This window comes from Carboxylicivirga agarovorans (genome assembly GCF_050589845.1).
Taxonomy (GTDB): Bacteria; Bacteroidota; Bacteroidia; order Bacteroidales; family Marinilabiliaceae; genus Carboxylicivirga; species Carboxylicivirga agarovorans.
Map to the genome: position 1 here is coordinate 1 of NZ_JBNGPA010000037.1, position 54,099 is coordinate 54,099.

The following is a 54,099-nucleotide window of genomic DNA, read 5'->3' on the forward strand; positions in this document are numbered from 1 at the left end:
GAAAACTAATTTATAAAAAAGACTTAAAACCACCTCCCCTCTCCTTCGTCGAGGTACTCCTCCTTGCCAGGAGGAGAGCTGATTTACAGCTTGAAAAACACTATATATGTGAATGTTTGAATCTTTTCGAACACTCGTGCGCACTGCTCCAGGTTGCCCCGGTTCATAAGGAAGACAAATCAGGAGTGTTGCCTGAAACAACACTCCCGATAATATATGCAACAAAAAGAGCCTTATTTATCAATACTACAGACCAAAAGCCGGATGAATTGCACCTCTTGTGCTAAAGGTCATTTCAGGATAATTAACGATACCCACCACATCGTCAGATTTATAAAGCTGATAAGTAAAATCCGCCATTTGTTCTGCCGAATGAAATGTACCAAATACAGAAGGGTCGATTTTATTGGCAGCTGTTTGGTTGGCAACATCAACAAACTCTGTTTCAACAGGTCCTGGAGCTAACACTTTAGCCTTCATAGGTAAGTTATTTGCCTTTAACTCCTGAGCCAATGATTCTGTATAAGATGCCACATAAAACTTGGTAGCCACGTAGGTTGCTGCGGTAGCCATGGTATAATATCCTCCTACCGATGCTACATTAATGAGTTGCGCCTCTTTGTTTTTGTAGTCTTTGGTGAACAAGGTCGACAAAATAGAAAGTGATTTCACGTTCAGGTCGATCATTTTGGTCATGTGCGGCAAATCAACATCCCACAGAAAATTGAAGTTGCCATAGCCGGCATTATTGATCATTGCAGTCAACTCAAAGCCTTTCACGTTTTCATACAATTTATAAGCATTTTCTTCAATAGAAAGATCCGAGTCAATCACTTCAACCTTAACCTGGTGTTTTGCTTCAATGTCATTTTTAAGTTCATTCAACGCATCAAGCCTGCGAGCCACAACAATTAGATTGTGCCCCTCTTCTGCAAACTTATACGCCATTGCCTTTCCTATTCCGGAACTTGCTCCGGTAATTAATGTGTAATTCATATTCATAGCCTTTTAAAATTTGATGATTATTCAATCTTCAGGATCAATTAAATTTGATACAGCAAAGTAAGTTCGTGTCACAGGCTTATCGCTTATACATTTTTACAGAAGACTTACACATTTTTACGTATGCAAATTCCATGAATTATCGGTTAACGTATTCATCAAGCCAAACAGAAACAGCTATTGGCATATAGCCTTACTGAGAGTTGTTTTATTCAACAAATCCTTCAACAAGTTCGGCTATATTGTCGCTTATCGCAACATTTTTAATGTGGGAATTATCCTATGACCTGATGGCATTCAAAGATTAATTACTGTTTGGCGATAACATTAAACAAGTCATTAATCAATAAAAACTTATTATCTCTAAACCTCGCCCTGTAAGCATTTTATGGTTATTTAGCGCATAACTAATACTCACGGTGAATTTTTTAAATGCTACTGTTTTGATTATATTGTCAATCAGTATTAGTGGAAGAACCTTGGGTGTTCTGAATACTGTAACCTATACATATGACATTACAAGCATATACGACTATATTATACAAGCTTTTTGCCAGCATCGCCTTTTTCACACTGCTGCCCGAAACAAGTTACAGCACTGATATTTATTGGGACGAATCGTTTGAGAAATTATCGATTGGCAATAAGGTTGATCTTCTGGAAGACGCTTCAGGATCCATCAGCTATTTGGATATTACTTCGGGTAAGTATGATCAGCTATTTAAGCCCTCAGATAAAATAAACCTCAGTCTAGGTTATACCGACTCCTATTACTGGTTGCGATTTACAATTGATAACCAGAGCCGGTACATGGCTTTTTTAGAATTGGCACAGGCAGGTTTGCCCGTGGCTGACTTATATTATCAAGATGACAACAATGTAATACAACATATTAAGGCCGGTTATCAGCTTAATATCCGGGATAAACGGGTTAAACATTCTTACCAGGTCTTTCCCTTGCCTGAAGGTAAAAGAACTTACTATGTCAGGTTAAATACCAACTCAGAACCTATACCAATCAACTTATATTCCCTCGAAGGATTTACCTTATCGGCCAATAAGCAAAAGATCGGCTATGGAATTTATCTGGGATTAATGTTATTTGTGGCACTCAACAGCATCTTTTTATTTATCTCACTTCGAAAAGGACTGTACCTGTTTTATTCACTTATTGTGCTTTTATACATCAGTTATTCAGCAGTTGTGATCGATGGGTTTATCGTCTATTTTGTTCCCGGTGTTAACCTGAAGTTTTTGTATACAACCATTCCATTCATAGGCATTGTTTTGCAAACCATCTATTGTATTGTATTTCTTGAGCTTAAAAAATACTCACTTAAGACATACAAGGTTATCAAAGGCCTAATTATCTACTTTACCGTCTGGATGATAATGCAATTCTTTTTGTCCTTTCCTTTGGTGCAACCCGTCAATACGGTTCATGCCCTTATATCCTTTGGCATAATGGGATATGTAGGATACAAAGTGTATAAAAAAGGTAATCAGCTGGGAAGGCTTTTCGCCTTTGCCTATTTGATCTATTTCCTCCTTGTTGCCGTACAGGCTATTTATATCAACACCGGCAGCCCGGCCTACATCGGAGGTCTGAGTTATGTAGCCTATGCAACCCTGGCTGAAGCCATATTGCTTTCTTTCCTGTTGTCGCGCCGCTTTGAACTGGAAAAAAGAGGTATAGAGGATGAAAAGCTGGCTGCTCAGCAAAAAGTGGTTGAAAAGACCATGGAAAATGAGCGAATCATCAATGAGCAAAATATAAAACTTGAACAAGAGGTTGCCAAAAGAACCATAGAACTTGAGCAAAATAATAAAAAGCTACGAGAGATAAACCGTGAAAAAGAAGGTATTGTAAATGTGGTTGCGCACGATCTAAAATCTCCCTTATCAACCATTATCAGCTTTACTGATCTTATAAAACACGAAGGCAGCTTAAGCGCTAAGCAAGAGGAGTATATCACAGTTATCGACAAGGTTCTTTGCGATGGAATGAACATTATTGACGACCTTATGGACAGTCATTCAGATGATGTAGATTTTAATAACCCTGCACTTGAAGAGTTCGAGATCAAAACCTTTATAAACGAATGGGTAAAAACCTTTGAGCAGCAACTCAAACGCAAAGAGCAACGATTAGTACTTAGCGTTGATGTCGTAAATCCTTTAATGACCAGCAACAAATTGTTATTGAGTCGGATCCTGAATAACCTGCTTTCAAATGCCATCAAATTCTCTGATATGAAGCAGGAAATTCACGTTTCTGTAAAAGAGTTTGACTCAAGGCTCGAATTCTCAGTAAAAGATTTCGGCCCCGGTATCAGTATTGATGATCAGCAAAGGATGTTTAAACAGTTTCAAAAATTATCTGCCCGCCCCACTGCGGGAGAGAGCTCCAATGGACTTGGTCTATCAATAGTTAAGCGCCTGAGCCGACGTTTAAATGCCAGGATAATACTGAAAAGTAATGTTGGAGAAGGCTCTGAATTTATCATCCGTTTTTCAAAAAACATGCGACAGTAAATTTATTACTCGCTTAAACTATCCTGCACAACTGTAGCTGCAAGGGCAACACATTGCTTACAGCTTAGTTTTCCGGTCCTTTTAATCTCACGACAGCGTCTGCTTCCTCCCTTCATCTCAAAGGCAGCATTCAATGTGTCTAACTGAGGCGTATTATCCAGCAACTGTTGTGCTGCATACAATGCCCCACAATAGCCATTTTCAGCCCTTCCTCCGCCTTTTCGCCGTGCTTCATATATTATCTGCTCAGAAGTGTTGAATTCGGCCTGAAAAGTCTTAAAAATCGCCTGTGCGCAATTATACATTTCTTTTCCGTGAAAGAGTTCCAGAGCTTGTTTTATTTTCATATCAATAGTTAGTTGACTCTTACTTTTTAAGGAAGAGCATTTTAAATCCTGACACATTGCCTTCAATGTGCCGTTTAGCAATGTCTTCATCGATCATATACCGGAAAGTGCTGAATATGTACACAAACAAAGTACCTGTAATGCTTGCTAAAATCCATTCGGCCCTGGGAAGCAAACAAGATACCACTGTCAGTATAAACACGATACCGGTGTTCAAAAATATATATTTCCTGATCTTTGGAAATAGAATATAGTAAGGAATCTGTTTGCCTAAGAAGAAAATTATAACCCCAACAATGGCCAGAAAGCGAAATGTGCCGATTTCAAGGTCGTTAAGAATAGCATGACGAATAAGGTTGGCAATTACAGCCAGCCCCATGTACAAGAGTAAGTTAGGAAAAATGATAAGATAGGCTTTTTTAATGTTTTTATTCTCGGTCAAAAGATAGATGAAGTCAAAAAGAATCCACCATATACCGCCAATGAGAATAAATCCAGTTACAGAGGCGAAAATATTGAAAGCATTCCATGCAATGCCCTGCAAGGTATTAGACAAACTAATGACCGACTCTCCCAGTAAAATTATAATTAAAAGACCTGAACGCTCAACAAGGTGCTCACTGTGAATTTTGGCATGTTCCATCTTTCTTCCTAAAAGCGGTGGTAAAAACAGATCAAGAAATATACTGAGGTAAACGATTCCATACCTGATATCATGATCAATAAAAACAGCGCTAAAACCCAGGATGGTATTGATCAGGTATACCAGACCTAACATTTTGGCATGTCTGTCGTCGTTCTCATGCTTTTTCTGAGACATCATGTATAAAACTGCAATTATCAGTCTTATAAGCGAATACACAGTGATAAATCCATAGAATATTCTATCGAAATCCACATCAATAAATACAGATAAACCAACCATCAGCAACATGATAACAAGGGTGACAATTCGGTGGTTTCTGCTATCGGTATCATACAAGTTACTATAGACAGTATGGTTAGCCCATAGCCACCAGACAGGTATAAACACCAATGGGAATTTAATAATGTAATTCCAGTCCAGATGACCATGGTGTGTATGAGCCAGCATATGGGTAATATTGCTGATTACCACAACGAAAATAAGGTCAAAGAACAGCTCAAGCCAAGTAGCTTTTCTGTCCTTTAGGAAATATTGTAATTGCTTCATTGACAATGCGATTGAATCTTACTACTTATAGTTCTAATTAATATACCCCGTAATTCAGGCTTAAAGCATTTGATTGACACCGGCTATTTGGATAGCAGGTGTCAATTTCAGTATCTGATATTTATCTGGCAGGTATAATCATCATTTAGCTGAACCGGCTTTGATTGCAGAAAGACATTCTCCGAATATAATACCACATGACTTATCCCTTACACAATCAGTTTGAGACAATGCCTGCAGATCAAATGAGCTTAATGGGCGCTCAGCCGACAGGGCAACGATTGATTTAGGATGACCAACGCAACCATGTCGCCCGGCTTCGTATTCTACTGATTTAACGATTTTCTCACCATCAACTTCCGCCATATTTACCTGCCACTCTTTGTAGCAGGTATTCTCATTGCTTTTATCAAAGGTCACCGACCATTCTTTAATATTTTCCATCGTATTGTTGTTCATTTTGTTATACTATTAACCTCGTTTTGTAACTACACGCACTTGTGTAAACTGGCGATGCCCATCAGGGGAACCATGGTAGCCAAAGCCGCTTTGTTTGGCTCCAACCCAAGGAGTGTCTCCAATACCTCCAACGCCCTGGTTGATTCCTACCATACCGGCTTCTAATCTATTCGCCACTTCTTCTGCCTGATCACCTCCATATACCGACGCACCCAGACCAAAGTCGCTGTTGTTGGCACTTTTAACCGCTTCATCAATATCTTTGTATCTCGAAATACAGATAACGGGACCAAAGGTTTCTTCGTTTGCGATTAGCATATCCGGTTTAATATCAGCCAATACCGTAGGTAATATATAACGCCCGGGATGATCTTTTCCGCCCAGTAGCACCCTTGCTCCCTTATCTATAGCATCTTCAATGTGCGACAGAATAATTGAACGCTGTTTATCATTTATAATAGGTCCTACATCAGCATGTATATCATTCCAGGCTCCTACCTTGTATTGACCGGCTATATTAACAAGCTCCTTCTCAAACTCATCAGCCACCTTTTCATCAACATAAATACGTTCGGTGGCAATGCACATCTGTCCTGCATTTTCAAGGCTGTTGGCCACTGCAAAATACGCAGCCTGCCTGATATCAGCATCGTTCATCACGATCAACGGATCTTTGCCCCCCAGCTCCATTACCAGGCGCTTCAAAGTACCCGCTGCATTTCGCATGATATCCTTGCCAACTGGTCGTGACCCGGTAAATCCAATCAGGTTAACATCTGCCAAAACCAATGCTTTGCCTTGTTCCTCTGCACCGTGTACTATTTGCAATACGCCATCAGGCAATACCTTATTGAACGTTTCCACATAAGCCTGAGCAATTAACGGGGTTTCTTCCGAAGGCTTAAAAACCACCGTATTACCAGCTGTCAGTGCAGGAATGATCATCCAGTGTGCCATGGACATTGGATAATTCCATGGAGCAATGATGGCACACACCCCCAAGGGATTATACTGCATCTGTGTTTCACGTCTTCCACCTCTGAAAAACTGCGTTTTAATGGCTTCCTGAACTTCTTTGGCACGATACACCGCATCAGATGCACAGCTGTAAACCTCTCCATTGCCCCGACTAATGTCTTTGCCCATTTCCCGACTCAACAATTTACCCAGCTCCTGTGCCCGTTCAGATAATGCTTTGCCAGCTTTTCCAATGTATTCGATCCGCTCATTAACACTTAAAGCGCCCCATTCCTTTTGAGCCGTATGAGCTTTCTCCACAATGGATGCAATATCATCAATTGAAGTAACATCTACTTCTCCAACCAATTCCCCGTTACTGGGATCGTATGATTTTAGTTTTGTTATCATCTTACCTGGTAAGCTACTATTTAAATAAATCGTTTCATTAATTCATCAATCATCCTATCGGCATTTTCATTGGTAATATGATGCTGTGCCATGGTTTGCTGAACACGCTGGCGGCGTACCGGATTTTCAAGATCCTTTGTGGCATTCATAATGCCAGTACGCCTGCCCACACTAAATAATACCTGTTCATCACGGCTTAAATCAAGATACCACTGCAGAACCTTAATCATTTTATTTTTATCCCCCGGCAGTTGACCTTCCACCTCTTCCAACAGGTTGAGAATATGATCGCTTTTAACAACACTGTTTATGCCATAAAGGTGCTTGATCATTATCAACAACTCCCTGGCCATCACTGCATCATTGGTGCGTGTAAACGTACCATTACGGTAATCCTCCGCCAGCTCTGTCTGGTCAGGTAAAGCCAGGGTGCGGATTCGTATAAAGTCAGGATTAATCTGATTCAGCGCATCAGCTGTTTCAAGAGCATTTTGCTCTGAATACTCCATGCCACCTAAGCCTGGCATATAATATTCGCTTAACTCCATGCCTGCTCTTTTTACTTTTTGTCCCGCCAGTATATGCGCAGACTTATCTGCCCCTTTTTTAACCAGCTTTAATATTTCATCACTTGCCGATTCCATACCAATATGTATTCTGTTTAAACCAGCCTTTGCCATCTGCTCAAGATCTGCATCAGCAATACGTGCAATGGTGTGTGAGCGTGAATACGAGGTAATGCGCTCCACCTGCGGAAATAAACGCCTGATATGCTGCAGAATGGCAATCATATCATTGGGTTTTATAATTAAGCTGTTGGCATCTTGCAGAAAAATAGACTTCATGCCGTTCTGCATCCAGTTAAGCGCCTGATAGTAGGCCCACTCTCCTTTTGTGCCCATATTCGTCTTCAGCGATTTCAATGCAGCTTGTTCTTCATTATCACTTTGTTCTTGAGCCCCTTGAAGAACAGTAATATATTGATGCAGCATATTCAGATCCTCGATAATATGCTCTTTGGGTCTTAAGCTGAATTTCTTCCCTTTGTACAAAGCACAAAACCTGCACTTATTCCACGGGCAGTTTCTCGTTACCCTTATAAGCAGGCTATCTGCCTCACTGGGCGGACGAATCGGACCTACTTCAAAGCCTTTATATTCCTCCGCCATTCTTGCCTGACATTCCATTTTAATGCTTTCTATTTTATAGAAGGTTTGACTAAAGTATCGCCCTCGGTTTATTATTTTCTTTACTTTTTTAATACTGCCATTAAATCATCCGGTTCAGGCCTGATTGTATAGTCCGGATTGCTTTCGGCAAACCTGATAATGCCGTCCTGATCAATTAAAAAACGCGCAGGCATTGGCAATGACCATTCCTCATCTCCATGGTATTCATTCAATGGAATGTTGAATACATCGCGATACAGCTCTTTTAATTCATTTGGTATAAAGAACTTTAGACCAAATTGCTCCGCCACCCCATTACTTTGATCCATCAGGATATCAAAGTTTAGTTTTTGTGTTTCTATTATTTTTTTCGAATGGATTTCTTTCTCCGGAGAAACAGCGATCATTGCTCCGCCCAATTCCTCTATTTCAGGAACATATTTTTTTAAGTTAGCCAGGTCAGTATTACAATACGGGCACCAAAAACCACGGTAAAATGTGATAATAAGAGGGCCTTTTTGGTATAATTCTGAAGCTTTAACCAGTATACCATCCTGATTGGGCAATTCAAAATCAGGTATTTTATCTCCCACCTTCAAGACCTTCTCCTGAATACCTGATTCTTTCAATTGCCTGGTAGCCTTGTGCATAATATCAACATATCGCTGAGGCATACTACCTTCAATTCGTTTTTGCAAGCTTGCCAATCTTTCTTGAAATGTCATTACCACTTATTTTTTTAGAATTAATTATTGCTTATCTGAGTTTCAGACAATGCTTTTATTACCACATCTTCCATGTGCTTATTGAGCCGTTCAATATCATTCTTAACCTGTGGACTTTTAATTACATTGAACGCGCCGAATGACTTTAGTGGTTCCATACCGCAAAACTGGTTGGTCTTATGCATATGAAACAGAAAATCCTCCAGGTCCCGCCCTTCAAAAAAGCCGTCCGCATCATTAAAAGCTTCATATGGTGCATTGCTTGTTATTGAGAACATGTATTTTTTACCATTCATCATGCCATTGCCATATCCGTACTTTTGCGCTTCATCACCAATACCGAAAAATACCCCATGCGCATACACCTGGTCAAGGTATTTTTTCATCATGGCAGGTGTGCTGAACCAGTATATCGGGAACTGGAAAATAATTAGGTCAGCCGCCTTAAACTTCTCCTGCTCTTCTTCGATATCATAACCATCCTTAATAACAGTAGTGGTAATTTTGTAATCACCTTTTAGTTTGTTTTCAATAGCAGATAACATGGAGCTATTGAATTTCCCTTCAGCAAATGCGTATGGTTCATGACCATTAATCAGTAATACATTCTTCATATTAATCGATATTTTAAAATTATTAATCAGTTTAATTCGTTTTTGACGATGTAAAGTAAACTAGATTCAATATATTTGCAAAACAGAAAATTTAGATCACATTAATCGATATTTCCGATCATGAATATTCAATTTATAAAATACTTTGTAGTATTAGCTGAGACACAAAACTTTACAAAAGCAGCAGAAAAGATGTATGTTGTACAATCGACCTTTTCAGCTGGTATTAAGAAGCTGGAGGAACATTTGGACTGCCAGCTGTTTTACAGGGATAAACGCAATGTAAGACTCACTAGTGAAGGCTTCACACTATTGCCAAAAGCCAAAAAGCTCTTATCGCTCTGGGGGGCTATTGAATCAGAATTTCTTCACTCGGAAGACAGGGTATTACGCATTGGTGTCATCTCGCCTTTGATACCTGATGCCTACGTGCCACAACTTAAAAGCTTTCAGGATATTTTTGGGCAGTTTAAAGTCCATATCACAGAAGACAAAAAAGCTCAACTCTACGAAAAGCTATCAAAAGGCGATATTGATTGCATATTTATTGAAGATGAAAAGGTGGATGAAAAGCTTTACGACAAGCGACTGGTTTATGAGGAAGTTCTGGATATAGCTGTTCCGGTAAGTCACCCGCTGGCCATTAAAGATAAACTTGAGTTGAAAGCACTGGATAAGATGCCATTTATTGAGCGATGCAATTGTGCTTTATTTAATGAGGTACAGGAAGCCTTTACAGCTAAAGAAATTGATGTTACACCTGTGTTTACAGCGCACAGCAACGATACCGTATCTGCCCTGGTCAATTCAGGTGTTGGTATCTCTTTGATGTCGAAACCAAACAAAGCCATTGATGGTGTGAAGTTTATATCTATCTCAGATGCCAGTTTCAAACGGAAGATCATCTTCGTTTGGCGAAGAGACAATGATTCAGTAGCCTTGTCTAATTTTTTGTCGGTATAGCATCATTGCCACCATCACCTTACTTGATAAATAAAGCCATTGGTCAACAAATAGGGTCAGATTGTAAATTAAGTAGCTAAAAAATAATGTATTATTTAGCGAGCTGCTTACTTTTAAGCTTCTAACTCATTTTATAAATCTACACAAATGGTAATTTACGGATGGCGTACATCGCACATTAAAACAGAAGGAAATACGCAATTGACCTGCCCGCATTGCGGTGAAAAAGGTGGAATTTACAATAGTGTATATGGCCGTTATGTTCATATATTCTGGATTCCTACCATATCAATTGGAAAAACAGGAGCAGCTCAATGCCAGCATTGCAAAAAGGTATATGAACCCAAAGAAATGAACGATGATATGAAGCGCTCATATAAAACTATGAAGGGCGATACACGCATTCCGTTCTGGCACTTTTCAGGTGCTGCCGTTATTGCTGTGCTTATTGGTTTATTTGCCATAAACGATAAAGTTGAAGCACAGGATGAATTGGAGTATCTGAATAATCCCATGGTTGGCGATGTATATGAATACGAAGCTGATAATAACGAATACTCCACTTTAAAAGTCATTGAAGTGAGCAAAGACAGTGTGTTTTTCATATACAACAATTACACCTATACGCAAAAATCCGGTATTGAGATCATTGATGTTGACACCTGCTATTCTGATGAAGCATATATGGTTTCTCGCGAAGAATTGATGGAAATGTACAACGAGGGAACCATCTATGATGTTAACCGTAAATAACGGCTTTTAAAGATTAGGTGAGACTTAAGGAAGGACAGCAGCTTCCAGTCCATCACGCAAAAAAATAAAAAGGCGCAAAGTACGCAAAGGACTGATATAAAATAATCATCACTTTGCACGCTTTGCGCTTTTATTTATGGTATTTATTGAAATATACTATTCAACTATCTTCTATTTCCTTTTTACACCTCTCACAGCCGCTGCTTCCAAGGGGTTATCGGGCCAGTGATGCTTTGGGTAACGTGCTTTCAGTTCTTTTTTTACTTCGAAATAGGCATTGCTCCAGAAGCTTTTCAGATCATTGGTTATTTGCACCGGTTTAAATCCGGGTGATAAGAGGTGCATCAATACCTTTACCTGGCCATTATTAACGGCAGGCGTATCTGTCATGCCAAACACCTCCTGCAGTCGAACAGCTAATACGGGAGCTTCTCCGTTACTTTGGTAATTGAGCTTAATATTGGAACCACTGGGTACTTTAATGCGCTCGGGTGCCAGCTGTTCCAGCCTTTGTTGCAGCTCATAATCCAAATGATGCTGCAACACCATTTTAAGCTCAATCTTCTTTAGATCATCCGGTTTCTTTATATCGCTCAGGTAAGGCGATAACCAACTTTCATTATCTGCCAATAAAGAGTTTGTTGATACATCGGGCCAGTTGTAATCCGCATCCCATTTTCTTAAGCTCAAAACACGGTTTTGCCATTGAGTCACTTCCTTATCAAAGTTTAGAAGCCAGCTCCCCTCCTTTTTAATAGCATTAGATATAGCCTTTATTTTCAGGCTTTCATCATAATCATATAAAGCCTTACTTTGTAACACAATGCTACCAATACGCAACTCAGTCAATGCTTTGAATCCACCTCGTTTGGTGTCCCAGCTAAGCGATTCAACAGTTTTCACCATTGGAGCTAAGTCCTGCGGGTTCAAAGGCGAAGCCAGAAATATCTTTCCAACACCTTCGCGCGCATTCACATTGGCAATTGCCAACCAGCTTTCATGGGCCAGGTCATCCTGATGACCAGCAGCGGCAATGCTTCCATTGGCCAACTTAAACTGCGCATTGTTTCCCGGTTTGGCATGGGCAATACGTTCAGGAAAGGCAAATACCAGTAATAATCCTGTTTCATAAGGATCAGGGACAGCATTCTCTTCATTAATGGATAAAATGCGACGGTATTGCTCTGCTATTTTGGCAATACGGCCCAATGGTTTGCTTTTTAATTCACCTTTTCGATGTCGCCTTAAAGCTTCTATCCTTGCGTTTAAGTCAATTCCGGCTTCTTTACCCAAGGGGTCCCGCTCTTCCAGTAAAGCAGCAATATCGCAGGCTAAGGGAGCCAGATCTTCCTCTTCGGCCATTAATAACATGTGCGCGAGGCGCGGATGACATGGTAATTTATGAATGGCTTTACCATGCTCTGTAATGCGGTTATTGTCCAGGGCTTCGAGCTGATGCAGCAATTCCCGGGCCTGAGCCACATGTCCTTTGGGCGGAGGTGACAACCAGGTTAATTTACTGATATCCTCCACACCCCAATGTGCCATTTCCAAAACCAGGCTGGCCAGGTCGGCTTCTTCAATCTCCGGAGTACGGTGTTCCTGCAATCGATTATGCGTGCCTTTGGTCCACATGCGATAACACACCCCCGGTCCTAATCGACCAGATCGTCCTGCACGCTGGTCGGCCGAATCAAGGGTGATGTCAACGGTTTCAAGCCGCGATAATCCTGAATTGGGATTGAATCTGAGTGTCCGGCTATAACCACAATCCACCACTACCTTTATCCCTTCTATGGTCAAACTGGTTTCGGCTATTGATGTAGCTAATATTATTTTACGTTTCCCTTCTCGATGGGGCATTATCGCTGCATACTGCTTATTGGGGGGTAACTGACCATATAGTGGATGAATGGATATATCACGATGTTTCCTCTTAAGCAAGGCTTCACATGCTCTTATTTCCCCTTCACCAGGCAAAAACACAAGTATATCACCATCCTGCTCCTTAACGGCTTTAGATACAACACGAGCCGTTAATTCAGGGAGCATCGTTACATCATTCTCTCCTTCATATTTGATATCAACTGGGTACTGGCGCCCTTTACTGACTACCGATGGTGCATTCAGCAATTTCGTTAATTGAGGCATATTCAATGTGGCTGACATGATCATAAGCCTCAAATCACCTCTTAATACCTGTTGTGCTTCACGCGACAGAGCCAGTGCCACATCGGCAAACAAACTACGCTCATGAAACTCATCAAAGATAACAAGGCCAACACCTTCAAGCGCATTATCACTTTGAAGCATGCGCGTTAATATGCCTTCTGTAACAACCTCCAATTGGGTGTTATCACTAACACAGTTATCGAAACGAATGCGGTAACCTATTTTATTTCCTACCTTTTCACCAATTAAATCGGCCATCCGCATGGCAATGGTTCGTGCAGCCAAACGCCTTGGTTCCAGCATAATTATTTTCTGCCCGTTCAGCCAATTTTCATCCAAAAGAGTCAAGGGTAACAGAGTACTTTTACCGGCACCCGGAGGTGCATTGACAATTAATGTATTACCGCTGCTTAAATGATCTTTAACGTCATCAATTACCTCTGTAATGGGTAAATCTATATCATAAGGATTAAAACTCACGCTCTGCTAATTTGCTGCAAAAGTAGGGAAATAAATTGTGTAAATTAATTTGTACTTTCGTTTGAATTCTAATCAAACAAAATGTTTATATGACCAGACTTATCAAAATCTCCATTCTGGGAATGATCATAGCTTTGCCAACTACCTTGGTCAAAGGACAATCAACACAGTTATTCTCACCAGCTGATTCTGTTGCCAGGCTTGAAATGCGTTATTTGCATCCTTTTTATAAATTGGTAGACAAGCAGGGCATGCTTAGTGGGGTCTATGATTTTTCAATATCCTATCCGATTAACAGTAAATGGAATATTCAAGCTTCTGTACCACTACTATTTGCCAAATATGATGTAACTAATTATTATGGGTATGGCGGTGGCTATGGATATGGCGACAGTCATACTGTTTCTACAATAAAAGACAATGCCATTGGAAATATTATGCTTGGCATTAACGCCAACAGCTTTTTTAATAATAGTCGGGTTTTTAGTTTTAATCTACAGCTGTTTTTACCAACAGCTCAAGACGATAATGACGCAGTTGATTATGCCGTCTATGCTAATTTATATGAACTTCAAAAGTATTTTAGTGATGTTACATCAGTAACTGCGAAAGCTACCTATGCGTACATCCCCGGGTCTGGTTTATTTTACTCACTAAGTAGTGGTGCAGTTTATTTAATTGCAGGCTCTGATTCAGGTTTTGATAACGACTTTTGTTTAAGTTATGCCTTCAGTGGTGGGTATAAAATAAATAAACTTGCTTTTGGTATAGATTACCTTGGATTCATCAACCTGACAAATGATGTTTTTGATGATTTCAGAGATCGTATGTTTGATGCTTTAACTATTGGAGCTCATTATTCAATTGGCAATTTTGAACCATCATTATTCTACTCTGTATATACGAGAGATGATATAAGAGATGTTATTTCGGGCACATTGGGTATTAAACTGGCTTATCGATTTGCGAGATAAAACAATAAAACCTGTCAGTATCTGAATACCTGACAGGTTTTATTATATACTTAAGATAGAATTATCTATTCTTCTATCCCATAGTCTTTTCCAAACTTCTCAACCACATAGTCAATATCCTTATCACCGCGCCCCGAAAGGTTAACCAGAATCGTTTGATCCTTCGATAAGGTTGGAGCCAATTTCATGGCATATGCAACAGCATGCGAGCTTTCCAATGCCGGGATAATGCCTTCGTTACGTGCCAGTTGCATAAAGGCATCAATGGCTTCCTGATCATTGATAGCCTTGTAACTTACACGCTCAATATCTTTTAGATAAGAATGTTGTGGTCCCACACCCGGGTAATCAAGGCCTGACGCAATTGTATTAACCGGTGCCGGTTCGCCGTTTTCATTTTGTAATAAATAGCATTTAAAACCGTGAATCATACCAGGTTGCCCAAGCGTTAGCGTGGCTGCATGGTCACCGGTTTCAAAGCTTGTTCCGGCGGGCTCGACACCATAAATATTAACTTGCTCATCTTGTAAAAATGCTGTAAACAAGCCCATGGCATTGGAACCACCTCCGACACATGCCACCAGGTGATCGGGCAATTTACCGGTCATTTCATTAAACTGCTCTTTGGCTTCACGGCCTATAACCGCCTGGAAGTCGCGTACCATCATTGGGAACGGGTGTGGCCCCACCACCGAACCAATGGCATACAACTGGTTAACCGGATCTTTCAGGTAAGCTTCAAAAGCAGCGTCAACAGCCTCTTTTAATGTTTTTAAACCATGTGTGGCAGGAATAACATTAGCTCCTAATATTCGCATCCTCACCACATTAGGGTGTTCTTTATAAATATCTACTTCACCCATGTAAATGTCACACTCCAGTCCAACCAGTGCCGCTGCCGTTGCAAGGGCTACACCATGCTGTCCTGCACCAGTTTCGGCAATTAGTTTTTTCTTACCCATCTTTTTGGCCAGAAGGGCTTCGCCTAAACAGTGATTGATTTTATGTGCTCCAGTGTGATTTAAGTCTTCGCGCTTGAGGTAAATTTGCGCACCGCCCAGTTTATCAGAAAGGTTTTTGGCATGGAATACCGGTGAAGGACGGCCTGTGTAGTGTTTTTGAAGGTAGTACAATTCTTCTTTAAACACCGGATCGTCTTTAATTTTCTCGTAGGCGTCGGTAATCTCCTGTATCACAGGTTCCAGCATTGGCGGTACAAAACGGCCACCATATTCGCCGAAAAACCCTTCTGCATTGGGCATTACCTCACCATTTAAAAGTGATTTGTTCATTAATTTGTGTTTTGGGGCACATTGGCCCGTTGATTATTATTAAAAGAAAAGCCGCAGGTGGAATTCCTGCGGCTTCTATATTTTTTAGACATCAACCTATTGTTCCACTTGATTAAAAAGTAGAGCAACGCCACCAAAAAGTATAAAACAGTTGATTTGTCATTTTTTTATTTTTTGCCTGAGCAATGATACTTATTTAATGAATGAATACAAAGCATTGTCTCTTATTTTTGAGTCATAACATATAATTGACCATGCAGAAAGCGCGTCACTTTGACTCTTGTCCCTTTCTCAATATAACCTGTTTCAGCAACCGCATCATATTGTTCATCATCAATCATTATTTTACCCGATGGACGCAGGCTAGTAAATGCAACAGCTTCCTCTCCCACAAGGTTACTTAGTGAAGCTTCCACCCCTATATATCCCAACTCTACATTTTCTTCCGTTTGCAAGGCTATTCTTGCCCCAAAGGTTGATGATGACAATAACTTCTTACTGAGGTAAATAATGGCCAGTAACGAGCCAAATAAGCCGGATAATACAATACCCATTGCTTCCAGCAGCTTATTAAAACCAACACCGTCAAAATTAAACAAATCATTATCCAGTAAACTTAAAGTAAGTCCACCCACTACCAGTATAATACCCGACACCCCTGCGACACCAAAGCCCGGAATAACAAATACTTCAAGACCAATGAGAACCAGGCCTATTATGAAAATTATTATCTCCCAGTTGTCAGCCAATCCATCAATATATAGTGGCGAGAAGTATAATACAGCAGCTATTGCAGCGGCTAATAAAGGAAAGCCCACTCCCGGTGTTTGCAATTCAAAATAGATACCTCCCATGATAACCAGAATAAGAATACCTTGAAGTATAGGACTGGTTAAGAAACCTTTCAAACCATCATAAAAGGAAGGTTTAAAAGAGGTAATCTCATATTCGTATATCTTCAGTTGATTTAATACATCGTCAATGTTATTGGCCTGCCCTTCACAAAAACCATTCTCAATAGCCTCTAAGGTAGTAAATGTAAGTATCTTACCCGTATCAACTACATTTTCAATGTAAATACTCTCATCCACCATTGCCTCGGCAATATGTGGGTCACGTCGCCACACATAAGTCGTATCTTTGCCAGTTACAATGGTATCTTTACCATGTGCTTCGGCTGTTGCTCTTATGGTTGAACGCATGTAGGACTGGTATTTATCGGGCATCTTCTCCCCGCTTTGATTAACCACTGTAGCAGCACCAATATTAGCCCCCGGACGCATATAAATACTGTCGCAGGCAATAGAAATTAATGCACCAGCTGAAGCTGCATTATTATCAATAAATACATGAACCGGAATGTTACTGTTTAATATTTTTGTACGTATAGAGTCGGCAAATACAACCTGACCGCCATAAGTATTCATGTGCAGCAAAATAACATCCGCATTCATCTCTTCAGCTTCGGCAAATGCCTCCTGGGTATGAATCCATGAAGTACTTCCTATTTCGCGGAATATCTTATAAGTATATACCTGTGTTTTCAGGGTATCTGATGATTCGGCTTTTAAACCGAACAAACATACAAACAGTAACACCAGAGTGAGTAGTTTTCTATGAGTCATTATTAATAGAAATTAAGTTGATGCTTAAAAATACATATTAGTTTGTAGTTAACAGACCATTGTTGGTATTAAAATTAATCTGCTAACCTTTTAAATGCTTAAAGAACGACACTCATTGTAGCGAAAGCAACTGGTAATATGATCATTAACCATACCTATTGCCTGCATGAAGGCATAGCATATTGTGCTGCCAACAAAGCTAAAGCCGTCTTTCTTCAACTGTTTGCTCATCTTATCTGATATGGCAGTTGTAGCAGGGATATCAGATTCTTTCTCAAATTGATTCTGTACGGTTGCATAATTGGTAAACTGCCATATGTATTTATCAAAACTGCCATATTCGGCTTGAATACGCAGAAAAGCAATTGCGTTTTTAATGGCGGCATTGATTTTCAGCTTGTTCCTGATTATCCCTTTATTTTGCAATAATTCAGCCACTTTAGCTTCATTATATGCCGCAATGGTTTTAGCATCAAAATCATCAAAGGCCTGCCGAAACGCTTCCCGCTTATTGAGTATGGTTGACCAGCTTAAGCCAGCCTGAAATCCTTCAAGAATAAGAAATTCAAATAACTCATCGTCATCGTGTAATGGAACACCCCACTCTTTGTCGTGGTATTCCATATATAGCTCTGAGCCCTTACTCCATTTGCACCTGTTATCCATTTGGGTTTCTTTTTAAGTTTTACCGAACATAAACACTACACTAAGCAGCAAGCTAACAAAGACCTGGTATTTAATACAAATTCCAGCAAGCCTTACTGGTCTTAGTCTTATTTATACAAATATCAAATAAGCAGACAGTTACATATTTATTGTAACTTTAGACTTAAATATTAGTAAGAACCAACATAGTAAAATTTGTTCATACTCTATTATCGCCAGCCATTATTTATGAAAACAAAATTGCTAATATCATGGCTACTTTACCTTAGCACAGCTGTTTGCTATTGCCAGCAGGACTCTGAGATTGAATTTAATGATTATACAGGGTTTAAGAGCAATGCTATTTATGTGGAAGGATTTATTATGAATCCATCCAACTATAACTATGGCTATCCTTCACTTAATTATGAGCGTTATCTTGATAAATTATATCGCTTATCTTTACGTATCGGTGTTTCCACCGATTTTAAAAACACTACCAACATACCATTTTCCATTAATTGGCTGACTGCTACCTTAAATGATCACCACCTGGAATTTGGGGCAGGTGCCATTTTAAGCATTAATGATTATACATATGAGGATAATGACCTGGTAGCATACGGTATCTTTCTTCCCATGATGTATCGCTATCAACGATCAGGAGGTTTAATAGTCAGGGCTGGTATAAACGCCGTATTTGGATTAGACAACTTTGTTGCCCCTTCTGTTAGTTTAGGATATAATTTCTAAAAAAAAAAAGCGTTCTTGTCAGAACGCTTTTTCTATCGTTATTTTTTATAGTATTTCATCGCTTCGGGCATAAAGCTCTGCAGGTTTTTTATTCTTGTTTCATCGGCCGGGTGTGTACTCATAAACTCTGGTGGTTTCTGACCGCCCGATGCAGCCATACGTTCCCAAAAACCAACAGCAGCCTGAGGATTATAACCTGCCATAGCCATAAAGATTAATCCCATTTTATCTGCTTCATTTTCGTGCGTACGTGAATAAGGCAGCATAAATCCATATTGGGCTCCTAAACCAAAAGCAGCCATATAAATTGCTTTCGTTTCCTCAGGTTTCTCATCAACAGCAACAGATAGGGCTGTTCCTCCCATTTGAACGGCCATTTGATTACTCATACGTTCATTACCATGTTTTGCCACAGCATGAGCTATTTCATGTCCCATTACTACGGCAAGACCTTCTTCATCCTGCGTAAAGGGAAGTATACCTGTATAAAATACCACCTTACCTCCTGGCATACACCATGCATTGGGCGTATCATCTTCAACCAGGTTAAATTCCCATTCAAATCCTGCAATATGCTTTCCATGACCGTTATCCTGCATGTATTTTTCAACGGCAGCAGCAATTCGTTGCCCACATCGCTTTACCATTTCAGTTTGCTGCTTATTGGTCGAAAGTTTATTCTCTTTCAAAAACTGATCATACTGACTAAAGCTCATTGCCATCATTTCAGTATCTGAAACCAGGTTAAGTTGTTTTCGCCCCGTAATAGGCACAGTAGAACATGAATAAAGAAATGTCAGCATCAAAAGCAGGCTAATGCCGACAGGCCATTTAAATACAATTTTCTTCATAATAAGATTAAAATTATTGTGCGTTAAAGTTATATCCTTTATTTAATAAACGTTGAATGGCAAAATTAATGTGTTACATCGAAACTATTTCTATTTTTGCGCTAGCAATAGTACTTTTTATTTTACATTGAATGAGCGCACTCTTAAAGAACCACTTAAAGCTTCATTTTGTTGTTTTGCTTTACGGCTTTACAGCTATTTTAGGAAAATTAATCAGTTTGCCGGCACCTCAAATGGTTTGGTACCGCATGTTCATCGCTTTTTTGGTTTTAGGCGGCTTTATTTATTACAAAAAAATACCGGTGAATATCGGCCGTGCGAATATTCTTCGAATCATGGGCGTTGGTATTGTTGTAGCTTTTCACTGGATCACCTTTTTTCATGCCGTAAAAATATCCAACGTATCGGTCACTTTAGGATGTATGGCATCAACCACATTGTTTGCAAGCTTTTTAGAGCCCATCATTTTTCGTAAAAAAATAAAATGGCTCGAGGTATTTATCGGGCTTCTGATAATAGGCGGCCTTTACCTTATATTTCAATTTGAGCTGAGTTATTGGAAAGGTATTATAACAGCTTTGATTTCAGCTTTTTTAGCCGGGTTATTTACTGTTTTAAACAAGCTATTCATCAACAAACATCATCCCGTTACAATCAGTTTTTATGAAATGATAAGTGGATTTTTAAGCATTGGCATTTTCCTTGTCTTTATTGATGTTCTTCCACATAAGCTATTAACACCTACAACAAGCGATATCATTTACATATTAATACTTGGCATAGCCTGTACTGCCTATGCTTTTGTTGTTGCTGTTGATGTCATGAAAGTACTTTCGGCATATACGGTTGTCCTGGCCATTAATATGGAACCTGTTTATGGTATTTTACTGGCTTTCGCAGTTTTTGGTCAAAGTGAGTTTATGTCAGGTGGTTTTTATATAGGTACTTTGGTCATTTTAGCTGCAGTATTTCTTCATCCTGTCCTGGAGCGCATGCAAAAGAAATAGCTCATTTTTTGTTCATAAAACTTTCGTTATATGTGAACAATGCGGACCTTTGTTGCTTTACAATGTATGAAGGTTCTACTAACAGGCGCAACAGGATATATTGGTAAGCGTTTATTGCCAACACTGATTCAAAACGGTCATCAGGTCGTTTGTTTAGTGCGCGATAAAGATCGCTTTCACGTGCCCGAATCATTTGAATTGCGTGTAAGTTGTATCGAAGGTGATTTAACAATCGCCGATTCACTCACTTCTATTCCTGCTGATATTGATGCAGCCTATTACCTGGTACATTCTATGTCGACCGATAAAAATTACCATGAGAAGGAAATACGATCAGCTGCGAATTTCAGAAAGGTCCTCGGGCAAACAGCTGTACAACACCTTATTTATCTTAGTGGAATAATCAATGATGATAACCTTTCTCCACACCTTCAATCGAGAAAAGATGTTGAAATTGAACTCAGTAAAGGAGCATATGCCCTCACCACCTTACGTGCAGGCATCATTATTGGTTCTGGCAGTGCCTCGTTTGAAATTATCCGCGACCTGGTGGAGAAATTACCGGTTATGGTAACTCCACAATGGCTAAACACCAAATGTCAGCCCATAGCAGTGGCCGATGTTATTAAATTTTTATCGGCCTGCCTGCTGGATTCCAGAACCTACAATCAAAATTTTGATATTGGCGGACCCGATGTACTCAATTACAAACAAATGCTGCTTGGCTTTGCCTTTATCCGCCGTTTGAAACGCTATATTTATGTTATCCCGATCATGACACCCCGCCTTTCGTCATACTGGCTATATTTTATTACATCAACATCATATAAACTCGCCACTGCCCTGGTCGACAGTATGAAAGTGGAGGTTATTTGCAGAAATAGCTATTTAAATGAATTATTCAGCATTCAGCCTGTCAGTTATTACGATGCACTCAGGGCAGCCTTTACTGAGATCAAGGATGAGCAGATAATTTCAAGTTGGAAAGATGCCCTAGTGATAAGTAATCATGATTTTAAAATATCAGATTTTATTGAAGTTCCAACCTATGGCTGTTATACAGATAAACGTCAGATGCCAACTGACAAACCTGTAGTTACCCTGGAAAAAATATGGCGTATTGGAGGTTTCACAGGCTGGCATTTTGCCAATTGGTTATGGCAGTTAAGAGGCTTTCTTGACCGGATAAGTGGCGGTGTTGGATTGAGGCGAGGACGCACGCACAGGACCCAGATCGCAACCGGCGATGTTATTGATTTCTGGCGTGTTTTGTATGCCAATAAGGAAGAAGGACGTTTATTATTATACGCCGAGATGAAATTGCCCGGTGAAGCCTGGCTCGAATTCAAGCTCAATGGTAAGCATTTAATACAAACAGCTACATTTCGTCCTAAAGGATTACTTGGGCGTCTGTATTGGTATGCTGTGCTTCCTTTTCACCATTACATTTTCAATGGCATGATTAAAAAACTGACTAAATGACACAACGCATTACCATTCACTGGTTTAGACGCGACTTACGATTGAATGACAATACTGCCTTAAGTGCAGCTCTCAAAGGTAAGTCACCGGTACTTCCCTTATTTATATTTGACACAAACATACTGGATGAGCTGGATAGAGATGATGCGCGGGTACATTTTATTTATAAGCAATTACAGCATATAAACCTTATACTGAAGCAAAAGTACAAAAGCAGTATACTTATTAAGCTTGGGAATCCTCTTAGCGTTATTCAGCAATTAAGCAGTGAGTATGATATTGAAGCAGTTCATTTTAACCGCGATTATGAACCTTATGCTATCAAACGCGACCAGTTACTAATTGATTTTCTGAAAGAGAAAGGAATAAAAGTAGAAAGCCACAAAGATCATGTCCTGTTTGAAGCCCATGAAGTATTAAAGAAAGACGATTCACCATATACTGTATATACTCCATATAAAAAACAATGGATCAAACACTTTGAAGACAAGACTATAAGGATCAAAAAGATTGAAACCAATCGCTTTATCCAAAACAATTTTGATTTCCCCTCTCTGAATTTTATAGGCTTTAAAGAGTCTAACATCAATGTACCTGACTATAACCTGTCTTCAATAAAAAACTATGCCGAAGAGCGGGATTTCCCCTATCTGAACAGCACCAGTTTTTTAGGACCACATTTGCGTTTTGGAACGGTTAGCATTCGTCAGATCATTCAATCCTTAAAACTTGAAGACTCCACCTTTTTAAGTGAATTGATCTGGCGTGAGTTTTTTATTCAAATCCTGGTTCATTTCCCGCATGTGGTGACAAAAAGTTTTAAAAAGCAATACGATCGCATCAAATGGCGAAATAATAAAGAAGAGTTTGAAAAATGGTGTTATGGTCAAACCGGTTATCCCCTGGTAGATGCCGGTATGCGTCAGCTTAATAAGACCGGATTTATGCACAATCGTGTGCGAATGGTTTGTGCCAGTTTTCTATGCAAGCACCTGCTGATTGACTGGCGATGGGGAGAAGCCTACTTTGCCTCTAAGCTGCTGGATTTTGAATTGGCCTCCAACAATGGCAACTGGCAGTGGTCGGCCGGAACAGGTTGTGATGCAGCTCCTTATTTTCGCATTTTCAACCCAACTGAGCAACAACGTAAATTTGACCCACATCTAATGTATATTCGGCAATGGGTCGACGATTTTGATACGCTTAACTATGCCAGGCCGATTGTCGAACACAGTATGGCTCGAAAAAGAGCTCTTGAAACATACCAGGAAGCCGTTAAAAGTGGAATTGCTGAATCGTGATTTCCTAATCAAATAATACATACAGCTTCGTGCATATAAGCCAAAGAATGTGAAATGAAGAAATCACCCCCTCTAAAATGAACAATGCTTCCCCTTATTTCTATGAGTAAAGGCAAGCATTGAAAAGCACCTTATCATGCGCATGTTGACAATAGTTGAATGTAAATTGATTCAACTTTAATGAGAACACTCATGTCCAGCTTCATGCGTATGCTCACATCCTAATCCTGAATCGATGAGTTTATCAGATAAATAAGCTTCAGCAACATCTTTTACTGTCCCCTCGCATCCTCTAACAACTTTAATACCGCAGTTTTGAAGTTTATTTACAGCTCCGTTACCCATGTTACCGGCCAACATTACTTCAACTCCACGAGCCTTTAACTCGGGAATAATATTACTTTTACAACCACAACCCTGCGGGGATGGAACAGATTCTGTACCTACAATCTCATTGTTTTCTACCCTATAAACGGTATATACTTCACAATGTCCAAAGTGATTGTCAACCCTGTCATCTTTCGTTGGAATTGCCATTTTCATAACTTTTGTCTCCTATCTTTTTTAAATATAATTGATGATGATAATGTCCCTCACGCATCAGAGGGACACCACAAATTTCACAGCTTTGTTCCCGACATGGCTGCCCTTTATAATGCGGTATTTTTATATCGCATTTAACACATATACACCATCCTTTTTGCTCTGATTCCATGAATTAACCATTTAACAATCTCAAATTCTCAGCTTGACAATAACTACAAATTACCATTTCTAAATCACTAACATTCAGTTCTTGACACTTACCACACTTATACCAGTAATTTTCCGAATGAAAATCACCTCCTTCAATCATAATAGCCTTACCTTCAACAAACGCCCTCGCTACACTTTTCCGGGCCCGATCATAGATTCTTGTAAAAGTCGGTCGCGAAACCTGCATTTTGGAAGCAGCCTGTTCCTGATTCAAACCATCATAATCTGTCAAGCGCATTGCTTCATATTCCTCATAAAGCAAAATAACCGGTTCAAGGTCGTGTATTGGAACACCAAAAGGCTTAAAGCCATCAACTGGGGGCGGGTGTTCAATTAATCGTTTTCGTTTTGGTCGTGGCATGTGTAGTTTATTTAAAAAGCGTTGGACAAATTTATCAATTATAATGAACATTTGTTCATTGCTTATGCTATTTTTGCATTAAAATATGAAATAAATTAGATGGAAGAGTATTTTAATATTAGTGAAACACGCATATGTAAGGCTGTTTTTCCGGAAACTTTAAATGCCAATAACAGCCTTTTTGGCGGTAAAGCAATGCAATGGATGGATGAAGCAGCATACATCTCGGCAACACGCTTTACGAGGCAAAAAATGTTTACAGCCAGTACAGGTAAAATAAAGTTTTTAAAACCTATTACGCCCGATTCAATTATTGAAGTGATTGCTCGTGTTATAAAAGCCGGTCCGGTTCGCTTAAAAGTCAGTGTGCAGGTCTTTAGCGAAAACATGTACAGTCATGATCGAGAACTGGCTGTTGAAAGCGAGTTTGATATGGTATCGCTAAATGATAAGAATCAACCACAACGTATTGATTACAGTTCGTTACAACATTAATAAAGGATGCTCTAATTTTGAATGGCTAAGCATGTATTGCTGTTGCAATATTTACCAGACTGCTTCAATAGAAGTACCAGGGAAAAACGGGTTTTCAATATAAGCAGAATACTCACGATAGTATTCTGTTTTAAGCCCAATATAGGGTTTTTGTATATTTAAGGCCTCTCCTGCTTTAAACCATTTTATGGTATTGGTCTTATCCATTACATCATTAACATACACAGCTCTTACACCGTTGTCATACGCCAGCTTATACTTGATTTTTTGTTGACCGGTTATCAGCTTTCCCACCTTCTTTGGCAAATTATAAAGCAATGGAGTGAGATGTTCAAACTTCAGGTAATTCATTGAAAGGTTAAGTGTATCAAGCTTTAAGCAGTTTGTTAAGTCTAAATCCAGTTTTTGCAGATTATTACCCTGCAAACTAAAGAGTTTCAATTCAGGTGAATTGACTTTGTATGTTATACTATCAAGACGATTATAACTGATATCCAATTCTCTTATCGCCATGGTATCAGCATAAAAGGGTGTAAATGAATGAAGATGATTGTTCCTTATATTGAAATCAGAAAGACTTGTCAGTAATCGTAAATCGGCATTAAATTCACGAAATAGATTACCTGAAAGGTTGATAGAGCTTAATTGACTGCCAAAAACATCATCAGCTAAAACTCCGGCAATCTCATTATTTGAGACATCAAGCTGTTCTAACTTCTTAAATGCATTAAAATTGGCAGGCAGATAACCTCTTAAATGATTATCATGTAAATCAATACTTGTAACATTACCCTTTTTATCGAAACTTATACCGTACAATGCCAGAAAAGACTTGGCCAAACGCTTTCCCCGTTTGATTTGGTCCCAGCCATGATTACTGTTCCACTTGTCTCCCTGCAATTCACTATAAAAGCTACTTAAAGCCATTATTTGTTCTTTGGGTACATCAACATTTAAATAAGCCTGATATGAGTAGTTCAATCCCGGCAAATCGAAATGACTAATAACACATTCGACAAGTCCTTCATACTTACTATTAATAACCAGTTGATTGGCTTCGCTCTTAACCCATTTATCATTAAAATACCAATCAATTCTAAGATCGTCGATTCGTGCAATCAATGAATACACAATTTGACTGGAATTAACTTTTTGCCATTTAAGCAAACCGGGCGAGTACTGATCTTTATAAGTAAAAAACCGGGCCGTATTACCATAGTTTTTACCTGCATTTATTAGAAAATCAGGTGGTAAGTGATTATTATTCAAGGTCAGCGAATCCAGCTCCACTCCCATTGAGAGCTTTAAATCCAAATCACTTAACAGATTATTATCGAGATACAGATTCTTTAAATAGGGACTCCATTCCAGATTAAGATCAAGCGACTTAATTTTATTGGTACTCAAATTAATATCCTTAATGAGTGAACAACCTTTAAAATCAAAATATGCCTGTTCTATTATATTGTCTGATGCATCAAGCGACTCAAAAAACCAACATTCGTTTAAGTCAAGCTTTAAAAGGGCAATGTTGTTATCTGAAAAATCAATGCGACGCAAGTTAAAGCTATTAGACAGGTTAGCTACAAAAAAGAATAAATCGTTGGCAGACAAATCAATTTCTGTTAAATAAAACATGTCATCAAACTCAATATCAAATTGAACCAACTGATTATTGTTCAACAACATACTTTCTAGATTATAGCACATCTCAAGGCCATTATCCAAGAAGCTGATATGGTTGTTACTCAGGTTTAAATACCTCAGTTCGCTTAAGTTTCTAAAAGAAAAAGGCACATTGTACAGCTTATTATATGATAAATCCAACTGTCGTATTTTTCGCATCTTACCTATTGATGTTCCAATGTACTCAATGCGGTTATGACTCAAATCCAGGGTATGTATAAATTTACAGCTATCAAGGTTGTGTGCAAATTGCTTAAAATCATTATTGTCTAGAATCAGATACCTCAATCGCGGACAGTAATTAAGTTTACTTTCGATATAACTTAAGTAATTTTCCCCTAGATCAAGGTAAACCAACTGCTCATTATTCCGAAGATTGTAGTTAAATCGTGATATAAAGTTTCCACGAAGATTAAGTTCTCTCAATTGAGGAAACAGGTAAAAGTTTATATTCGGATGACTTAACTTATTATAGCTCAAATCAAGCACTTTCGTTCGATATCCGTTCACTTTTAAATCGGAGAACTTTGTCAGTTGATTATTAGACAAATTCAGAATCTCAAGCTTATGGTTGGCTCTCAGATCAAGACTAAACGTATCAAGCTGATTAAATGACAGATCCAGGACCTTTAATTCACGGCAATTAAACAACTTGAGATTAACATCATTCAGTTCATTATTATTAAGGGCCAGCACCTCCAGCTTATGCTGGTTTAACAGATCTATTTCAAACTGTTGCAGATTATTATCAGATAAATCAATTTCCTTCAAATTAGGGCAATGAAATAGCTGTGCATCAAACACACTGATTTCATTACCATTAAGCCGCAATACTTCAAGCTGCCAGTTACGCTTGAAGCCTATTTTAAACTGATCTACCTTATTGTTACTAATATCCAAATACTTAAGATTTGGACAAGTCATTAAATTATACTCAAAATGTGTCAATTGATTATTGGACAAATCAACATTTATCAATGCAGGACAACGGTTTATTTGTGCTGTAAACTCATAAAGCTGATTGTTTCGCAGCATCAGGATTTCGAGCTGTTTGTGATTTTGTAGTTGCTGATTAAATACCGATAAACGATTATTTCCAAGAAAAAGCTTATTCAGCTTCTTGTTGTACCGTAAACTTGGTGCAAAAAACTCCAGATTATTATTACCCAGGTTAAGCACTTCAAGGTTCCTGCAACTATTAATGTTGACATCAAACTTATAGAGATTGTTACCCCATAAATCAATCTCCCTTAGCTCCGTTGAGTTTCTTAAGTCAATATTAAGTTCAGATATGTAGTTTGAATTAAGCAGCAACTTAATTAATTTCGGGTTACTCTTGAAATCTCCTTCAAAGTACCTCAAATCATTAAATGATAAGTCAATAACCTGAAGCAAACCACATCCTTTCAGATTGCCTGTGAATTCCTGAATTTTATTTGAGGCTAAGTACAACCCAGCCAAACTTTTACATCCTGATAAGTCATAGTCAAAATCTACAAGTTCATTATTACTTAAGGCCAGGCGTTGCAGGTTTTTACAACCACTTAAATCAGGACTAAAACGTTGCAACTTATTGGACGATAAGTTTAATTCCCTGAGTTTAACAAAGCGGCTCAGGTCATTATCGAAAACGGTCAGGCTGTTGTGATCAATAAATAAAGTATGAAGTTGGCTATTGACTGAAGAAACATGCAGAAACTCGTCCAGCTGATTATAACTCAACAACAGGACTTCCAGCTTATTTAACTTTTGAAAATCAATGGAAATCGTTTCAAGTTGGTTTTTAATAATATTTAAACGTCGTAACTTATTATCAACGGCAAAATCATAGTCGAAGCTTTTTAGTTGATTGCCCGATAACTCCAGCTCTTGCAGTTGCTTCAGTTCCTTTGTATTAATAGACAAATCCACAAGTTTATTTTCACTTAAATTCAGTACTTTAAGTGAATTATCTTTTCCAAAAGACAAGTTTAGATAACGCAACTGATTGGCTGACAGATCCAGTTGTTCCAGGAAAGGTAAAAATGATAGATCGGCAACTAAAGAGTCACGCACAATGATGTTACTGGCAGCAATACGAGTGATCTTTCCATCCCTGTTAAGCCAAATGAAATTCTCATCGGGCATACCATCCTTGTTCTTATCCAATTCAGGAAATGAACTAAGCAGCAAATCAAACTCTTTTACACCTGATTGTGCGCAAATTAACTGATAGTTAAGCACTACAAGAATAATAAATATCTTAGATGCAAACCTGTGCATTGATTGGTTGAATTTTTCCCTAAATAGTGTAAATTCGTAAAGTCCGGTTCAAGCTGGTCATACAGAAAACAACTCTGACAGCAGCCATTTCAATACCTTTTCCCCTTAATACATACTGTATTTGAACACCTTAATTCAAATACCGGATACTTACGATTAACACTAAATAAACTGTTAACGATTGTTAACAAACATAGTTTATTTATTCGATTTATCAAAGGACATAAGTCGCCAAACAATGAGGTATGGCCAATTTTTTCCGGTCAGGTAAACCATACCGTTTCTGGCATCGTAGGCTATTCCGTTCATTACTCCCGCATCAGGGTAGCGATGCCGGTCAATACATTTTGATGCTTCAATTTCGACCTCCACCTTACCGTTTAGGGGGTTGATCACAATAATTTTATCATCACCTAAAACATTGGCCCAAATTTTACCGTTAATGCATTCCAGCTCATTGATATAAGGTACTGCTCCCCGATGATTAAGAACATGAACAACAGAATCCACCTTATAAGCATCTGATAAATAGTATAATTTATTGGATCCATCAGAGGCTATCATTTTGTTATTGAGAACAGTCAGTCCCCAACCTTCTTGTCGATAGGGATAAATACTCAATTGTTCCAGTTCATGGCTAAACCGGTAAACAAGACCATCTTTCCAGGTTAAAAGATGTAATTCATCATTGATTGAAGCAATACCTTCAGCAAAAATTTCCGGATCCAGGTCCAGCTTACGGATCAAATCACCGTTCTCGGGGTTAATAATTCGTAAGGACGACTGTCCGGTTAATCCTGTTGATTCAAACAAATGCCCATTGAGGAAAAGAAGTCCTTGGGTAAAAGCCTCTTTATCATGTTTCAGGATATAATAATCATCCAACTCCATCTGCAATGGCTCTGTATCTGAAACCATATAGAGATGCTCGTTTGAACGCCTTTTTTTTCCTCCTGAATAGAAGTTGAATGATAATTCATTAATACCAGGCTTTAAGCGTGAACCCGGCAGTTTAAATACCTGTTTGTTATCGGTATGGAAAACCTCTTTGCTAGAAACATCGATAACCGAATCAATAAGTGCCTTTTTTGCAGCAAGCCGATACACAGCTGTATCATTGTAATGAATCAGTTTCCATTGAACATTATTACCAAGCTGCGGATATTCAAGGTATACTCCACAACCTGATAATAAGCATGCAAATATCAAAAGGATATTTTTCATTGAGGTCACTTCTATACTAACGCTGAATTTACAGCTTATTATATGCTTCTGCTATCTGATTAAGGGCTTTTTCTATAGTTATCTTCGGGCTGGCCACATTCATACGCATATAACCTCTGCCTTCCGAACCAAAAGATAAACCATCATTCAGCCCTACTTTCGCGTTAAATGCCAAAAACTCTTTTAATTGCTTCTGATTCATTTTCCAGTTTTTGAAATTGATCCATATCAGATAGGTTGCTTCAGGCCTGAAAAATTCAAGTTCCGGCAACTTATCTTTAAGGTAATTTTCAATAAACAGGATGTTATTCTCAAGATATGATGTTAGTTCGTTTAACCAACTTCTCCCTTTGTTATATGCTGAAGTAAGAGCCACACCACTAAACAGATGCCCCATATGCAGCTGCAGGTTATTTTGCATTTGTCGATAAGCTTCCAGCAAGTCCTTATTGGCAGTCACAACATATGATGTGCTAAAACCAGCAATATTAAAGGTTTTTGAGGGTGCCATAAAGGAAATGCTATTCTGCGCCGCTTCTTCAGAAACAGATGCAAAAGGAATATGTTTATGATTGAACAGTGCCAAATCAGAATGAATTTCATCAGCCAGTACCAATACATTGTACTTACTGCAAATAGCATGTATTTTCAGAAGCTCTTCTTTCGTCCATACTCGCCCCACCGGGTTATGTGGAGAGCACAGCATATAAATTTTAGTCGTTTCTAATTTGGCCTGCTCCTCCAACAAGTAAAAATCAATCTCGTACCGACCATCTTTATTTAATAAACCATTCTTTAGTACCTTTCGTTTGTTACCTCCAATAACTGAGTAAAACGGAGGGTAAACTGGTGTATTAATAATAACACCGTCTCCAGGATTGGAAAATGCCAGAACTGAAAAAGCCAATGCCGGAACAACTCCCGGAGAGTATTCGATCCACTCATCTTTAATGGTCCACTGGTGCTTATAGGCACACCAGTCAACTATAGCTCCTGTAAACTCCTCTTTGCGTATTGTATACCCATATACTTCATGACGTGCTCTGGCCATTATAGATTCCTGAATCTCAGGTGGTGCCGCAAAATCCATGTCGGCCACCCATAAGGGTAGAAGATCATCGGTACCAAAATACTTTTCTCTTAAATCCAGTTTATAAGCGTTCGTACCCGAGCGCTCTATTATCTTATCAAAATCATACATAGCAGTCTTTTATTAAAGTATACATCTAAAAAAAGGGCCGAAGCCCTTTAATATCATAATCTTATCAGTGAATTAACCTCCGATTTTTATTGTAATTTCTTTAACTGATTGATTTCCCTCAGCATCAGACATTTCAAACTTAAGTTTGTAATCACCTCCCAAACATGCAGCTTCAATCTCATCTCCAAATAACTTGTCAATTGTTACAACCTGCTCTTTCTTCTCTGTAAAAATGATCACTTCAGTATCACCGTTTTCAGCAGGTGCCCAAGGTGTACCAATACCTTTTAACTGAGCTGATCCTGTTGGTGTCACGTATGATATTGAAATTATACACTTGGCTAATTCTCTGTTATCAGTGAATTTAGCGTTTAACGGAAGTGCAGAACCTCTTTTGTAAGTATCAGTTTCATTGGGAGTAGTGATGTCAACTGATGGCCCCTCGGTATCAGGTCCTTCACTATCGCTTCCACAGGCGAACACTCCGAATAATAAGAAACTAAGGGCTAAAGTTTTTGTAATTTTTTTGATCATAGGTTTTAAATTTTCTACAAATATAATTTTTTGAACTATATGTAAAGAAAAAAAGAACCAAGAATATAGTACGCACCAACGTTTATATTACTTCAAATTCTCCCAATACCAGCCTATTGCCTCCTTAAGGCCCGATTGTATATTATACTTTGGATTGTAATTCAATAATTCTGAAGCTTTCGCAATCGATGCCAAACTGTGCGGAATATCACCTGCGCGTTCCGGACCGTATTTGATTTCAACATTGGCTATTTCACTGTCAAAGTCGCTTAAGTACTCTTGTAAAGAGTTAATTAACTCATTTAGCGTTGTTCGCTCACCAAAGGCAACATTATATACGGTATTAACCGCTTCAATATTATCAACTGTTGCAGCCTTCTCATTGGCCTGAATGACATTATCGATGTAGGTAAAATCTCTTGAATAGGTTCCATCTCCATTTATAACCGGCGATTCATGACGAATCAGTGATTTGACAAACTTTGGAATTACAGCAGCGTAGGCTCCGTCCGGATCCTGTCGTCTGCCAAAAACATTAAAATACCGTAAACCGATTATTTGCATATCATAGAGTTTAGCGAAAACATCTGCATATAACTCATTGACATATTTGGTAATGGCATAAGGCGACAAGGGCTTTCCGATCACGTCCTCCACTTTAGGTAGATTGGTACTGTCACCATAGGTTGATGAACTCGCGGCATATACAAATCGCTTCACACCATTATCACGTGCAGCAACCAACATATTAAGAAAACCTGAAACATTAACCTCATTCGATGTAATGGGGTCTCCTATTGAACGAGGCACAGAACCTAAAGCTGCCTGATGTAAGACAATCTCTGCTCCTTTTGCAGCCTCCATGCAGTCATTTAAGTTTCTTATATCACCTTCTATAAGCTTAAACTTTTTATTGCTTAAAAATGGCTCTATATTCACCCTTTTCCCAGTTGCAAAGTTATCAAGGCAAACCACCTCATTATCCTGAGCCAGTAGCTTCTCGCAAATATTTGAGCCGATAAAACCCGCACCTCCTGTTACCAGTACTTTTTTGCTTTCAAGTATTCTCTCCATTATGTTAGTATTTAGTGCTGTAAATGTAACAAAGCCCATCCAAAAACATTAACCGTTGGTCAACATTTTCGAAACCTTAGTCAGAAGAAACAAACAAAAAAAGCGACCAATGGCCGCTTTTTAATTATTATGATATTGTCATTGACTATTTTGCGTAACTAATAGCGCGTGTTTCACGAATTACCGTAATCTTCACCTGACCAGGATAAGTCATCTCAGTCTGAATTTTACGTGCAATTTCATATGACAGCTCTTCAGCTTCCTTATCGGAAGTTTTCTCAGCTCCCACAATCACTCTTAACTCTCGTCCTGCCTGGATAGCATAAGTCTTAAGTACACCAGGGTATGACAACGCAAGGTTTTCAAGGTCTTTCAAACGCTTGATATATGCCTCGATAATTTCGCGGCGAGCCCCCGGACGTGCACCTGAAATAGCATCACAAACCTGTACAATCGGTGCTATCATCGTGGTCATTTCCACTTCATCATGGTGAGCACCAATGGCATTGCAAATGTCTGCCTTTTCTTTATATTTCTCAGCCAGTTTCATACCCAAAATAGCATGTGGCAATTCTGGGTCCTCATCTGACACCTTACCTATATCATGCAATAAACCAGCTCGTTTGGCACGTTTAGCATTCAAGCCGAGTTCCGATGCCATAATACCACACAGGTTGGCCGTTTCACGTGAGTGTTGCAACAGGTTCTGACCATAAGATGAACGGTATTTCATCTTACCAACAAGCTTGATTAATTCGGAATGAAGACCATGAATTCCAAGATCAATAGCAGTTCGCTTTCCGGTTTCCAGAATTTCTTCCTCTACCTGTTTACGTACTTTATTTACTACCTCTTCAATACGGGCAGGGTGAATACGTCCGTCGGTTACCAACTGGTGCAATGCCAGTCGTGCTATTTCACGACGCATTGGATCAAATGCCGACAGAACGATAGCTTCAGGTGTATCATCCACAATGATTTCAACACCGGTAGCAGCTTCCAAAGCGCGAATATTACGACCTTCACGACCAATGATTCGACCTTTCATTTCGTCAGAATCAATGTGGAAGATGGTAACTGAGTTTTCGATAGCCGTTTCAGTAGCAACACGTTGTACAGTTTGAAGAACAATACGCTTTGCCTCTTTATTGGCATTGATCTTAGCATCATCCATTATATCGTTGATGTACGACATAGCTTCGGTTTTAGCTTCAGCTTTCATGCTCTCCATAAGCATATCTTTAGCTTCATCACCCGACATACCTGAAATAGCTTCCAGCTGTTCAACCTGCTGTTTATGCGCCTTATTAACTTCTTCTGTTTTTTTCTCAACGATCTCTAGTTGAGTGGTCAGATTTTCACGAATAGCTTCTACCTCTTTTCGCTTACGGTTGTTTTCTTCAATACGCTGAGATATAGCAGCTTCTTTCTGCTTTAATTTATTCTCGGCATTCACCATTTTAGAGTTACGGGAATTGATTTCCTTCTCGTGCTCCGTTCTCAACTGAAGGAACTTCTCTTTGGCTTGTAGAATTTTATCTTTTTTAATGACTTCAGCTTCCGCTTCGGCCTCTCTCACAACTCGCTCACTCCTGCTTTTCAATGCTTTGGTTATTATCAGCCATGTAACCAAACCACCTGTCAAAAGTGCTCCAATTGCGATTCCTATTACTAATGGTAATTCCATATTATCGCATTTATATATATAACAAAACCGCATTATAGTGTCTTCCTACTAGCTAAAGTAACAAAACAAATAATACGGGTAAACTTCTAAATTACAATATACTAACTACAAAACTCTATCAGTCTTATTAGCTAACACATTATCTAATTGCTCATTTAAATCGCGAACCAGGGCAATGAATGGATCCACATCGTGACGGTTTTCCAGCTCTAATAACTTAATGACATACTGTAATGTTGCCATCGCCAGGAAGTCCTGTACATCTTTATCTGAATAACGTTGCTTATATTGTGAAACCTTTTCATTAATGAGTTTAGCAGCTAAACGGATGCGCTCTTCATCATTACGATCGATTCGTAACGGATAATACCTGTCGGCTATGTTAACGCGTATAGATAGTTTATCTTCCATTTAACTTGCTTAACGATTCAATAGTGCAATACACTTATCAATTTCCCGCACAATCTGACTGATCCTTTTTTTTGTATCACTAGCCTCTGTGCTTCCGGCTACCAATTCCTTCGATAACTTTAAATTGTTGAATCGTTGCTCCAGGTTATTGTATTCCTTAGATGCTGACTCCAACTGACTTATCAATCTACTCTTCTCATCCTCCAACAGTTGCACCTCCGACTTTAAGCTTTGGTACTGTTGAACAAGCCTGTTTATTTTTTCTTTTAACTCAACAATTAGTTCGCTATTTGGATCTGTCATGGCCAAATTTTTCATTACAAAGTTAACATTGGTTTTAAAATATAAAAAAAAACCTTTAACTCTTTTAGTGGTTAACCTATCATAAAGTTGCTAATAAATTGATGCAACAGAACAAATGTGAAAGCAAGATAATTAAAATTCAGCTACATTTGCCAACGATATGACAAAAATAGAGCAAAGGAATAAGATGGAAGATTGGTTGCCTACATCAGCCAAGGAGGTTGAAAGGCGTGGTTGGGATAGCGTTGATGTAATTTTATTTACAGGTGATGCCTATATTGATCATCCTGCCTTTGGTGCTGCTGTAGTTGGCCGAATGCTTGAAGCACACGGTTTACGCGTGGCGATCATCCCCCAGCCCAATTGGCGCGATGACCTAAGGGATTTTAAAAAGCTGGGACGACCCAATTACTTTTTTGGTGTTACTGCCGGTGCCATGGATTCAATGGTGAATCATTACACCGCCAATCGTCGTCTTCGCTCTGATGATGCCTACACGCCCGACGGTCGTGCAGGTCAGCGCCCCGATTATGCTTCAGTAGTCTATTGCAATATACTGAAAGAACTATATCCGGATGTACCCGTATTGTTAGGTGGTATCGAAGCTTCCCTGCGACGTGTAACCCATTATGACTATTGGTCAGACAAGCTTAAGCCAAGTATTCTGGCAGAGTCAAAAGCTGATTTATTGGTGTATGGCATGGGCGAACAGCCCTTATTGGAAATAATACGTCTTATTGACCGGGGTGTGCCTGTCGAAAGCCTTAAGACAATTCCACAAACCGCATTTTTATTGGATAAAGAAGCGCCATTGCCCAAAAATAAAAACTGGAAAGACATAGAATTACATTCCCATGAAGAATGTGTGACCGATAAAATTAAGTACGCAAAAAACTTCAGACATGTTGAAGAAGAGTCTAACCGATGGAATGCAGCACGACTTATACAGGCTATTAATGAGCAAAAGATAGTTATCAATCCGCCGTATCCACCAATGTCAACCGGCGAACTGGATGCATCTTTTGATTTACCCTACACCCGATTGCCTCACCCTCGATACATAGCCAAAGGGCCTATTCCAGCCTTTGAGATGATCAAGTTTTCGGTAAACATGCATCGCGGATGCTTTGGGGGATGTAGCTTTTGTACCATTTCTGCGCACCAGGGTAAGTTTATTGCATCGCGCTCAAAAGATAGCATACTGAAAGAGGTGGATGAAATTGCAAAAATGCCTGATTTCAAGGGTTACCTGTCAGATTTGGGTGGTCCCAGTGCCAACATGTACAAAATGGAAGGTAAAAACCTGCGAATTTGCCAGCGATGCACCCGTCCTTCATGTATTCATCCTAATATTTGCACCAACCTGAATACCGATCACAGTGAAATGACTGATATTTACAAATCAGTTAATAGTCGTAAGGATATTAAAAAAGCCTTTATAGGCAGCGGTGTGCGTTACGATATGCTCTATAACCCAATGGCATCCTCAGAAGAACAAAAGAGCCACAAAGCATACATGGAAGAGCTGATCGTCAATCATGTTTCCGGACGTTTAAAAGTAGCTCCCGAGCACACATCAGATCAGGTTTTGAAGATCATGCGTAAGCCTACCTTTAAGCTATTTCATAAATTCAAGGCCGATTTTGATCGTATCAATAAGGAGAAACAACTTAAACAGCAAATAATTCCATACTTTATCTCAAGTCATCCGGGAAGTGAGGAGCTTGACATGGCTAACCTGGCATGTGAAACCCACGATATGGACTTTAAGCTCGAACAGGTTCAGGACTTCACTCCTACACCCATGACCGTTGCTACCGTGATCTATTATTCAGGCGTACATCCATATACTCTTGAAGAAACCTATACACCCCGAACTAAAAATGAGAAGCTGCAGCAGCGCATGTACCTTTTTTGGTACAAGAAAGAATTCCAGGAAAAGATCAAAGATCGCCTGAAGAATTTTAAGCGCTTCGACATGATAAAAAAACTATTTCCAGAGAAGGAAAACAAAGAAGCTGTGAAGCGATCCAAAAGTCGGAAAAACAAGCCTAAACAGTACTCAAAACAGAATAAAAACAACTTCAAATCCAGAAGATAATCACCTAATTAGAAGCTTTATGAAGAGACTTATTTACATCCTGCCCATAATTGTATTAACTGCCTGCGCTGAATTGACTGCTGTTATTGACACGTACAATGCATCTGCTCCATTAACTGAAGCTGATGTAGCAACAGGCTTACGTGAAGCCCTGAGAGTGGGAACCGACTCTGCTTCTGCCCGCTTAGGTCACATGAATGGTTATTATGGTGATGAAATGGTCAAAATTTTATTGCCTGAAGAGGCAGATATCATTGTTAAAAACGCATCTAAAATACCGGGGGGCGATAAAGTTATTGAAGATGTCATATTGCACATTAATCGAGCTGCTGAAGATGCTGCCAAAGATGCAGGACCTGTATTCTGGGGTGCTATCAGAAAAATGACCATCACTGATGCTTTTACTATCCTGAACGGCGATTCAGATGCAGCCACTAAATACTTAAAATCCAGCACTTACGACGAGTTATTTAAACTATACAATCCTAAGATTCAAGCTTCATTAGACAAAGAAATAGCGGCCGGCATTTCACCCAACATGTCTTGGGAAACCCTGACTGGTAAATGGAATAAAATTGCCGATAACCCACTGGGGCAAATGGCCGGACTCAATACTGTTAATGTAGATCTGGATGCTTACCTTACCGAACAGGCCTTAAATGGATTATTCATCAAAATTGCTGAAGAAGAAGCACATATCCGTAAAGATCCGATGGCGCGCGTTAATGATATTTTAAAACGGGTATTCGGAAGCTAAAAACGAATTAATAAACTGTTCAATCAAAAGGTGATCAATAAACAGAAGCAGTGACGATGTATTCCCATCTAATATGGGTCTTGTTTTTAATAGCCATATGTAGCTGACCAGCCTAATGTAATTATCGTCTGCCATTCATGATTTTGAATAGTAAACATGTGAATCGCTTCGTTACTTAGCTCACTATGCACGACACTTTTCAAAGTACTTCCGACTTAATATGACACAATGCAATTAACAGATGAACAGCTTAAGATAATTGAACATGAAGGCAATTTAAAGGTAAATGCTGTAGCCGGTTCAGGGAAAACAACAACCATTTTGCAATATGCTCAAAGACGAGCCGAATCACCTGTATTATACCTGGCTTTTAACAAGTCTGTAAAACTTGAAGCTGAATACAAATTGAGTCAAATGGGACTCAATAATGTAAGGGTTGAAACTGCCCATTCTCTTGCCTATAAATATGTAGCGCCTTATCAACGCTACAAATTGCGTTTTGACTACAAGGCTCATGAAGTAGCTGCTATCCTTGGTATCAGACCCAAAGCTGGTGATCTGTCACATTTGAAACTGGCGAGTCACGTTTATCGGTTTGTCCGTTATTTCTGCAATTCTAAAGCACACAAAGTTGTTGAGATCAACTACCTGGAAACCCTGAGCAATCTTGAAAGTTTGTCATTTGCCACCGAAAACCATGAGCTGATCGTAAACTACACACGCCTCTTTCTGGCTAAGATGCATAAAGGTGAAATTGATATCATTCACGATTTCTACCTGAAGCAATTTCAATTAAGTAAACCAACACTTCCCTACGACTATATTTTATTTGATGAAGGACAGGATGCCTCGGGAGCAATGCTAGATGCCTTTATCAAACAACCGGCCAAAAAGATCATCATTGGCGACCAGCACCAGCAAATATATGGCTGGCGTTTTGCCATCAACGCCCTGCAGTTGGTCGACTTTCCAATCATGGACTTAAGTAAAAGTTTTCGTTTTAATCAGGAAGTTGCGCGTTTGTCTAAATCCATTCTTCAACTTAAAGCAGAAATTGGTCAAAATAGCAAGGTCAATATACTTGGCTTAGGCAATCAAAAAGCCATAAACAGTCGTATTACACTTGCACGCTCAAACAGCAAATTAGTGTCACGTGCCATTGAAATGCTCATTCAGCAACGGGAAATCAATAAAATATATTTTGAAGGACAACTTAGCTCCTATACGTTTTCTGATGATGGCGGCTCCATCTACGATGTGCTTAACCTATACAATAATCAACGCCACTTAATAAAAGATGATTTACTTAAGACCATTCCTTCATTCGATCACTTAAAAGATTATCTGGAAGAAACTTCCGATACCTCATTGAAAGCATTGGTCGACTTAGTGGAGAAGTACCATAAAGACATTCCTTTCTTTATCAACCGCATAAAAGAGTGCACTGTTGATGAAGCGGAAAAGGACAAGGCTGACATGGTATTTTCCACTGTGCATAAAGCCAAAGGGATGGAATACGACCAGGTATTCATTATGGATGACTTCGTTAGCGAACAACAGGTCATTGACTCAAAGGAAGCCATAAGGGCACAGGAGATCAATCCAGAAAGTCTTGCCGAAGAAATCAATCTGCTTTATGTAGCTGCCACACGCGCCAGGTCCAAGCTTCACATACCAGTCCACTTGCTGCCTACTTCCTACCAGATACATGATTTCAATACCGTTAGTAACAATTTAAACTTATCGGTCAAACCAAAATTAAAGAAAGTCAAGCCACAACGAAGCAACCAGTTATGGTCAAAAATGGAAGAAGCAGAACTGAAGCAGCTTTTTATCCAGGGCAAAACAGTAAAGGAAATCGCCATGCTATTAGGACGAAGTCAATCTGCTGTTATGCGAAGAATCGAAAAGTTGGATTTATGGTTTTAGCTTTTTAGTGAGCCCTTATCATCTCCTCAAGATTAATAATTATAAGCTGTAAGAAACAATCGCATACACATGCCGTCATCCAGGGCTTTTAATTACTTTTGGCGAATCAAGATCAAAACCGATGAAAAAATTAACAGACCTCCTTCAGATAAGCCGTTACGGCATGGGATCAGGCAATAGTGAACTGGCCATTCAGTTATTAGGTAATTACCTCAGAATAATAAATGAAGACAATCGTCTGCCCTCATTTATAGTATTTTATAACGAAGGAGTTAAAGTATTGGAAAAAGGTAGTCCTGTTGTAGAACAACTCAAAAACCTGGAGAACAAAGGCGTTAAATTAATAGCCTGCGGCACCTGCCTGAGTCATTATCAGATCAGCGAACCAATTGCCGGTATAAAAGGCACAATGCCCGATATAATCACCTTGCAAAGCGACGCAGACAAAGTCATCAACCTTTAATTTATAAATAAAGATACCGATGGCAATCGGCACAGAGCGACTCTTTCCATACCTGGTCAATATCAACAGGATGCCTGAAGGGTAATGAACCATTTACCGGAGAAAACTCTTCCTGTCCGGGTGAACCTTGCATCAGTATGGAATGACAAGCATCACAATCACGTGTGATCTTTAGATTATCCCGACTGATGTGTGAATCATTATGGCACCTGAAACAACCATTATACGCAATATGCCCGATGTGATCGGAATAAACATCCCAGCTTGCCTGCATTTCAGGAAATATATTTCGCAAATACCCATCAGAAACCCCCTTAACAGCCTTATTCACATCCTCTTTCGATATTTCAGGATGGTTAATCTCATAATAATTCGAAATAAGGGTACGAATAGCCACCAATGCTGAATCTTCAGTTGGATACGGATCTTTAAGGATATCCATCGTCAGGGCTTTGACACCAGGCAGCAATGGAATATTACCTGAAGATAAACCTTGATCAACAAATTGCTGTGGCAACAGGTAATTATGAGATGGACGGTTATGACAGTCCATACAATCCATAACACGTGGTGTTGCAGTCGCTATTGTAGCAGAATCAAGTGGAACCCAACTATCCTCATAAACTACAGTATCTCCCGATGACAGATCTATTGAGCGCACCCATGGAATTATCTCACGACTGTCATCTTCAGCAATGTATTCGATTCTGACGTCCGGATTAATATGCCAGTGTATACCCTCACTTAAGTTGGCACTACTGTGCGAACTATTTGTTTTAATGCGCAATTGAATATCCCACCTTGTATTCAATGAATCGGATAAAAAATGCTGTGCATATTGCAAACGTGGCGTATAAAATTTCTCTGGCCAATGGCACTCTTCGCAGGTCTCTTTGGCGGGCCTTAGATTACTTATAGGCGTTGGTATGGGACGCGGATAATTATTAGCCAGTACCGCGTAAACCTGATATAATCCCGATAATTTGGATTTAACATACCAGTTTGCCCCCTGCCCAACATGACACTCAACACATGCCACCCTTGCATGAGACGAATTCATATAGGTGATGTACTCTGGTTTCATTACACGGTGACACACCTGTCCGCAAAACTCAACCGATTCAGTGTAATGATAGGCTTCATAACTACCAACCGCAGTTAAAAGCATTAAGACAATTGTTCCAATACCAAATACTGATGCTGCATTTCTGTAACGGGGATCACCAAAATCAATGACCATCCATTTCGGTGATAATTCCCTTTTAGCTCTTTTAAGCCGGCGTGCTTCACGCATCATACCGAGTGGTATTAATAGCAGACCAACAATCATTATGGCAGGCATTAATATAAATGAAAACAAACCCAGGTATGAGCTTCCTGCATTGAACAGGAAAGACAATAAAAGAGAAAGAAAAATAAGCAGGAGTGATACCGAACTGATAACAGTTCCTGTCAGCGATAATGGATTGTAATAAGATTCAGGCAGTTTCATAGGTGACTTTTACTTAAAAGTTACCACTGTTTACCTTCAAAATCAACTATATGACAGAACATGCACAATTAATACCATAAAAAAAGGCCGGCGAAATATGCCAGCCCTTCAAATATTTTTGTCATCAATCTAGCTGTATATCTCTTTTTTAGCCGATTTAAGCGTATTAATGATCAATGAAGTAATGGTCATAGGACCTACACCTCCAGGAACTGGTGTAATAAAGGAACATTTTGGCGCCACTTCATCGAACAAGACGTCACCTTTCAATCGCCATCCCGATTTTGTATCGGTGGCAGGTACGCGAGTGGTACCAACATCAATCACCACGGCTCCTTCTTTCACCATATCTCCTTTCACAAAACCAGGAGCACCAATAGCTGCAATAATTATATCAGCACTTAAGCACAGTTCTTTAAGGTTAGCTGTACGACTGTGTGCCACTGTCACTGTAGCATTACCAGGGTTACCTTTCTGAGAAAGCAAGACACTCATTGGTCGGCCAACAATGTTGCTACGACCAATTACCACCACATGTTTGCCTGAAGTCTCAACTTCGTAGCGCTTCAATAATTCCATAATACCTTGTGGAGTAGCCGAAATAAAAGCAGGCATTCCAATGGTCATACGACCAACGTTAACCGGGTGGAAACCATCCACATCTTTGCGTGGATCAATGGTTTCATTAACCTTATCTTCATCAATATGCTTAGGCAATGGCAACTGAACAATGAATCCGTCAATATCAGGATCGTTATTCAACTCCTTTACTTTTGCTAATAACTCTTCTTCCGTTACATTATCTTCGTAACGTATCAGGCTCGATTTAAAACCCACTTCCTCGCAGGCTTTCATTTTACCTGATACATATGATTCACTACCACCATCGTGGCCTACAAGGATGGCTGCCAAATGGGGGATTTTACCACCTGCGGCTTTGATAGCCTCTACTTCTGCAGCAATTTCTTTTCTAACTTCTTTAGATGTTAGTTTTCCATCAATCAGTTGCATGGTTATTGATTTAGGGGTTTCTATTAAAGTGGCAAGTTAGTTATTAATTATAATAGCAATTCTCAATACCTTATTAATTAATAAGCTCAACAGATGCCTGTATAAAAAAAGAAGCACAGTTGTGCTTCTTTTCTAAAAGTTCATTTTTTATCGACGGCGTCCCATAGGCATTTTTCCCATCATCTTGCCCATCTTATTGCCGGTTGTCATCATCTTCATTACTTTTCGTGTATCATCAAATTGCTTGATGAGTCGATTCACTTCCTGAATAGTTGTTCCACTACCAGCTGCAATTCTCTTTTTGCGGCTTCCGTTGATAATTGCCGGTTGCTCACGCTCGGCCGGTGTCATTGAACGGATTATTGCTTCAATACCTTTAAACGCGTCATCATCAAAATCGATATTCTTCAACATTTTACCCATTCCAGGTATCATAGCAGCCAAATCTTTCAGGTTACCCATTTTTTTGATCTGCTGTATCTGCTTTAAGAAATCATCGAAGTTAAACTGATTCTTGGCAATTTTCTTCTGCAGTTTACGCGCTTCTTCTTCATCGTACTGCTCCTGGGCGCGCTCAACAAGGGATACAATATCACCCATTCCCAAAATTCGGTCGGCCATACGGCTAGGGTGGAAAACATCCAATGCTTCCATCTTTTCACCTGTACCAACAAATTTAATGGGCTTATCAACAACGCTACGAATCGATAAAGCAGCACCACCCCGTGTATCACCGTCCAGCTTGGTTAATACAACTCCATCAAAATCTAAACGGTCATTAAATTCTTTGGCAGTATTAACAGCATCCTGACCTGTCATCGAGTCAACAACAAACAGAATCTCATCAGGATTTACAGCTTTTTTAACAGCCGAAATCTCCTCCATCATCTGTTCATCAATAGCTAAACGACCAGCGGTATCAATGATCACTACATCATGCGCACCTTTTTTTGCCTGCTTTATACCATCTTTAGCCAGCTTAACAGGATCTTTACATCCTTCTTCAGTATATACCGTCGCTCCAATTTGCTCACCAAGCACCTGTAACTGGTTAATAGCTGCCGGACGATAAACGTCACCAGCCACCAATAAAGGATTTTTGCTTCTTTTGGTCTTTAACAAATTAGCCAATTTACCGGTAAACGTTGTTTTACCAGATCCCTGCAAACCCGCGATCAAAATAATACTCGGAGAACCCTTAAGGTTGATATCTATCGATGTCCCCCCCATTAAAACAGCCAGTTCATCATGAACCAGCTTCACCATCATTTCTCCTGGTTTAACAGCATTAAGCACATTCTGGCCCATGGCCTTTTGCTTCACTGTTTCGGTAAAGGTTTTGGCTGTTTTATAGTTAACATCGGCATCTAACAATGCACGACGAATATCCTTAAGTGTCTCTGCAATATTTAGTTCGGTGATCTTACTCTCACCTTTCAGTAGTTTAAATGACCTCTCCAGCCTTTCGCTCAGATTCTCAAACATTCCTGTAACTATTTTAAATTTTGTGCAAAATTAAAAAATTATAACAGATAGTAGTCAGTTTTTTAGGCAGAAGTCCCAACAAATCTCAAATCGCAGGTATAAATAAATTTGCAAAATTAAGAATCTTCATTAATCAGGCCTGATTCTCTGAACCTTAGCCAAAACACAATGATACGCTGTGCAATTTCCAAAAGATAATATCCGTTTAAAATTTTAAACATAGGATTAATAAGGCTAAAAAAACGAATAAAAGCTTATTTTTGCAGATACATATGAGCAAACATATCTTTTTTCTATTTTAGAGTTCGCAAATTCACTCAATAGCAATGCACACACATAAAAGAACTTACCAAACCATTTCGATGAAGGTTTTATCAAAATTATCGTATATACTTTTTGCTGCGGCCATGTTTTCGAGTTGCATTCCGCAAAAAGAGATCGTTTTATTGCAAGATAAAAGTGATGATAAGAATTACGAAAATCCTTATCAGCCGCTTGATAACATTACAGATAAATATTTCCTTCAACCGAATGACTATCTGTTTATCAACGTCTCAACTCCTGATCCTAAAATTTCGGAATTCTTTAACCAGGCACAAGGGAATAACAATAATGTTCAACGAAACCAAAACTTTTTCTATTACCAGATAGATGATTCAATGAATATTGACTTCCCTTATGTTGGAAAAATCAATATGACCAATTGTAATGTGAAAATGGGTAAAGAGCGTGTTCAGGAAGCATTAAAACCATTTTTGAAAGAATACAGCCTCACCTTTAAGTTGGCATCCAACACCTTTACCGCTCTGGGTGAATTCAGAAAGCAAGGTGTTATTACAATGCAAAAAGAGCAGGTAACCATATTTGAGGCTGTTGCAATGGCCGGTGGCGTAACCCCATTTGGTAAACAACGCAAAATGAAACTGGTGCGTCAGTTACCTGATGGACCAGTAACTTATCAGATTGATCTGACCGATAAAAATGTTGTAAACTCTGAGTATTACTATGTGTACCCCAATGATTTGCTTTATGTAAGACCTATGAAAGCAAAGCAATTAGGTATAGGTGAATCTTTCTCGATTGGAATAATCACAACCGCTTTGGCTCTTTATCTGACTCTACAAACTATTATCAACTAATTTGAATTTATGTCGCCCGAAACACATAATTCTCAACCGAACAATTCATTATTTAACATTGACATAAAGCGTTTTATACAGGACCTGATTCACTATTGGTGGTTATTTGCTATAACGATACCCATTAGTTTATTAAGTGTATTTATGGTACACAGGTATATCCATCCCGTATACAGCTCCACTATAACGTTATTAATGGAAGAAAGGGGCGATGTAATGCCCCAGAACGATATTATGCAAGGCTTCGGTTTAACACCAGGACAACGAAGTGTTGACAACCAGATTGCCATCCTAACATCGTGGGATATTGTTCAGCAAACCATTGATCAGCTCGATTTTCATGTAAGTTATTTTGCAGAAGGACGTCTTAAAAACACTGAGATGTACCACAAATCTAACTACGTGATCGCCTTTGACTCAACACACCCACAGTTGATCAATATTCCAATATATGTTATTCCCATAGATAAAGAGCGCTGTAAAGTTAAAGTTGATGCTGAAAACGGAGGCAGCACATATGTATACAAGAATAAGGTCGGAGGAGGCAGTACCGGCCCAATCAGTTTTGAAACAACCGTCATGTATAACGAGGTAATTAAGACACCATGGGCCTGTTTCAAAGTTATTCCGCGTCGTACAAACTTAAACTCTAATATAGAGCGGTACTTCGTCTTCAACAATCCCCGTAATCTTGCAAGCCAGTTTAAGAGCAAATTGAGAGCACAATTACCAAATGAAGGTTCATCAATAATCAAGGTGTTTATAACAGGGAAAAACAACAATAAGAATCAGATTTTCCTTAATACATTGGCTGACGTTTTTATTGCCAATAACTTAAAGCAAAAAAACCTGATTGCAACCAATACCATTGATTTTATCAGTCAACAATTGCTTGTGATTGCCGATACTCTTCAACTAACTGGTTCAGAGCTTAGTCAATTTAGAACTGACAACCGGATTCAAAGTGTGTCTGCCAAGGCTGAATACTTGTTTTCAGGCATGCAGGAAATTGATCAGAAACTAACAGAACTCGAGATTAAAAAGAGCTATTATTTATATTTAGAAGAGTATTTCTCGGCAAACATAAACAAAGAAAACGTTTTGGCACCTGCCATGTACGAAATGGAAAACAGTATCTTAAGCGAGCAGATCAAGGCTATTATGGAGCTTAATTCGCAACGTTTATCCATTGGTTTATATGGTGATCAGCTTAACCTGGCCAATAAGGATCTTGAAAACCAGATTGAAATAGCCCGACAAACGCTTTTAAAAACAATAAACAGCCAGCTGACTGTTTTTGAAGACAATAAAGAGCGTCTTCTTGCCGAAAAACAGAAAAATGAGCAGGAGCTATACGGATTACCTGAAACAGAGCGCCGTTTACTGGGAATTGAGCGTAAATTCGAATTAAGTAATGAGGTTTATACATTTCTTCTGAGGAAACAGTCGGAGGCTCAAATTCAAAAGGCATCGAACACGCCTGATCACCAGGTTCTGGAAAGTGCGCGATACTCGGGACAAGTTTCGCCAGATAAGGCAGGCAACCAGAAGAAAGCTCTTCTGCTGGGTATTATCATCCCATTGGTTTTTTTAGCATTGAGACAATTGCTCAATAACAAAGTGATCGACTTGGATGATATTGAACGCATTACAACGCTGCCGATTATTGGAAATATTATCCACAATCCGAATGATGCGTCTAATGTAGTTGATGAACACCCCAAATCAGTCGTAACGGAGACGTTCAGAAGAGTGAGAACACGTATAGAGTTTTTGAATAAAGGTGTTAAATCTCCAATCATTGGTGTATCGTCATCGATGCCAGGTGAAGGAAAAACCTTTTGTGCACTCAATATGTCAGCAGCGTTTGCTCTAAGCGGTAAAAAGACAGCCCTGGTTGGTTTTGATATGCGCAAACCGGGAATGAATAAAATATTCGATAGCTATAATAAGTCAGGAATATCCAACTACCTGATCGGACAGGTTGGTTATGAAGATATTTTGATGGACTCGGGACAAGACAACCTGACCATTGTTCCATCAGGAAACATTCCTCCTAACCCGTCAGAGTTAATTAGCTCTAAAAAAACAGCTGAGTTATTTAGCAAGCTAAAAGACCAATTCGACATTATTATTATTGATACTCCACCAATGGGTATTGTATCTGACCCATATCTGCTGGCTCGCCATACAGACACATTGGTTTTTCTTGTTCGCCAGCAACATACCATTAAAAACGTCCTTGCACAAACCATTAAAAATATGCAAGATGAAGAAATATCAAACATTGGCATCCTGCTAAACGATATTCATGCCAAACGTAACAAATATGGTTACGGATATGGTTATGGCTACGGTTATGGCTATGGATATGGGTATTATGAAGAGTAAACAGTAATTTGTTGTTTTACATCAATTTTTCGAATTTCATGGTAGTCAACTTTGATTACCATGAAAAACCTTACTTCCATTGCACATGCCCTCCCGTTATTCACTTTAATATCGGGAATAAATCACTCTATGTTTCAACCTGACTAATCTGTTTTCCTGTTTTATATATCACTCTTTAGACAGTGAGCTTTTCCGGGTCAGAACAAGTCAAATGCCTGTTGAACGGCAACGATGAATACCTTCAATGGGAATATCCGGATACAGAATTTAACGGTTTCCCACGGCAGACCGGAATAGGGATGACAATAGAAGTCAGAGTAGCAAAAAAGGAAAAATGGCAGTGCCAATGAATATCCTGATAACTATTAATTCATAGAAGCACCGAAAGAGTGCCTATATAAATCAAATGCGCAGGTTTGACATGATATTTGAGGTGCAGTTCGTGTTTGGGGCATTAGTGCCTTAAAACGGGCCGTGAACAAAGTGTTGAAATCAACCGAGGTAATGGCGGGCGCAGAAGAAATTAAGGTATTTAAAAACAACATGCACTTAAAGACAACTATCTAAAAGTATTACAAAACGCCAAATTGTACTTCAGGCTATAACAAAATATTTATTTAGCGCATCACAGTAGTTTTCTAATTTAATGCTGAAGAATGGATTAAAATAGATACATAAAAGGCCGGTAAGTGATTACCGGCCTTTACTATATGTAACTTATACAGTTTCTACATTAAGAATGATAACAAGATACCTGCCGCTACTGCCGAGCCAATAACACCAGATACGTTTGGTGCCATAGCATGCATTAACAAGTGGTTATTAGGATCAGTCTTCAAACCCTCGTGTTGAACCACACGGGCTGAATCTGGAACTGCAGAAACACCAGCAGCGCCAATTAAAGGATTAATTTTATTATCGCCTTTTAAGAACACATTCATTAAACGAGCGAATAATAAACCTCCCGCTGTTGCAACCATAAAGGAAACAGCACCTAATCCGAAGATCTTTAATGAAGCTGTTGTTAAGAAATAATCTGCCTGTGTCGAAGCACCTACAGTAATCCCCAATAGAATTGTAACAATGTTGATCATTGAGTTACGCGCTGTATCAGCAAGACGTTCGGTAACACCAGATTCCTTTAGCAAGTTTCCGAAGAACAACATACCCAACAGAGGTAATGCTGATGGTGAAATAAACGTTGTTAGCAATAAACCAATAATCGGGAACATGATTTTCTCAGTCTTTGAAACCGCACGTGGAGGTTTCATCTTAATAGCACGATCTTTCTTTGGAATGATCAAGCGCATAATTGGCGGCTGAATAACAGGAACCAAGGCCATGTATGAGTATGCAGCAATGGCAATTGCTCCCATTAAGGTTGGCGCTAATTTAGATGACAAGAAAATCGCGGTAGGACCATCGGCACCACCGATAATACCAATTGCACCAGCTTCTTGAGGAGTAAAGCCCATTGCAGAAGCCCCCAGGAAAGTAGCAAAGATACCAACCTGCGCCGCAGCACCAAGGATCATTAACTTTGGATTAGAGATCAATGACGAAAAATCGGTCATTGCTCCAATACCCAGGAATATCAATGGTGGGTAAACCCCTTGTTGTACGCCAAAATACAAATAGTTCAATACCGAACCTTCTTCGTATAATCCAATCTTGTAACCGGCTAAAAACGGAACATTACCTAAAATTACACCAGTTCCGATCGGTATTAATAAAAGTGGTTCATAATCATATTTAATGGCCAGGAAAATAAAGAACAAACCTACACCAATCATTATAAAATTGGTGAAGTGCGCATTGGCAAATCCGGTAAAGTTCCAAAATGTTTCCAGCCCTTTTGATGCATGATCTATAAAGGTGTCACCGGCACCAGGACCGGCAGCAAACGCTTCAAACCCTCCTCCAATGAACTGAAGGCTGAATAAAAGCGATAAAACACCAAAAAGAGTGATAATTCTTTTCATAATTAATTTTTAAGCAATGCTATAACTTCCGATGAAATTATACCATTTCAATTAATACATCGTTTTGTAATACCGCATCACCAACTGATACCTTAACAGAAGCAACTGTACCGTCTTTTTCAGCCAATACGTTGTTTTCCATTTTCATGGCTTCCATAACTAACAAAACGTCACCCTTTTTCACGGTGTCACCTTCTTTAACCAAAACTTTGAAGATGTTACCAGGAAGAGGAGCATTTACTTTAATAGCCTTGCCTCCATCTTTTTTAGTAATAAAACCTTCACCTGGTTTACGCTGGATCTCTTTACGAACCAACTTAGGTGTTTTAGCTTTCTTAACCTCCTGATGTATTTCTACTTCATAATTTGTTCCGTTCACCTCTAACTGAGCAATATTTTCCTCAAGGTCTTTTAGATGAACATCATATTTATTACCTCTTATGGTAAAACTAAACTTTTTCATGTCCTGTTATCTGGGGAAATTAACATTGTTAAAACTATACACTTTAGAACTCCATGGAGAGTAGCGCTTTTTCACCTCTTTAATGGTAATAACGTTACTTTCTTCATCATGCTGTTCGTTAAAAAACAAATGCAAAGCCATGGCAATTGCAGCATTGGTTTCACCAGTGATAACCAACTCATCATCTACAATAACCTCTTTTTTTGCCATTCTATTTTTCTTACGAAGAGCTCGTCTTGTGCCCCAGCTTAATATTTTTGGGACAGTCAAAAACACTCCGATCAAGAACACCAAAGCCACAAATACGATAAACCATCCTAAAACGGTAATGGTCCACGTCATCGAGTCTACGATTAATAAATTCATATTTCTGTGGTTTAAAGTGGAATATTCGAGTGCTTCTTCGGAGGATTAGTTACTTTCTTCGTTTGTAAATTCTGGAAAGCTCTAATCACTCTAAAACGTGTATTTCTCGGCTCAATAACATCGTCAATATAACCATAAGAAGCTGCCTGATATGGATTAGCAAATGACTCTTCGTATTCATCGGTCTTTTTCTGAGCATATTCAGCTTTCTCCTCTTCAGTTTCCAGCTTTGAAATAGCCCTGCCTTCCAATACTTCAATAGCACCTTTCGCTCCCATTACAGCAATTTCGGCCATTGGCCATGCATAGTTAAAGTCACCTCTTAACTGTTTCGATGACATTACGTCGTGTGCTCCACCATATGACTTGCGGATTGTTACAGTTACTTTTGGTACTGTAGCTTCACCATAGGCAAACATTAATTTCGCACCATGAATAATGATACCTGCATACTCCTGACCTGAACCAGGTAAGAATCCAGGAACATCAACCAATGTCAGGATCGGAATGTTAAAAGCATCACACATTTGTACGAAACGAGCAGCTTTACGAGATGCATCACAATCTAAAACACCTGCCAGATAATTAGGCTGATTAGCAACAACACCAACAGACTGACCATCCAGACGACAGAATCCGGTGATGATGTTTTTCGCATAATTACGGTGTACTTCTAAAAATTCACCATCATCAGCCAGTGAGAAGATAATATCATTCATATCGTATGGTAAGTTCGGATTATCCGGTACGATATTATTCAATGCATCATCCATGCGATCGATTGGATCGTTACACTCCAATACGGGAGCTTCCTCCATATTGTTTTGTGGTAAATAAGAAACCAACTTACGAATAAGCAATAAGCCTTCTTCCTCATTTTCGCACTTAAAGTGAGCAACACCAGACTTAGAAGCGTGTACATCTGCTCCACCCAGGTCTTCCACTGTAATTTCTTCACCCGTCACGGTTTTCACAACCTTAGGACCTGTAACAAACATATATGAAGAATCTTCGGTCATCATTATAAAGTCTGTTAGCGCCGGTGAGTAAACTGCACCACCTGCACAAGGACCAAAAATGGCAGAAATCTGAGGAATAACACCTGATGCAAGAATATTACGCTCAAATATTTCAGCATAACCGGCCAGAGAAGTAACACCTTCCTGAATACGGGCACCACCCGAATCATTGATACCGATAACAGGAGCACCAACTTTCATGGCCATATCCATGATCTTACAAATTTTCTGAGCCATTGTTTCAGACAATGAACCTCCGAATACTGTAAAATCTTGTGCATAAACATATACAACACGACCATCGATGGTACCGTGACCTGTTATAACACCGTCACCAAGAAACTTGTTCTTTTCCATACCAAAATTGGTACAACGATGCGTTACAAACATATCCAGTTCTTCAAAAGAACCTTCGTCCAATAATACTTCAATTCTTTCACGCGCAGTCATTTTACCTTGCGAATGCTGCTTTTCAATGCGCTTTTCACCACCACCCAATTTAGCTTCTGAGCGGAGGTCAATTAGTTTCTTAATTTTATCCTGAGTTGACATATGGAATTGTAAGATTTAGTCAGACGATTGAATTACTTATTAGGATCTTCACAAAGCTCTGTCAACACACCAAATGTTGACTTTGGGTGAAGGAAACCAATATTCAATCCTTCTGCACCTTTACGTGGCGCTTTGTCAATTAATCTTACCCCCTGCTCTTCTGCAAATGTTAACTTTTCAGCCAGATTCTCTACAGCGAAAGCCATGTGGTGAATTCCCTCTCCTTTTTTCTCAATGTACTTACCAATTGGTCCTTCAGGATCAGTTGATTCTAAAAGTTCAATTTTTGTATCTCCCACTTTAAAAAACGCAGTCTTCACCTTCTGATCAACCACTTCTTCTACAGCGTAACACTCTAGTCCATAAACTTTTTCAAAGAAAGGAATTGCTTCTTTTAAGTCTTTAACGGCGATCCCAATGTGCTCAATATGCGTAGGCTTCATATCTAATAATTTATTGTTTAATAAAAATTGTAAGAACAAAAGTAGAAACTAATCGTTCTAAATCCACATATTTCCACCGAAAAAAAGATTGTTTTAAAACATATAACGTCTATGAAGTATCGTTAAATAGTATTAAATCGAACTTGTTAGATATTTGCATATATTTTGAATACTGCACTTAGAACGAGCTTTTATATCATAATTTACTTATAAATTATAAGAAAATTCCGAAAATACTGTAAGTATACTTAGGTTTATATTTACTAATTATAAGTATTTAATCTTTAATTATGACATTTTTTTCTCACTGCTGACAATCGTCAGTTATATAACCGTCAAAGGACAGTTGTTAGTGCATAAAGCCATTTGTCCTTACTTGATTCATAATCGAATGACTATTTATCGTCATTACTGAAAAACAACACACCCTCCTACTTAGTATTATTGATTTAGCTTTGCCGCTTTAATTAACGGTTGTTATCATCTGAATCGAGACTAAATCGGATCATATACAAAAGCTGGGTCTAATCTGGAAATGTTTAATTTGTGGTAAATTAGAATTAAACTAAAGAGCTTATTAAGGAAGTTACCAGCTTTTCTAAATGCATAATGGATCCAGTTTGTAAATAAGATATTTCTTAGGCTGAAGGCCTAAAACATCACAACAAGGGGCAACGCCTTTTAGTGTTCGAAAAGAAGTTTTATAAACGTATAGATCTATGCATCATGTAAATCAGCTCTCCTCCTTACAAAAAGCTACTCTTTACTGTTATTATTGTTCAATATGCTCATAGCAAGCAAAT

General features: G+C 39.0%; 47 protein-coding genes. 16 read left to right on the forward strand and 31 right to left on the reverse strand.

What is annotated here, in order from left to right; translation table 11 throughout:
• The coding region (locus ACRD69_RS21715; protein ID WP_430817253.1) for a hypothetical protein at positions 1 to 287 on the forward strand (287 nt) is incomplete at its 5' end.
• On the opposite strand, the gene ACRD69_RS21720 is transcribed toward ACRD69_RS21715, so the two are convergent.
• Entirely contained in the window at positions 247 to 996 is a 750-nt protein-coding gene (locus tag ACRD69_RS21720; RefSeq protein WP_430817254.1) for an SDR family NAD(P)-dependent oxidoreductase, read from the reverse strand. The genes ACRD69_RS21715 and ACRD69_RS21720 overlap by 41 nt on opposite strands.
• A 516-nt stretch (positions 997 to 1,512) precedes the next feature.
• Between ACRD69_RS21720 and ACRD69_RS21725 the strand changes: the two genes are divergently transcribed.
• Positions 1,513 to 3,537: a sensor histidine kinase gene (locus ACRD69_RS21725; RefSeq protein ID WP_430817255.1), complete on the forward strand. Its 2,025-nt coding sequence runs from the start codon at positions 1,513 to 1,515 to the stop codon at positions 3,535 to 3,537.
• A 5-nt stretch (positions 3,538 to 3,542) separates the two neighbouring features.
• On the opposite strand, the gene ACRD69_RS21730 is transcribed toward ACRD69_RS21725, so the two are convergent.
• From ACRD69_RS21730 to ACRD69_RS21760, 7 genes are all read right to left on the reverse strand, one after another.
• Positions 3,543 to 3,884, reverse strand: coding sequence for a C-GCAxxG-C-C family (seleno)protein (locus ACRD69_RS21730; RefSeq protein WP_430817256.1), 342 nt, complete (start codon positions 3,882 to 3,884; stop codon positions 3,543 to 3,545).
• Between the two features lie 19 nt (positions 3,885 to 3,903).
• Entirely contained in the window at positions 3,904 to 5,076 is a 1,173-nt protein-coding gene (locus tag ACRD69_RS21735; RefSeq protein ID WP_430817257.1) for a low temperature requirement protein A, read from the reverse strand.
• A gap of 141 nt (positions 5,077 to 5,217) precedes the next feature.
• The gene (locus tag ACRD69_RS21740) at positions 5,218 to 5,535 is read right to left on the reverse strand and encodes a hypothetical protein (RefSeq protein ID WP_430817258.1); all 318 of its coding nucleotides are present in this window, start codon (positions 5,533 to 5,535) and stop codon (positions 5,218 to 5,220) included.
• A gap of 12 nt (positions 5,536 to 5,547) precedes the next feature.
• Positions 5,548 to 6,903, reverse strand: coding sequence for an aldehyde dehydrogenase family protein (locus ACRD69_RS21745; protein WP_430817259.1), 1,356 nt, complete (start codon positions 6,901 to 6,903; stop codon positions 5,548 to 5,550).
• Positions 6,904 to 6,923: 20 nt separating this feature from the next.
• Entirely contained in the window at positions 6,924 to 8,090 is a 1,167-nt protein-coding gene (locus ACRD69_RS21750) for a radical SAM protein (protein ID WP_430817260.1), read from the reverse strand.
• Between the two features lie 62 nt (positions 8,091 to 8,152).
• On the reverse strand, positions 8,153 to 8,797 hold the full coding sequence (locus ACRD69_RS21755; protein WP_430817261.1) for a peroxiredoxin-like family protein: 645 nt from the start codon (positions 8,795 to 8,797) through the stop codon (positions 8,153 to 8,155).
• Between the two features lie 20 nt (positions 8,798 to 8,817).
• Complete coding sequence (locus ACRD69_RS21760; RefSeq protein WP_430817262.1) at positions 8,818 to 9,411, reverse strand: NAD(P)H-dependent oxidoreductase; 594 nt, start codon at positions 9,409 to 9,411, stop codon at positions 8,818 to 8,820.
• A 120-nt stretch (positions 9,412 to 9,531) separates the two neighbouring features.
• On the opposite strand from ACRD69_RS21760, the gene ACRD69_RS21765 reads away from it, so the two are divergent.
• Both ACRD69_RS21765 and ACRD69_RS21770 read left to right on the forward strand, forming a co-directional pair.
• Positions 9,532 to 10,374 (forward strand): LysR family transcriptional regulator, encoded by an 843-nt coding sequence (locus ACRD69_RS21765; RefSeq protein ID WP_430817263.1) that lies wholly within the window; start codon positions 9,532 to 9,534, stop codon positions 10,372 to 10,374.
• A 147-nt stretch (positions 10,375 to 10,521) separates the two neighbouring features.
• The gene (locus ACRD69_RS21770) at positions 10,522 to 11,127 is read left to right on the forward strand and encodes a zinc ribbon domain-containing protein (protein ID WP_430817264.1); all 606 of its coding nucleotides are present in this window, start codon (positions 10,522 to 10,524) and stop codon (positions 11,125 to 11,127) included.
• A gap of 171 nt (positions 11,128 to 11,298) precedes the next feature.
• On the opposite strand, the gene hrpB is transcribed toward ACRD69_RS21770, so the two are convergent.
• Positions 11,299 to 13,779, reverse strand: coding sequence for an ATP-dependent helicase HrpB (gene hrpB / locus ACRD69_RS21775; protein WP_430817265.1), 2,481 nt, complete (start codon positions 13,777 to 13,779; stop codon positions 11,299 to 11,301).
• Between the two features lie 89 nt (positions 13,780 to 13,868).
• Between hrpB and ACRD69_RS21780 the strand changes: the two genes are divergently transcribed.
• A complete protein-coding gene (locus ACRD69_RS21780) occupies positions 13,869 to 14,753 on the forward strand; it encodes a hypothetical protein (protein ID WP_430817266.1) in 885 nt (294 codons plus the stop codon).
• 65 nt (positions 14,754 to 14,818) lie between these two features.
• Here ACRD69_RS21780 and trpB read toward each other — a convergent pair whose 3' ends face one another.
• From trpB to ACRD69_RS21795, 3 genes are all read right to left on the reverse strand, one after another.
• Positions 14,819 to 16,045, reverse strand: coding sequence for a tryptophan synthase subunit beta (gene trpB, locus ACRD69_RS21785; protein WP_430817267.1), 1,227 nt, complete (start codon positions 16,043 to 16,045; stop codon positions 14,819 to 14,821).
• A gap of 224 nt (positions 16,046 to 16,269) precedes the next feature.
• The gene (locus ACRD69_RS21790) at positions 16,270 to 17,670 is read right to left on the reverse strand and encodes an NfeD family protein (RefSeq protein ID WP_430817268.1); all 1,401 of its coding nucleotides are present in this window, start codon (positions 17,668 to 17,670) and stop codon (positions 16,270 to 16,272) included.
• Between the two features lie 90 nt (positions 17,671 to 17,760).
• Entirely contained in the window at positions 17,761 to 18,336 is a 576-nt protein-coding gene (locus tag ACRD69_RS21795) for a DNA-3-methyladenine glycosylase I (protein ID WP_430817269.1), read from the reverse strand.
• A 228-nt stretch (positions 18,337 to 18,564) separates the two neighbouring features.
• Here ACRD69_RS21795 and ACRD69_RS21800 point away from each other — a divergent pair, with 228 nt between their 5' ends.
• Entirely contained in the window at positions 18,565 to 19,068 is a 504-nt protein-coding gene (locus ACRD69_RS21800) for a hypothetical protein (RefSeq protein WP_430817270.1), read from the forward strand.
• Positions 19,069 to 19,106: 38 nt separating this feature from the next.
• Here ACRD69_RS21800 and ACRD69_RS21805 read toward each other — a convergent pair whose 3' ends face one another.
• Positions 19,107 to 19,919, reverse strand: coding sequence for a M48 family metallopeptidase (locus tag ACRD69_RS21805; protein ID WP_430817271.1), 813 nt, complete (start codon positions 19,917 to 19,919; stop codon positions 19,107 to 19,109).
• Between the two features lie 131 nt (positions 19,920 to 20,050).
• Here ACRD69_RS21805 and ACRD69_RS21810 point away from each other — a divergent pair, with 131 nt between their 5' ends.
• The 3 genes from ACRD69_RS21810 to ACRD69_RS21820 all read left to right on the forward strand — a co-directional run bounded on the left by ACRD69_RS21810 (position 20,051) and on the right by ACRD69_RS21820 (position 23,709).
• Positions 20,051 to 20,926 carry a DMT family transporter gene (locus tag ACRD69_RS21810; protein ID WP_430817272.1) on the forward strand — a complete coding sequence of 292 codons (876 nt, stop codon included), beginning with the start codon at positions 20,051 to 20,053 and terminating at the stop codon, positions 20,924 to 20,926.
• A 66-nt stretch (positions 20,927 to 20,992) separates the two neighbouring features.
• Positions 20,993 to 22,408 carry an SDR family oxidoreductase gene (locus ACRD69_RS21815; RefSeq protein ID WP_430817273.1) on the forward strand — a complete coding sequence of 472 codons (1,416 nt, stop codon included), beginning with the start codon at positions 20,993 to 20,995 and terminating at the stop codon, positions 22,406 to 22,408.
• Entirely contained in the window at positions 22,405 to 23,709 is a 1,305-nt protein-coding gene (locus ACRD69_RS21820; protein WP_430817274.1) for a cryptochrome/photolyase family protein, read from the forward strand. Before ACRD69_RS21815 ends, ACRD69_RS21820 begins: the two co-directional genes overlap by 4 nt.
• A 177-nt stretch (positions 23,710 to 23,886) precedes the next feature.
• Here the strand turns inward: ACRD69_RS21820 and ACRD69_RS21825 are convergent, their stop codons facing one another.
• Positions 23,887 to 24,246, reverse strand: a complete 360-nt coding sequence (locus ACRD69_RS21825) for a NifB/NifX family molybdenum-iron cluster-binding protein (protein ID WP_430817275.1) — start codon at positions 24,244 to 24,246, stop codon at positions 23,887 to 23,889.
• 181 nt (positions 24,247 to 24,427) lie between these two features.
• Entirely contained in the window at positions 24,428 to 24,826 is a 399-nt protein-coding gene (locus ACRD69_RS21830; protein WP_430817276.1) for a DUF134 domain-containing protein, read from the reverse strand.
• Between the two features lie 99 nt (positions 24,827 to 24,925).
• On the opposite strand from ACRD69_RS21830, the gene ACRD69_RS21835 reads away from it, so the two are divergent.
• Positions 24,926 to 25,321 carry an acyl-CoA thioesterase gene (locus ACRD69_RS21835; RefSeq protein WP_430817277.1) on the forward strand — a complete coding sequence of 132 codons (396 nt, stop codon included), beginning with the start codon at positions 24,926 to 24,928 and terminating at the stop codon, positions 25,319 to 25,321.
• A gap of 51 nt (positions 25,322 to 25,372) precedes the next feature.
• Here ACRD69_RS21835 and ACRD69_RS21840 read toward each other — a convergent pair whose 3' ends face one another.
• From ACRD69_RS21840 to ACRD69_RS21875, 8 genes are all read right to left on the reverse strand, one after another.
• On the reverse strand, positions 25,373 to 29,269 hold the full coding sequence (locus ACRD69_RS21840) for a leucine-rich repeat domain-containing protein (RefSeq protein ID WP_430817278.1): 3,897 nt from the start codon (positions 29,267 to 29,269) through the stop codon (positions 25,373 to 25,375).
• Between the two features lie 198 nt (positions 29,270 to 29,467).
• Entirely contained in the window at positions 29,468 to 30,493 is a 1,026-nt protein-coding gene (locus ACRD69_RS21845; RefSeq protein WP_430817279.1) for a glutaminyl-peptide cyclotransferase, read from the reverse strand.
• Between the two features lie 28 nt (positions 30,494 to 30,521).
• Positions 30,522 to 31,694 carry a MalY/PatB family protein gene (locus tag ACRD69_RS21850; protein WP_430817280.1) on the reverse strand — a complete coding sequence of 391 codons (1,173 nt, stop codon included), beginning with the start codon at positions 31,692 to 31,694 and terminating at the stop codon, positions 30,522 to 30,524.
• A 72-nt stretch (positions 31,695 to 31,766) separates the two neighbouring features.
• Positions 31,767 to 32,228, reverse strand: a complete 462-nt coding sequence (locus ACRD69_RS21855) for a DUF4625 domain-containing protein (protein ID WP_430817282.1) — start codon at positions 32,226 to 32,228, stop codon at positions 31,767 to 31,769.
• 87 nt (positions 32,229 to 32,315) lie between these two features.
• Positions 32,316 to 33,302 (reverse strand): SDR family oxidoreductase, encoded by a 987-nt coding sequence (locus tag ACRD69_RS21860; RefSeq protein ID WP_430817283.1) that lies wholly within the window; start codon positions 33,300 to 33,302, stop codon positions 32,316 to 32,318.
• 145 nt (positions 33,303 to 33,447) lie between these two features.
• On the reverse strand, positions 33,448 to 34,989 hold the full coding sequence (gene rny, locus ACRD69_RS21865) for a ribonuclease Y (RefSeq protein ID WP_430817284.1): 1,542 nt from the start codon (positions 34,987 to 34,989) through the stop codon (positions 33,448 to 33,450).
• A gap of 105 nt (positions 34,990 to 35,094) precedes the next feature.
• Entirely contained in the window at positions 35,095 to 35,400 is a 306-nt protein-coding gene (locus ACRD69_RS21870) for a cell division protein ZapA (RefSeq protein ID WP_430817285.1), read from the reverse strand.
• Between the two features lie 9 nt (positions 35,401 to 35,409).
• Entirely contained in the window at positions 35,410 to 35,703 is a 294-nt protein-coding gene (locus ACRD69_RS21875) for a hypothetical protein (protein ID WP_430817286.1), read from the reverse strand.
• Between the two features lie 160 nt (positions 35,704 to 35,863).
• Between ACRD69_RS21875 and ACRD69_RS21880 the strand changes: the two genes are divergently transcribed.
• The 4 genes from ACRD69_RS21880 (at position 35,864) to ACRD69_RS21895 (ending at position 40,953) form a co-directional block, all read left to right on the forward strand.
• Complete coding sequence (locus tag ACRD69_RS21880) at positions 35,864 to 37,804, forward strand: YgiQ family radical SAM protein (RefSeq protein WP_430817287.1); 1,941 nt, start codon at positions 35,864 to 35,866, stop codon at positions 37,802 to 37,804.
• Between the two features lie 19 nt (positions 37,805 to 37,823).
• A complete protein-coding gene (locus tag ACRD69_RS21885) occupies positions 37,824 to 38,561 on the forward strand; it encodes a DUF4197 domain-containing protein (protein ID WP_430817288.1) in 738 nt (245 codons plus the stop codon).
• A 228-nt stretch (positions 38,562 to 38,789) separates the two neighbouring features.
• Positions 38,790 to 40,490, forward strand: a complete 1,701-nt coding sequence (locus ACRD69_RS21890; RefSeq protein ID WP_430817289.1) for a 3'-5' exonuclease — start codon at positions 38,790 to 38,792, stop codon at positions 40,488 to 40,490.
• 121 nt (positions 40,491 to 40,611) lie between these two features.
• Entirely contained in the window at positions 40,612 to 40,953 is a 342-nt protein-coding gene (locus ACRD69_RS21895) for a DsrE family protein (protein WP_430817290.1), read from the forward strand.
• 1 nt (position 40,954) lies between these two features.
• Here the strand turns inward: ACRD69_RS21895 and ACRD69_RS21900 are convergent, their stop codons facing one another.
• From ACRD69_RS21900 to ffh, 3 genes are all read right to left on the reverse strand, one after another.
• The gene (locus ACRD69_RS21900; RefSeq protein WP_430817291.1) at positions 40,955 to 42,445 is read right to left on the reverse strand and encodes a cytochrome c3 family protein; all 1,491 of its coding nucleotides are present in this window, start codon (positions 42,443 to 42,445) and stop codon (positions 40,955 to 40,957) included.
• Between the two features lie 129 nt (positions 42,446 to 42,574).
• On the reverse strand, positions 42,575 to 43,456 hold the full coding sequence (gene folD / locus ACRD69_RS21905; protein ID WP_430817292.1) for a bifunctional methylenetetrahydrofolate dehydrogenase/methenyltetrahydrofolate cyclohydrolase FolD: 882 nt from the start codon (positions 43,454 to 43,456) through the stop codon (positions 42,575 to 42,577).
• 147 nt (positions 43,457 to 43,603) lie between these two features.
• On the reverse strand, positions 43,604 to 44,941 hold the full coding sequence (ffh, locus tag ACRD69_RS21910) for a signal recognition particle protein (protein WP_430817293.1): 1,338 nt from the start codon (positions 44,939 to 44,941) through the stop codon (positions 43,604 to 43,606).
• Between the two features lie 362 nt (positions 44,942 to 45,303).
• Here ffh and ACRD69_RS21915 point away from each other — a divergent pair, with 362 nt between their 5' ends.
• Positions 45,304 to 46,080 carry a polysaccharide biosynthesis/export family protein gene (locus ACRD69_RS21915; protein ID WP_430817294.1) on the forward strand — a complete coding sequence of 259 codons (777 nt, stop codon included), beginning with the start codon at positions 45,304 to 45,306 and terminating at the stop codon, positions 46,078 to 46,080.
• A 9-nt stretch (positions 46,081 to 46,089) separates the two neighbouring features.
• The gene (locus ACRD69_RS21920; protein WP_430817295.1) at positions 46,090 to 48,471 is read left to right on the forward strand and encodes a polysaccharide biosynthesis tyrosine autokinase; all 2,382 of its coding nucleotides are present in this window, start codon (positions 46,090 to 46,092) and stop codon (positions 48,469 to 48,471) included.
• A 728-nt stretch (positions 48,472 to 49,199) separates the two neighbouring features.
• Here ACRD69_RS21920 and ACRD69_RS21925 read toward each other — a convergent pair.
• The 5 genes from ACRD69_RS21925 to mce are packed head-to-tail and all read right to left on the reverse strand — an operon-like array spanning position 49,200 to position 53,296.
• On the reverse strand, positions 49,200 to 50,453 hold the full coding sequence (locus ACRD69_RS21925; protein ID WP_430817296.1) for a sodium ion-translocating decarboxylase subunit beta: 1,254 nt from the start codon (positions 50,451 to 50,453) through the stop codon (positions 49,200 to 49,202).
• A gap of 37 nt (positions 50,454 to 50,490) precedes the next feature.
• On the reverse strand, positions 50,491 to 50,916 hold the full coding sequence (locus ACRD69_RS21930) for a biotin/lipoyl-containing protein (protein WP_430817297.1): 426 nt from the start codon (positions 50,914 to 50,916) through the stop codon (positions 50,491 to 50,493).
• A 6-nt stretch (positions 50,917 to 50,922) separates the two neighbouring features.
• Positions 50,923 to 51,282 carry an OadG family protein gene (locus tag ACRD69_RS21935; protein ID WP_430817298.1) on the reverse strand — a complete coding sequence of 120 codons (360 nt, stop codon included), beginning with the start codon at positions 51,280 to 51,282 and terminating at the stop codon, positions 50,923 to 50,925.
• Between the two features lie 11 nt (positions 51,283 to 51,293).
• Complete coding sequence (locus ACRD69_RS21940) at positions 51,294 to 52,853, reverse strand: acyl-CoA carboxylase subunit beta (RefSeq protein ID WP_430817299.1); 1,560 nt, start codon at positions 52,851 to 52,853, stop codon at positions 51,294 to 51,296.
• A gap of 32 nt (positions 52,854 to 52,885) precedes the next feature.
• A complete protein-coding gene (mce, locus tag ACRD69_RS21945) occupies positions 52,886 to 53,296 on the reverse strand; it encodes a methylmalonyl-CoA epimerase (protein ID WP_430817300.1) in 411 nt (136 codons plus the stop codon).
• Positions 53,297 to 54,099: the final 803 nt, after the last annotated feature.

Excerpts from the sequence above, each read along its gene's own strand:
- ACRD69_RS21930 (WP_430817297.1), bottom strand. The coding sequence starts at position 50,916 with ATGAAAAAGTTTAGTTTTACCATAAGAGGTAATAAATATGATGTTCAT.
- rny (WP_430817284.1), bottom strand. The coding sequence starts at position 34,989 with ATGGAATTACCATTAGTAATAGGAATCGCAATTGGAGCACTTTTGACA.
- ACRD69_RS21920 (WP_430817295.1), top strand. The coding sequence starts at position 46,090 with ATGTCGCCCGAAACACATAATTCTCAACCGAACAATTCATTATTTAAC.
- ACRD69_RS21730 (WP_430817256.1), bottom strand. The coding sequence starts at position 3,884 with ATGAAAATAAAACAAGCTCTGGAACTCTTTCACGGAAAAGAAATGTAT.
- ACRD69_RS21750 (WP_430817260.1), bottom strand. The coding sequence starts at position 8,090 with ATGGAATGTCAGGCAAGAATGGCGGAGGAATATAAAGGCTTTGAAGTA.
- ACRD69_RS21815 (WP_430817273.1), top strand. The coding sequence starts at position 20,993 with ATGAAGGTTCTACTAACAGGCGCAACAGGATATATTGGTAAGCGTTTA.
- ACRD69_RS21830 (WP_430817276.1), bottom strand. The coding sequence starts at position 24,826 with ATGCCACGACCAAAACGAAAACGATTAATTGAACACCCGCCCCCAGTT.
- ACRD69_RS21940 (WP_430817299.1), bottom strand. The coding sequence starts at position 52,853 with ATGTCAACTCAGGATAAAATTAAGAAACTAATTGACCTCCGCTCAGAA.
- ACRD69_RS21755 (WP_430817261.1), bottom strand. The coding sequence starts at position 8,797 with ATGACATTTCAAGAAAGATTGGCAAGCTTGCAAAAACGAATTGAAGGT.
- ACRD69_RS21855 (WP_430817282.1), bottom strand. The coding sequence starts at position 32,228 with ATGATCAAAAAAATTACAAAAACTTTAGCCCTTAGTTTCTTATTATTC.
- ACRD69_RS21935 (WP_430817298.1), bottom strand. The coding sequence starts at position 51,282 with ATGAATTTATTAATCGTAGACTCGATGACGTGGACCATTACCGTTTTA.
- ACRD69_RS21735 (WP_430817257.1), bottom strand. The coding sequence starts at position 5,076 with ATGAAGCAATTACAATATTTCCTAAAGGACAGAAAAGCTACTTGGCTT.
- ACRD69_RS21740 (WP_430817258.1), bottom strand. The coding sequence starts at position 5,535 with ATGAACAACAATACGATGGAAAATATTAAAGAATGGTCGGTGACCTTT.
- ACRD69_RS21820 (WP_430817274.1), top strand. The coding sequence starts at position 22,405 with ATGACACAACGCATTACCATTCACTGGTTTAGACGCGACTTACGATTG.
- ACRD69_RS21765 (WP_430817263.1), top strand. The coding sequence starts at position 9,532 with ATGAATATTCAATTTATAAAATACTTTGTAGTATTAGCTGAGACACAA.
- folD (WP_430817292.1), bottom strand. The coding sequence starts at position 43,456 with ATGCAACTGATTGATGGAAAACTAACATCTAAAGAAGTTAGAAAAGAA.
- ACRD69_RS21860 (WP_430817283.1), bottom strand. The coding sequence starts at position 33,302 with ATGGAGAGAATACTTGAAAGCAAAAAAGTACTGGTAACAGGAGGTGCG.
- ACRD69_RS21825 (WP_430817275.1), bottom strand. The coding sequence starts at position 24,246 with ATGGCAATTCCAACGAAAGATGACAGGGTTGACAATCACTTTGGACAT.
- ACRD69_RS21805 (WP_430817271.1), bottom strand. The coding sequence starts at position 19,919 with ATGAAGAAAATTGTATTTAAATGGCCTGTCGGCATTAGCCTGCTTTTG.
- ACRD69_RS21880 (WP_430817287.1), top strand. The coding sequence starts at position 35,864 with ATGACAAAAATAGAGCAAAGGAATAAGATGGAAGATTGGTTGCCTACA.
- ACRD69_RS21835 (WP_430817277.1), top strand. The coding sequence starts at position 24,926 with ATGGAAGAGTATTTTAATATTAGTGAAACACGCATATGTAAGGCTGTT.
- ACRD69_RS21925 (WP_430817296.1), bottom strand. The coding sequence starts at position 50,453 with ATGAAAAGAATTATCACTCTTTTTGGTGTTTTATCGCTTTTATTCAGC.
- ACRD69_RS21900 (WP_430817291.1), bottom strand. The coding sequence starts at position 42,445 with ATGAAACTGCCTGAATCTTATTACAATCCATTATCGCTGACAGGAACT.
- ACRD69_RS21795 (WP_430817269.1), bottom strand. The coding sequence starts at position 18,336 with ATGGATAACAGGTGCAAATGGAGTAAGGGCTCAGAGCTATATATGGAA.
- ACRD69_RS21845 (WP_430817279.1), bottom strand. The coding sequence starts at position 30,493 with ATGAAAAATATCCTTTTGATATTTGCATGCTTATTATCAGGTTGTGGA.
- ACRD69_RS21850 (WP_430817280.1), bottom strand. The coding sequence starts at position 31,694 with ATGTATGATTTTGATAAGATAATAGAGCGCTCGGGTACGAACGCTTAT.
- ACRD69_RS21840 (WP_430817278.1), bottom strand. The coding sequence starts at position 29,269 with ATGCACAGGTTTGCATCTAAGATATTTATTATTCTTGTAGTGCTTAAC.
- ACRD69_RS21915 (WP_430817294.1), top strand. The coding sequence starts at position 45,304 with ATGAAGGTTTTATCAAAATTATCGTATATACTTTTTGCTGCGGCCATG.
- ACRD69_RS21780 (WP_430817266.1), top strand. The coding sequence starts at position 13,869 with ATGACCAGACTTATCAAAATCTCCATTCTGGGAATGATCATAGCTTTG.
- ACRD69_RS21810 (WP_430817272.1), top strand. The coding sequence starts at position 20,051 with ATGAGCGCACTCTTAAAGAACCACTTAAAGCTTCATTTTGTTGTTTTG.
- ffh (WP_430817293.1), bottom strand. The coding sequence starts at position 44,941 with ATGTTTGAGAATCTGAGCGAAAGGCTGGAGAGGTCATTTAAACTACTG.
- ACRD69_RS21800 (WP_430817270.1), top strand. The coding sequence starts at position 18,565 with ATGAAAACAAAATTGCTAATATCATGGCTACTTTACCTTAGCACAGCT.
- ACRD69_RS21720 (WP_430817254.1), bottom strand. The coding sequence starts at position 996 with ATGAATTACACATTAATTACCGGAGCAAGTTCCGGAATAGGAAAGGCA.
- ACRD69_RS21760 (WP_430817262.1), bottom strand. The coding sequence starts at position 9,411 with ATGAAGAATGTATTACTGATTAATGGTCATGAACCATACGCATTTGCT.
- ACRD69_RS21875 (WP_430817286.1), bottom strand. The coding sequence starts at position 35,703 with ATGACAGATCCAAATAGCGAACTAATTGTTGAGTTAAAAGAAAAAATA.
- trpB (WP_430817267.1), bottom strand. The coding sequence starts at position 16,045 with ATGAACAAATCACTTTTAAATGGTGAGGTAATGCCCAATGCAGAAGGG.
- ACRD69_RS21725 (WP_430817255.1), top strand. The coding sequence starts at position 1,513 with ATGACATTACAAGCATATACGACTATATTATACAAGCTTTTTGCCAGC.
- ACRD69_RS21870 (WP_430817285.1), bottom strand. The coding sequence starts at position 35,400 with ATGGAAGATAAACTATCTATACGCGTTAACATAGCCGACAGGTATTAT.
- ACRD69_RS21890 (WP_430817289.1), top strand. The coding sequence starts at position 38,790 with ATGCAATTAACAGATGAACAGCTTAAGATAATTGAACATGAAGGCAAT.
- ACRD69_RS21885 (WP_430817288.1), top strand. The coding sequence starts at position 37,824 with ATGAAGAGACTTATTTACATCCTGCCCATAATTGTATTAACTGCCTGC.
- ACRD69_RS21790 (WP_430817268.1), bottom strand. The coding sequence starts at position 17,670 with ATGACTCATAGAAAACTACTCACTCTGGTGTTACTGTTTGTATGTTTG.
- ACRD69_RS21745 (WP_430817259.1), bottom strand. The coding sequence starts at position 6,903 with ATGATAACAAAACTAAAATCATACGATCCCAGTAACGGGGAATTGGTT.
- mce (WP_430817300.1), bottom strand. The coding sequence starts at position 53,296 with ATGAAGCCTACGCATATTGAGCACATTGGGATCGCCGTTAAAGACTTA.
- ACRD69_RS21895 (WP_430817290.1), top strand. The coding sequence starts at position 40,612 with ATGAAAAAATTAACAGACCTCCTTCAGATAAGCCGTTACGGCATGGGA.
- ACRD69_RS21770 (WP_430817264.1), top strand. The coding sequence starts at position 10,522 with ATGGTAATTTACGGATGGCGTACATCGCACATTAAAACAGAAGGAAAT.